The organism is Shewanella sp. DAU305, assembly GCF_026802235.1.
In the GTDB taxonomy this organism is placed as follows: Bacteria; Pseudomonadota; Gammaproteobacteria; order Enterobacterales; family Shewanellaceae; genus Shewanella; species Shewanella baltica.
The window spans coordinates 3,229,605-3,287,275 of record NZ_CP113808.1 but is presented as its reverse complement, the minus strand read 5'-3'; the positions used below and the strand labels follow the sequence as shown (position 1 = coordinate 3,287,275).

General features: G+C 47.5%; 44 protein-coding genes (2 of these 44 cut by a window edge). 28 read left to right on the top strand and 16 right to left on the bottom strand.

Annotation, left to right across the window (positions count from 1 at the left end; all coding sequences use genetic code 11):
• From hypD to hyaA, 9 genes are all read right to left on the bottom strand, one after another.
• Positions 1 to 827, bottom strand: partial view of a hydrogenase formation protein HypD gene (gene hypD, locus OX890_RS13800; protein WP_126492098.1) — the 5' portion only. 313 nt of this gene lie to the left of the window's left edge; 827 of the gene's 1,140 nt are visible here — the first part of the coding sequence; its start codon is at positions 825 to 827; its stop codon lies beyond the left edge, outside the window.
• A 63-nt stretch (positions 828 to 890) separates the two neighbouring features.
• A complete protein-coding gene (locus OX890_RS13795; RefSeq protein ID WP_011846641.1) occupies positions 891 to 1,136 on the bottom strand; it encodes a HypC/HybG/HupF family hydrogenase formation chaperone in 246 nt (81 codons plus the stop codon).
• A complete protein-coding gene (gene hypB, locus OX890_RS13790; protein WP_126492097.1) occupies positions 1,136 to 1,969 on the bottom strand; it encodes a hydrogenase nickel incorporation protein HypB in 834 nt (277 codons plus the stop codon). Before hypB ends, OX890_RS13795 begins: the two co-directional genes overlap by 1 nt.
• Positions 1,970 to 2,159: 190 nt before the next feature.
• Positions 2,160 to 4,571 carry a carbamoyltransferase HypF gene (hypF, locus tag OX890_RS13785; RefSeq protein WP_268649417.1) on the bottom strand — a complete coding sequence of 804 codons (2,412 nt, stop codon included), beginning with the start codon at positions 4,569 to 4,571 and terminating at the stop codon, positions 2,160 to 2,162.
• Between the two features lie 94 nt (positions 4,572 to 4,665).
• Positions 4,666 to 6,591 (bottom strand): NiFe hydrogenase, encoded by a 1,926-nt coding sequence (locus OX890_RS13780; protein ID WP_268649416.1) that lies wholly within the window; start codon positions 6,589 to 6,591, stop codon positions 4,666 to 4,668.
• A gap of 3 nt (positions 6,592 to 6,594) precedes the next feature.
• Positions 6,595 to 7,152 carry a HyaD/HybD family hydrogenase maturation endopeptidase gene (locus OX890_RS13775; protein ID WP_259578317.1) on the bottom strand — a complete coding sequence of 186 codons (558 nt, stop codon included), beginning with the start codon at positions 7,150 to 7,152 and terminating at the stop codon, positions 6,595 to 6,597.
• 7 nt (positions 7,153 to 7,159) lie between these two features.
• A complete protein-coding gene (gene cybH / locus OX890_RS13770) occupies positions 7,160 to 7,834 on the bottom strand; it encodes a Ni/Fe-hydrogenase, b-type cytochrome subunit (protein WP_006081382.1) in 675 nt (224 codons plus the stop codon).
• A 19-nt stretch (positions 7,835 to 7,853) separates the two neighbouring features.
• The gene (gene hyaB / locus OX890_RS13765; protein ID WP_268649415.1) at positions 7,854 to 9,557 is read right to left on the bottom strand and encodes a nickel-dependent hydrogenase large subunit; all 1,704 of its coding nucleotides are present in this window, start codon (positions 9,555 to 9,557) and stop codon (positions 7,854 to 7,856) included.
• A 3-nt stretch (positions 9,558 to 9,560) separates the two neighbouring features.
• Positions 9,561 to 10,697, bottom strand: coding sequence for a nickel-dependent hydrogenase small subunit (gene hyaA / locus OX890_RS13760; protein ID WP_028760176.1), 1,137 nt, complete (start codon positions 10,695 to 10,697; stop codon positions 9,561 to 9,563).
• A 385-nt stretch (positions 10,698 to 11,082) separates the two neighbouring features.
• On the opposite strand from hyaA, the gene OX890_RS13755 reads away from it, so the two are divergent.
• The 10 genes from OX890_RS13755 (at position 11,083) to OX890_RS13710 (ending at position 23,248) form a co-directional block, all read left to right on the top strand.
• Complete coding sequence (locus OX890_RS13755) at positions 11,083 to 11,550, top strand: TlpA disulfide reductase family protein (RefSeq protein ID WP_006081385.1); 468 nt, start codon at positions 11,083 to 11,085, stop codon at positions 11,548 to 11,550.
• Between the two features lie 3 nt (positions 11,551 to 11,553).
• A complete protein-coding gene (locus OX890_RS13750) occupies positions 11,554 to 11,772 on the top strand; it encodes a DUF4266 domain-containing protein (protein ID WP_006081386.1) in 219 nt (72 codons plus the stop codon).
• Between the two features lie 111 nt (positions 11,773 to 11,883).
• Positions 11,884 to 13,203 (top strand): DUF3570 domain-containing protein, encoded by a 1,320-nt coding sequence (locus OX890_RS13745; protein ID WP_268649413.1) that lies wholly within the window; start codon positions 11,884 to 11,886, stop codon positions 13,201 to 13,203.
• Positions 13,204 to 13,333: 130 nt separating this feature from the next.
• Positions 13,334 to 14,242 (top strand): FAD:protein FMN transferase, encoded by a 909-nt coding sequence (locus tag OX890_RS13740; RefSeq protein WP_268649412.1) that lies wholly within the window; start codon positions 13,334 to 13,336, stop codon positions 14,240 to 14,242.
• A gap of 34 nt (positions 14,243 to 14,276) precedes the next feature.
• Positions 14,277 to 14,936: a response regulator transcription factor gene (locus OX890_RS13735; RefSeq protein WP_006081389.1), complete on the top strand. Its 660-nt coding sequence runs from the start codon at positions 14,277 to 14,279 to the stop codon at positions 14,934 to 14,936.
• 84 nt (positions 14,937 to 15,020) lie between these two features.
• The gene (locus OX890_RS13730; RefSeq protein WP_268649411.1) at positions 15,021 to 16,418 is read left to right on the top strand and encodes an ATP-binding protein; all 1,398 of its coding nucleotides are present in this window, start codon (positions 15,021 to 15,023) and stop codon (positions 16,416 to 16,418) included.
• Positions 16,419 to 16,911: 493 nt separating this feature from the next.
• On the top strand, positions 16,912 to 18,540 hold the full coding sequence (locus OX890_RS13725) for a glucan biosynthesis protein G (protein WP_011846652.1): 1,629 nt from the start codon (positions 16,912 to 16,914) through the stop codon (positions 18,538 to 18,540).
• 23 nt (positions 18,541 to 18,563) lie between these two features.
• Positions 18,564 to 20,747 (top strand): glucans biosynthesis glucosyltransferase MdoH, encoded by a 2,184-nt coding sequence (gene mdoH, locus OX890_RS13720; RefSeq protein WP_259567707.1) that lies wholly within the window; start codon positions 18,564 to 18,566, stop codon positions 20,745 to 20,747.
• 229 nt (positions 20,748 to 20,976) lie between these two features.
• Positions 20,977 to 22,545, top strand: a complete 1,569-nt coding sequence (locus OX890_RS13715) for a L,D-transpeptidase family protein (protein ID WP_268649410.1) — start codon at positions 20,977 to 20,979, stop codon at positions 22,543 to 22,545.
• A 154-nt stretch (positions 22,546 to 22,699) separates the two neighbouring features.
• The gene (locus tag OX890_RS13710; RefSeq protein WP_012089020.1) at positions 22,700 to 23,248 is read left to right on the top strand and encodes a DUF882 domain-containing protein; all 549 of its coding nucleotides are present in this window, start codon (positions 22,700 to 22,702) and stop codon (positions 23,246 to 23,248) included.
• Here the strand turns inward: OX890_RS13710 and OX890_RS13705 are convergent.
• Positions 23,199 to 23,633 (bottom strand): hypothetical protein, encoded by a 435-nt coding sequence (locus OX890_RS13705; protein WP_006081396.1) that lies wholly within the window; start codon positions 23,631 to 23,633, stop codon positions 23,199 to 23,201. The genes OX890_RS13710 and OX890_RS13705 overlap by 50 nt on opposite strands.
• Before the next feature lie 303 nt (positions 23,634 to 23,936).
• Here OX890_RS13705 and rplY point away from each other — a divergent pair, with 303 nt between their 5' ends.
• The gene (rplY, locus tag OX890_RS13700; protein ID WP_006081398.1) at positions 23,937 to 24,224 is read left to right on the top strand and encodes a 50S ribosomal protein L25; all 288 of its coding nucleotides are present in this window, start codon (positions 23,937 to 23,939) and stop codon (positions 24,222 to 24,224) included.
• A gap of 175 nt (positions 24,225 to 24,399) precedes the next feature.
• On the opposite strand, the gene tamB is transcribed toward rplY, so the two are convergent.
• Together tamB and OX890_RS13690 are read right to left on the bottom strand one after the other, a co-directional pair.
• Positions 24,400 to 28,332: an autotransporter assembly complex protein TamB gene (tamB, locus tag OX890_RS13695; protein WP_268649409.1), complete on the bottom strand. Its 3,933-nt coding sequence runs from the start codon at positions 28,330 to 28,332 to the stop codon at positions 24,400 to 24,402.
• On the bottom strand, positions 28,329 to 30,182 hold the full coding sequence (locus OX890_RS13690) for an autotransporter assembly complex protein TamA (RefSeq protein ID WP_259215815.1): 1,854 nt from the start codon (positions 30,180 to 30,182) through the stop codon (positions 28,329 to 28,331). The genes tamB and OX890_RS13690 overlap by 4 nt, the downstream gene beginning before the upstream one ends.
• Before the next feature lie 120 nt (positions 30,183 to 30,302).
• On the opposite strand from OX890_RS13690, the gene OX890_RS13685 reads away from it, so the two are divergent.
• From OX890_RS13685 to OX890_RS13640, 10 genes are all read left to right on the top strand, one after another.
• Positions 30,303 to 31,334 carry an isoaspartyl peptidase/L-asparaginase family protein gene (locus OX890_RS13685; protein WP_268649407.1) on the top strand — a complete coding sequence of 344 codons (1,032 nt, stop codon included), beginning with the start codon at positions 30,303 to 30,305 and terminating at the stop codon, positions 31,332 to 31,334.
• A 352-nt stretch (positions 31,335 to 31,686) separates the two neighbouring features.
• A complete protein-coding gene (locus tag OX890_RS13680; RefSeq protein ID WP_268649406.1) occupies positions 31,687 to 32,976 on the top strand; it encodes a DUF2254 domain-containing protein in 1,290 nt (429 codons plus the stop codon).
• Between the two features lie 171 nt (positions 32,977 to 33,147).
• Positions 33,148 to 33,564: a CBS domain-containing protein gene (locus OX890_RS13675; protein ID WP_006081403.1), complete on the top strand. Its 417-nt coding sequence runs from the start codon at positions 33,148 to 33,150 to the stop codon at positions 33,562 to 33,564.
• A 122-nt stretch (positions 33,565 to 33,686) separates the two neighbouring features.
• Entirely contained in the window at positions 33,687 to 37,562 is a 3,876-nt protein-coding gene (gene hrpA, locus OX890_RS13670) for an ATP-dependent RNA helicase HrpA (RefSeq protein ID WP_432361242.1), read from the top strand.
• 532 nt (positions 37,563 to 38,094) lie between these two features.
• Complete coding sequence (locus OX890_RS13665; protein WP_028760147.1) at positions 38,095 to 38,253, top strand: nitrate reductase; 159 nt, start codon at positions 38,095 to 38,097, stop codon at positions 38,251 to 38,253.
• Between the two features lie 42 nt (positions 38,254 to 38,295).
• The gene (locus tag OX890_RS13660; RefSeq protein ID WP_006086429.1) at positions 38,296 to 38,553 is read left to right on the top strand and encodes a chaperone NapD; all 258 of its coding nucleotides are present in this window, start codon (positions 38,296 to 38,298) and stop codon (positions 38,551 to 38,553) included.
• Between the two features lie 2 nt (positions 38,554 to 38,555).
• A complete protein-coding gene (napA, locus tag OX890_RS13655; protein WP_126492086.1) occupies positions 38,556 to 41,045 on the top strand; it encodes a nitrate reductase catalytic subunit NapA in 2,490 nt (829 codons plus the stop codon).
• 10 nt (positions 41,046 to 41,055) lie between these two features.
• Positions 41,056 to 41,541, top strand: coding sequence for a nitrate reductase cytochrome c-type subunit (locus OX890_RS13650; RefSeq protein ID WP_063882791.1), 486 nt, complete (start codon positions 41,056 to 41,058; stop codon positions 41,539 to 41,541).
• An 8-nt stretch (positions 41,542 to 41,549) separates the two neighbouring features.
• Positions 41,550 to 42,137 (top strand): cytochrome c3 family protein, encoded by a 588-nt coding sequence (locus OX890_RS13645; RefSeq protein WP_126492085.1) that lies wholly within the window; start codon positions 41,550 to 41,552, stop codon positions 42,135 to 42,137.
• 391 nt (positions 42,138 to 42,528) lie between these two features.
• Positions 42,529 to 42,894 carry a DUF1801 domain-containing protein gene (locus tag OX890_RS13640; protein ID WP_310473068.1) on the top strand — a complete coding sequence of 122 codons (366 nt, stop codon included), beginning with the start codon at positions 42,529 to 42,531 and terminating at the stop codon, positions 42,892 to 42,894.
• Between the two features lie 195 nt (positions 42,895 to 43,089).
• Here the strand turns inward: OX890_RS13640 and asnS are convergent, their stop codons facing one another.
• Positions 43,090 to 44,490, bottom strand: coding sequence for an asparagine--tRNA ligase (gene asnS, locus OX890_RS13635; protein ID WP_006081411.1), 1,401 nt, complete (start codon positions 44,488 to 44,490; stop codon positions 43,090 to 43,092).
• Positions 44,491 to 44,640: 150 nt separating this feature from the next.
• Between asnS and OX890_RS13630 the strand changes: the two genes are divergently transcribed.
• A complete protein-coding gene (locus OX890_RS13630; RefSeq protein WP_006081412.1) occupies positions 44,641 to 44,976 on the top strand; it encodes a hypothetical protein in 336 nt (111 codons plus the stop codon).
• Positions 44,977 to 45,019: 43 nt separating this feature from the next.
• On the opposite strand, the gene OX890_RS13625 is transcribed toward OX890_RS13630, so the two are convergent.
• Entirely contained in the window at positions 45,020 to 45,607 is a 588-nt protein-coding gene (locus OX890_RS13625) for a CoA pyrophosphatase (protein ID WP_126492084.1), read from the bottom strand.
• Positions 45,608 to 45,638: 31 nt separating this feature from the next.
• Positions 45,639 to 47,051, bottom strand: a complete 1,413-nt coding sequence (pabB, locus tag OX890_RS13620; RefSeq protein ID WP_268649402.1) for an aminodeoxychorismate synthase component I — start codon at positions 47,049 to 47,051, stop codon at positions 45,639 to 45,641.
• Between the two features lie 119 nt (positions 47,052 to 47,170).
• Between pabB and OX890_RS13615 the strand changes: the two genes are divergently transcribed.
• The 4 genes from OX890_RS13615 to OX890_RS13600 all read left to right on the top strand — a co-directional run bounded on the left by OX890_RS13615 (position 47,171) and on the right by OX890_RS13600 (position 52,835).
• The gene (locus OX890_RS13615; RefSeq protein ID WP_268649401.1) at positions 47,171 to 48,733 is read left to right on the top strand and encodes a fumarate hydratase; all 1,563 of its coding nucleotides are present in this window, start codon (positions 47,171 to 47,173) and stop codon (positions 48,731 to 48,733) included.
• A gap of 349 nt (positions 48,734 to 49,082) precedes the next feature.
• A complete protein-coding gene (locus OX890_RS13610; RefSeq protein WP_268649400.1) occupies positions 49,083 to 51,134 on the top strand; it encodes a dipeptidyl-peptidase 5 in 2,052 nt (683 codons plus the stop codon).
• A gap of 227 nt (positions 51,135 to 51,361) precedes the next feature.
• A complete protein-coding gene (locus tag OX890_RS13605) occupies positions 51,362 to 51,820 on the top strand; it encodes a GNAT family N-acetyltransferase (protein WP_268649399.1) in 459 nt (152 codons plus the stop codon).
• A 70-nt stretch (positions 51,821 to 51,890) separates the two neighbouring features.
• Complete coding sequence (locus tag OX890_RS13600) at positions 51,891 to 52,835, top strand: M14 family metallopeptidase (RefSeq protein ID WP_126492079.1); 945 nt, start codon at positions 51,891 to 51,893, stop codon at positions 52,833 to 52,835.
• 237 nt (positions 52,836 to 53,072) lie between these two features.
• Here OX890_RS13600 and adhE read toward each other — a convergent pair whose 3' ends face one another.
• Positions 53,073 to 55,676, bottom strand: coding sequence for a bifunctional acetaldehyde-CoA/alcohol dehydrogenase (gene adhE, locus OX890_RS13595; protein WP_126492078.1), 2,604 nt, complete (start codon positions 55,674 to 55,676; stop codon positions 53,073 to 53,075).
• A gap of 318 nt (positions 55,677 to 55,994) precedes the next feature.
• Between adhE and OX890_RS13590 the strand changes: the two genes are divergently transcribed.
• On the top strand, positions 55,995 to 56,627 hold the full coding sequence (locus OX890_RS13590) for a YchE family NAAT transporter (RefSeq protein WP_006081420.1): 633 nt from the start codon (positions 55,995 to 55,997) through the stop codon (positions 56,625 to 56,627).
• A gap of 281 nt (positions 56,628 to 56,908) precedes the next feature.
• A protein-coding gene (locus OX890_RS13585; RefSeq protein WP_268649396.1) for a methyl-accepting chemotaxis protein crosses the window boundary here: on the top strand, positions 56,909 to 57,671 show its beginning. Its footprint extends 1,232 nt past the window's final position; the window shows 763 of its 1,995 coding nt (coding positions 1-763); the start codon lies at positions 56,909 to 56,911; the stop codon falls past the right edge of the window.

Below are 57,671 nucleotides of genomic sequence, written 5' to 3'. Positions count from 1 at the left end.
ATATTGAAGAATTGATTCACTTTGGCCTGCGCCGTGAGGTTACCGTCCTGTGATACCGCACGGCTGTATTGGATATCGAGCTCCGCTTTGCCCGCGGCTTTTTGGCGCACAATCCGTAAAATAGACTCCATCACATCAACGGGTTCAAATCCTGAGACGACCACGGGCGTGCCATAGTTTTCGACTGTGCTGCGATAGATTTTGGCGCCGCTGATCACGCTCACATGGGCGGGGCCGATAAAGGCATTCACTCTGGCTTTCGGGTCGTGCATCACGGCATCAATCGCGGGTGGCACTAATACATGATTAATATGGAATAACAGATTTTCGAGTTTCTCGTGTTCGGCCAGCTGTAATAAAATTGCTGTCATTGGGGTTGAGGTTTCAAAGCCAATGGCGAAAAACACCACGGTTTTATCGGGATTATCGCGGGCAATTTTGAGCGTATCTAAGGGATCATAAATCGGTCGAATATCACAGCCTTTCGCCCTAAAACTGGCTAAGGAACCCTTAGAACCGGGCACACGGATCATATCGCCCAGCGTCACTAAGATGACATTCTCTTGGGAGGCCAGCGCCGCCGCTTGGTCAATGCGCTCTTTTGGCATAATGCACACAGGACAACCTGGACCGTGGATAAACTCAATATTATCAGGCAGTAAATCCAGCAAGCCGTATTTCATAATAGTGTGGGTATGGCCGCCACAGACTTCCATGATATTGATTGGTTGCTTAACTAATTTAGCGGTTAACTGAATATCCCGTGCTAAATTGGCAATCGTTTGGGGATCGCGAAAGCCTTGATAGAGGTGTTTTAGTTCAAGCATGCTCTTTCCTCGGTGCACTCGATAGGGTGCGCGCCTTGCTACTCAATCTTGCACTGTTGATGGTCAGTGTATGGCTTCGTTTTCGAGTTTAGTGACGATTTCTTGATATAAGTCAATGCTTTGCTGCGCATCTTCCTTATCGATTTTGTTCATCACAAAGCCAATATGGATCAGCACATAGTCGCCAATCTCCAGTGGCTCATTCATCAAATGACTACTGACATCGCGGCGCACGCCTAAGGTATCGACCGTGACACTCTGGCGCTCAATATCGACCGCCACCACTTGGGATGGTATGGACAAGCACATTATTGTGCACCTCGAATATTGTCTTTAAGCCAAGCCGCCACAGCCTGCATGGAGTCGCCATCTTTGATGGATACTTCAATGATTTGAGTTGCTGGATTGAGTTTTTTAAGCTGTGCTCTGGCTTCGTCCAGCTTGAAATCAAAATAGGGCAGTAGATCGCACTTAGTGATAAAAACTACATCGGCACGGCGGAACATCACGGGATATTTCTCAATCTTATCATCGCCTTCTGGCACGGACAGCAGCACGATATTTTTGTGGGTACCTACATCGTAACTCGCTGGGCAGACAAGATTACCGACGTTTTCGACAAAGCAAATATCCAGCCCTTCAAGTGGCAGATGATGTAGGGCGCCGTGCACCATAAAGGCGTCAAGGTGACAGGCGCTGCCCGTTTGAATTTGATAGGCTGTAATGCCTTTAGCGATTAAGCGGTCGGCATCGCGGGAGGTTTCTAAGTCGCCTTCGATCACCGCATAGTTGAGCTTAGTGTATTCTTTTAGATTTTCTAAAAGGGTCGTTTTACCGCTGCCTGGGCTACTCATGATGTTGAAGGCCGTGATGTTATGTGCCTCAAAGTGGGCGCGGTTATGACCGGCTTCGACATCATTTTTATCTAAAATCTTGTGGATGACTGACAAGGTTTTTTTATCGTTTAACTGAGGATTGGTGTGTAACTCACTATGACTATGTAATGAGTTATGCGATGCGTCATGCTCATGCGAATGGCCGTGCCCGTGATCATGGCTATGGTCATGACTATCAACATGTGAGTGCGCGCCTAAATGATCATGGTCTTGGCGGGTAAGGGAGCAGCCGCAGTCTTTACACATTTTACCTCTCCTTGAATCGGCAGAGTGCGTGGACTTTGCCTGACGAATTGTGAATGCTGATGTACGGATCGTTAATTTGGTTACGCTAATGTTGAGTGTGATACAAATTGCGCTGCAGATCTTTGATGTTCGTCAGGTTTATGGGGATAAAAATGGCGAGCGAACATCAGGGATTATCAAATAAGTCAGGTTATTGATTCTGATGAATTCCATACCAGAGTTGGCCTAGGGCTATGCCGCCGTCATTGATGGGGATTTGTTTACTGGATAACACTTTATTGCCTTGGGCGCAGAGTTTGCCGAGGCAGTATTCCAATAGGTATTTATTTTGGAATACGCCGCCGCAGAGCACGGTTGGAAGATGTTTGTACTGGGCAGCATAATCGCAGATAGCATCGCCTAATGTGTGTAAAAAGGCGCGGGCGATGGCATCTCGTCTGTTGTCTGTTAGCGGTTTTTCAGTCATTAATTTAACAATCTGCTTGAACATTTCACTGCTGCGCCACTGGTCGACGTCAAGAGGTAAGTTAAGCTTAATGGCTTCAAGGGCTATTGCATCGGCGCGATTGGCTGCGGCTTCTATTGCCATGCCTGCTTGACCTTCAAATTGTGTGGTTTCGATTAAGCCTAAGGCGCAGGCGAGGGCATCGAACAAGCGTCCGACCGATGAGCTTTTAAGTGCGCTGCCGTTCTGCCAAATTTTATATAAATTAGTTAAGGTATTTGGGCTCATGCTGCAGATAATGGGCAAGTTCAGCGCGATCACGGCATCAAGGCTCATTTGCTCGAACAATAATGCCAGTAATAACCTCACAGGCTGCTTAATGGCTTGTTCGCCGCCCAGTAGTGCTATGGGCTCAAAATGAGCCAGTCGCTGCGCTTTATCGAGTGTGGTTAATAGCACTTCACCGCCCCATAAACTGCCATCGTTGCCAAGCCCAGTGCCATCAAAACTAAAGCCCAATACGGGATCTCGATATTGGTTAACCGCCATTACGCTGAGCACATGGGCATGGTGATGTTGTACCGTTAAACATTGGCTGGTATCGCTGAGTTCTACATTTGAGTTTGAGTGCATTTCAGCCCAGCGTGAGGGGGCATAATCTGGGTGTTTATCGCGAACAATGAGATTGGGCGCAAAATGATACAACCGCGCGAAGGTCGCTAAGGTGCGCTCAAAATACTGCTCGGCGCTGACACTGAACAAGTCGCCAATATGGGGACTTAAAAACACATTATTGCCAAAGCCTAAGGCGATAGCATTTTTTTGTTGTGCACCCACGGCCAAAATTGATTGGGACAGCGGTATCTCTAAGGGAAAACTTAACGGCGCATAACCACGGGCGAGACGCAGCACTTGCACCTCTGCAGGCAAATCCATGTTGGGCTGAATCACCTGCACCACACTGTCATCACAGCCATTAATAATCGGCCGATTATGATCAACTATTGCATCCACAACATGGCTTAAGTGGCTAATAAGCTCGTCACAATCTGTGATGATAGGCTCACCTGACACATTAGCGCTGGTCGCGACCAATGGCCCTTTGAAGAGACCTAACAGTAAATGATGCAGTGGTGTGTAGGGTAAAAATACCCCGAGTTTATTCAGATTGGGGGCGACAGCTAAGCTGAGATCATGTTCGGGGCGACTGCTCATCAGCACTATGGGTCTTTCCTGCGAACTCAGTACTAGCCACTCGGCATCCGTACCTGTGACATAGTGCTGCGCCATAGTGATATCCGTCATCATCACCGCTAGCGGCTTGGATTGGCGCTGTTTTCGCAGCCGGAGTTTGTTGACTGCTTTGTCGTTACGGGCATCACAGACTAAGTGAAATCCGCCTAGTCCCTTAATTGCCAGAATCTGCCCTTGGTGTAACCTGTCAGCCGCCGCTGTCAGTATCGCAAGGTCCGTACTCAATTCAGGTGTGCTGACATTTGAGGTATTGGGAATGATGTATTCCCCTTGGGGTGTTTTTAAACTGAGTCTGGGGCCGCAGACTGGGCAACTGACTGGCTGAGCATGATAGCGGCGGTCGAGTGGGTTTTGATATGCTTTGGCGCACTCGGGGCACATGTCAAAATCGGCCATGGCGGTATTGTGGCGATCATAAGGTAAGGCATTGATTATGGTGTATCTTGGGCCGCAATTTGTGCAGTTGGTAAAAGCATAGTCAAAGTGGCGATCATCAGGATTATGCATGTCGTTCAAGCAATCTTGGCAGGTACTTTTATCCGCCGATACTGCCACCTGCGCACCTATCGGTGAACTTGGGTCATCGTCCTCATGGCTGTCGCTTTTTATAATTTCAAATGTGGTTTCGCTTAGCAAAATCGGCAGCGGTGTTTGGATTATATTGTCGATACGGGCCAGTGGCGGTGGGGTGGTATTGAGCGTTGTGATAAATTGCGTGAGGTTTTCTTCTGTGCCTTGCAGCTCAATGGTCACGCCCTTGGCACTGTTGAGCACAGTACCTGTTAGTTGAAATTCAAGGGCATAACGATAGACAAAGGGGCGAAATCCCACCCCTTGCACTATGCCAGTGATGTGCAGCTGACAACGCTTTAGCGCGGCACCCTTGTGGACAAGGTATTCCAATGCCAGCCTTCGTTTTATCTGCAGATCACTGTGCTTTTTGTGGCGACTATTATGTCTATGTGGCTGCATGCGTTGTGACTTAACTTTTGGCCTCCTAATCATGGGTATTCAGTTGGCGCTGCTTTACGTAAAGTGCGCCAACGGCTAAGTTATCGCCGTCTAAATCTAGACTACGATTGATCACTAAGGGGAAGTTTTTGCCTAAGCGTAAACTGATGCGTTTACACAGGGTTTCATTCGTTAATTCATTGCCCGCTAAGGCAACATTGTGCACGCCGATATTTAAATCGATATGTTCTAACCAGTTAGAAAGATAGTCCGCCAGCGAGTCTTGCATCGCAAAGGCGAGTTGACTCGGGTCGTCATTACCTGCGATACGAAAACTCAACACAGTGCCTAAGGTTTTACACCAATTTAGGCTGCGGTGGGCTTCACCTTTGGTCAGTGGATAATCGATACGCGGGGCATTGGCGCCGTGGTAACGCATGGCGGCGGCCATTAGTGCATCGCTGAGTCTTTCTTGGCTTTGCGTTTCTTCTTGGGGATTGAGGCCAATTAAAATGGCGGCAATGGCCCACAAACTTTGCAAGTTGTCCCGTCTGCCGTGAAGCTTTAGGCTTAAGAGTTTTAGGTAATCGTCGGGGAACAGGCTTTTAAACTTCTGTGCCACGGCTTTTTGTGGGCTGCTGTCCAGTTGATGGAAAATTTCGTAACCGTTATCGGGCAGCTCGGGCAGTGCGAAGAAGAGTTCGGTGTCGCCCTTATTATCGCAGGTGACAATTTGACTGGCGTGGGTATGGCTTAAGTAAATGACCGCGGCATTTTTTGCCTGTCTGTGGCTGGTAAATTTACCCTTGAGCAATGCACTGAATAACGCAGCATCCGCGATGGCATGATTTTCCGCATGGGTAGTGAGTGATGTACTCGCTTGTTCAACTTCAGTGTTGGCCGCATTAGCGGTTTCACTCGATTGCGCTAATACCGCCACACTCAGTTCGCCTTGATGGGAACGTGACCGTTTCGCTGCTTGCCATTGGGCTTGATAACCGTGAAGGCTGACTTTTTCCCTTAAGGGTTCTGGGGCGATAAAGTGCTTGGTTTGAGCCTGCGTTGAGCCTAAATCTTTGCTAGCAATTTGCGCCCAAGCGCCATCGACCCACGCGAGTTTCGGCCTATTATGCTTACCTTGGATATAAACCCAATCGATCCCTTTTTGCCGCAACACTTCGGCGAGTACTAAAATCACCCGGCTGTAGGCAAAGCAAATGTCGTACAGTGGCGCACTGAGTTTGTCGTGATCTTGCGTGGGTCTGGCGCAGATAAGCGGCTTTTCAATACTGGAAAGCGCGAGCACCTGCGCATCATTCAGGCAGAAATGGGCGTTCAGCGTATTGGGATTACAAATCAGCAGTTGTGGTCGCTCGCCTAAGGGCAGAGCAAACGGTGTCAGGCTGAGTTGCAGATCATCGGCGGCCGCTAATATCAGCGGGCTTTGGTTGATTGAGCTTTGTGTGGCTATGCCTTGTGTGACCATGTCTAGTGTAAACAGCCTCTGCACCATGGCTTTAATATCTGACAAGGTTAAGGCTTTTTGCGCGGGCGTTAATTGTGTTTCGCCCTTGCAGCAAGGGCAGGCTAAATCCAGCATGCCAAATTTCGCCGACTGATTATCGCCAATCAGCGGATAACATTGCTGGCAAAAAGGCGCGATGGCAGGACTTGATCCAGACTGTGAATAGGGCAGTAAGGTTTTGCTGCCTTGGGGCTCGTCGATAGCGTTAATACTAGAGTCAATTAGCCAAGCGGAAATCAAAAAGTCCGCGGCAATGGCATCGGCCAGTTGTTCGAGTTGAGTCTGCTCGCCCTGGGCTTCAATAAAGTAACTGTGCTGACCAAAGTCCTGTTGGCCATCACAGCCTATACTGATGTTCAGTGCATCGTAATTTAGGTATTGATTACATAAATGCGTGTACAAAGGCACCTGACGTGAACAGGTAAAATCAAATCTGATGTTTTTCATTTTCTATATACTTTCACCAGTAGTAACGCCGCGTTTATAAGAGTCAGGGATCAGCGAGTCGATACTATGCTCGGCAATACGCGTCGCAGTGAACCCAAGGGAGGCTAAGTGGGATAGCAAGCTTGATTCCATTAACGGCACTGCGGCTGCGACTTTAGGGGTCAAACCCAGCACCATAGGTTCGAGCACGGTTGGGGTGACGCCCAGCACAAAGGTTTTAGGTCTGTCGCCAACCATCTCCATCATATTGAGGGTTTGCAGCATTTCGACTTCATGGGCGCTGCCTTGCCAGTCGATTTCCTTCGGTGCCTTATCAAAATCGAAGAAGTAGACTTCGCCCGCTTCTACGCCATTGGCATTGACAGTATCGACTACGATTAAATAATCGTATTGGCAAATTATGGGAATGAGTCCCTGAGCCAAGGTGCCGCCATCGAGCAGCGTTAGCTGGTGAGACTCATGGGTAAACTGATAATTATCAGCTATATAATTGACAAAATGTACGCCGATGCCTTCATCGGCGTACAGGACATTGCCAATACCGAGTAGCAATATCTTCATTGGACTCCTAGTGGTGTGAGTCTGGCTTTGGGTAGTCATAGCCAGAGACAATCGAGTCAACTGAGTTATGTTTGAAGCGTATCCCTGACCAAACCGCCATATAGACGTGGATAACCACAAAGATAACAAATGCCCAAGTTAAGTAGTGATGGAAAATCCTAACTTGTGCCAGCCCACCCATTTGTGCCGTAATCCAAGCGGCGCTGCCCCAAAGCATCCCACCTAAACCTTGGTGATACACATTGGCGTACAACACCAGACCCGTTATACATATCACGAGAGCGACCAGTGAGATTGCTACATAAGTCACAAATTGCAGCGGTCCATATACACCCGCTTTATGTAAGTGACCCATCCATAAGTAAGATTTCAGCTGAGTGATCCAGCTTTTTACACTCATCACATCGCGAAATGAGCGTCGCTCAATGTCACTTCGACTGAAAAAATACAGGTAGAAGCGGACTAAGGTGATCGCGGTCAATACAAAACCGCAGATCAAATGAGCGAAGCGGATCCAGCCTTGTACGAGCACATCCGTACTTTCAGGCGCCACAAGAAACGGCCAAGCAATATAGAATCCGGTGATCACTAGCACTAAAATTGACAGTGCCCTGAGCCAGTGGAAAATCCGTATTGCCGGACTAAAAACCAGTGTCCGAATGCGGGTTGCAGAATGGTTCATTTTGCGTTCCCTCCCTCGATTATTGACCATTGGGACTGACACGGAACTCGCTCAATGCCTGACCTTTAAAATCCATCACGTGTACAGAACACGCCATGCAAGGGTCAAATGAGTGAATAATACGTATCACCTCAAGGGGCTTAGTTGGATCTTCCAGTTTCAAGCCAATTAAAGAGGCTTCATAGGGACCCATTTTACCGTTGGCATCCACAGGTCCTGCGTTCCAGGTCGTCGGTACTACGGCTTGATAGTTCTCAATCACTCCATTTTTTATGCGGATCCAGTGGCTTAACATGCCGCGTGGCGCCTCAATCATGGCGTGACCTATGTACTCTTTGCTCGGGTCGATATTGGGTTTCACATAAGTTGATTCATCAGACTGGATATTCGTCAGCAGCGCATCGAAGGTTTTTAATCCTTCTTGGGCGACGATAACTGTCTGTAACATACGGGCTGCGGTGCGACCTAAAGTGGTAAATAGGGCGGCAACGGGTAAGCCAGTGCGAGCGAGCAAGGCATTGACTGAATCCACAACCACCTTGTTACCACGGGCATAGCTCACCAATAGGCAGGCTAATGGGCCCACTTCGACGGGTTCACCTTGATAACGGGGGGATTTCACCCAAGAGTATTTGCCATCACCATCCAGCGTTGGCAGCTTACCGTAGACGGTATCGCGTTCAACAAAACCGGTATAATTAGGAATCGTTGTACCGTCATAGGGATGCTGCGGCGCATCGGCGCTATACCAAGCATGGCTAACGTCTTCGGCAATCAGATCTGGGTTTACATCGCTGACACCGGCAAGGTCGCCATTCATGATCACGCCTTGATTGAACATGTATTCGCCATTGGCTAACACAAAGTCATCGGTCGCCATGAAGTTTTTCACATTCACGCCGCCCAGCACACTTGGCTCAGTACCAAAGGCTTCGGCCGCCATCACGATATCCGCTTGATAAGCACGCAGGATAAAGTCAGTCACGGTCGCATGTTTTTGCTTCCATTCCTGCAGGCGAGCAGGGCTTAACATGTCACGCACCGACGTCACACCACCAACAACAACGGATTGTGGATGTGGAGATTTACCGCCAAAGATGGCCAGCATTTCCGCCGCAACACGTTGTACTTCAAGTGCTTTAAGGTAGTGAGACAGCGCGATAAGGTTTTGCTCTGGAGTAAACTTATAGGTGCCATTGCCCCAATAAGCGTTCGCAAAGGGGCCTAATTTACCCGTTTCGACAAAGCCTTTGACTCTTTCTTGCACGGCTCTTAAATCACCTTCACCCGCGGCTATGGGCTTGTCTGTGTATTGCAGCGCAACTTGCGCAGCTTTGGCCGGATCGGCGCTCAGTGCAGACACCACATCCACCCAATCAAGACCGTGTAGATGGTAGAAATGCACAATATGGTCATGCATGTATAAAGAGGTTTGCATCAATGAACGTAAGTATCTCGCGTTCAACGGAATTTGAATTTCTAACGCATTTTCAACCGCTTCAGTACCGCAGCGGTAGTGGGAATAGGTACATACGCCACAGATACGTTGCACAATAAGGCCAACATCCATAGGCGTGCGGCCTTTGAGAATGACTTCAATACCGCGCCAAAGTGTGGAGGATGACCAAGCCTTGTTGATGACGTTATTTTCATCAACTTCGACTTCGATACGTAAGTGACCCTCGATACGTGTGATAGGGTCGATAACAACGCGCTTGCTCATGGGTTATTCCTCCAGCGGTTTGGCAAAAATACTGGCAACGGCATGGGCTCCAATGCCCACCACAGTCGCGCCTAAAATCACCGCACCAATAGTATCTGCGGTCGCATCCAATCCATGGAGGAGTTGACGGCCAAGGGGTTTTTCAAAGTCGGCCATGTCATCCCAGAAGTTAGGTTCTGAGCAGCCCATACAACCGTGTCCAGCGAGTACTGGCCAGCTAGTGTGATGGTTAAAGCGCTCGGTTGGGCAGTTGTTGTAGGTGTAAGGGCCTTTACAACCGACTTTATAAAGGCAGTAGCCTTCTTTCGCACCGTGATCGCCAAATTCTTCAACGAATTCACCGGCATCGAAGCGGCCGCGGCGTTCACAGTTATCGTGTACCCGTGCGCCGTAAGCCCATTTAGGTCTATTAAACATATCCAGCGCAGGTAATTTTCCGAACATGATGAAGTACATCAAAGTGCCGACTATGTTCTTTTCACTCGGTGGGCAACCGCCTAAGTTAATCACGGGTTTACTGACCACTTCATGCACGCCTTTCGCCCCCGTTGGGTTTGGATAAGCGGCTTGCACCCCACCAAACGCCGCACAAGTGCCGACAGAGATAATCGCGGCGGCGCCTTCAGCAGCATGCTTGATGATTTCTAACCCTGTGTGGCCTTTACAACCCACAGTTAAGAAACTGCCGTTATTTGCAGTCGGAATCGCCCCTTCAACGGCCAGTAAATAGCGGCCCTTGTAGGTTTCGAGTGCATGTTCGAGGTTCTCTTCAGCTTGCCAACCCGCTGCAGCCATTAAGGTTTCGTGATATTCCAAGGAGATATGATCAAAAATCAGCGAATCTAGATTGGGGGTATCGGTACGAATTAAGGATTCTGAGCAGCCAGTACATTCGGCCATGTGTAACCAGATTAAGGGTACACGGTCGGCTAATTCGGCAGCTTCGGCTACTAAGTTACTAAAGGGGAGAGGTAATGCGAGCATGCTCGTCACCATGGCACTCCACTTCATAAAATCACGGCGACTAATACCGTGTTGTTGCATTTTTTCAATCAGCGATTGTTGTTGACGGGGAGCGAATTGGCGCAGTGCATCTAAGCGCGCCTTTCCCTGTTCATATAGGGCTGCATGTGTGTCCATGGGTCAACCTTTTTTGTTATTTAAATGTAAATTGGTAAGGGTTTACATAATTGACAGGGTCAGTTTAGGCCGTTGGAGTGTAAAGATTCTTGATGTATATCAAGAATTTTCAAGAGATGTGATAGAACTGAATTTGACATTTAATTAACATGACGTAGATCTAATTTCACTTTTCCTAATAGGACAAAATGTCTCACATTTATCATTTTGGATGAAATCGGTCACTTAATCGGCGCTCGTGTGATTAAAGTTGCGCTGTTGAAAATGCCGACCTTAAGTGGGGGAGTCTGTGCATACGGCTTAATTGGACTTATATCAGCTTGTTTAAGAAAACCTTAAGATTCAGTTAATAGATTCGAACGTAATCGTTAATGCGGAATATGCTATGAAGAAAATATTGTTGTTACTCAGTTTAATGGCCGCTGGCGTACAAGCCGCGCCGTCGTTGGATCATCAAGTGTTTAACGCGCAGAACCAAGCTGTTTCCCTGAGTGAGTTTAAAGGCAAAGTCGTCTATGTCGATTTTTGGGCCTCATGGTGTGGGCCTTGCCGTAAATCCTTTCCGTGGATGAATGAGATCCAAAAAAAGTATCAAGATCAAGGTTTGGCCGTCGTGGCAATCAACCTAGATACAGATAACGAGTTAGCCCAAGAATTCTTAAAACAAGTCCCCGCCAATTTTTCAGTGCGTTTCAATCCAGAAGGTGATGTCGCGCGCAGCTTCGATTTGCTGGGTATGCCGAGCAGTTTCATGTTCAATCGCCAAGGTCAGTTAGTGCAGCATCATGTTGGTTTTTATGCCGATAAAGCCGCTGAATACGAGCAAGAGCTCGTTAGTTTACTGAAGGAGTAATTTATGCTTAAACCCGCATTAGTCGCAGTCACACTCATTATAGGTTTGAGTGGTTGTTCAAATTTAGGGGTGCAGCCGTGGGAGAAAGGCCAGTTGGCACGCGCCGATATGGCGCTCGACAGTGAAAAGCTCGATCTGGCGCTCGATGATCATATTTATTTTAGTAAAGAAGGCAGTAGCGGCGGTCGCGCCTTTGCCGGTGGTGGATGTGGCTGTAACTAAACTCTCCGTCGGTGTTAGTTGCCCTTAGATGTAACGAATAGATGTGATGAGCTCAGGGGCGAAATCCCGCGGTATTGAATAGATGAAAGTGACCTACAGGTGTTGTCAGCTATGACCCAAAAAAAGAATCAAATAAATGCAAGACAATCGAAACAGATTGCGGGTGCGTTAGCCTTAGCCAGTTGTGGATTGTTTGCCACAAGTGGCCACGCGACTGAATTATCTAAAAAAGCTGACGACTGGAAGGTCGATGCCGCTTTAATGTATTACGGTGAGCAGGATAGAGTGCAGGCCGTTGAAGCCATAGGTACAGCACAAAAAGCCTTTGGCGATGATAGCGTGCTGGATCTCAAACTGGTGGTCGACAGCTTAACCGGTGCCTCGGCTTCGGGCGCTGTGGCCCAAAGTACCAGCCAAACCTTTACTCGTCCTTCGGGCAATGGCCAATACAGTGTGGTAGCGGGCGATACACCGCTTGATGACACGTTCCACGATACCCGCGTTCAAGGCAGTGTTAACTGGGCCCAAGCGCTCAATCCTGACTGGAAAGTCAACGCTGGTGTCTATGGTTCAAAAGAATTCGATTATATGTCAATGGGGCTCAATGCCAGTATTGAGCGCGGTTTTAACAAAGACAACACTACGTTATTTTTAGGCACAGCTTACAGCTTCGATGTGGTCGATCCTGTCGGTGGACGTCCGGTGGATTTATCCTCCATGGCGGTTCGCGATAACTTCGCCAGTGAAGAAGCCTACCGCACCGCATTTGATGCGACTCGTCAAAGTGGCAGTGATAACAAGCAAACGGCCGATGTGATGTTAGGCATCACCCAAGTGCTCAGCCAGCGCTGGTTGTTGCAGGCCAATTACGGCTTATCGAGTGTCAATGGCTATTTAACCGATCCCTACAAAGTGCTCAGTGTGGTGGATAATAATGGCATCACTCAGGATCTCTTGTATGAGAGCCGCCCCGATGCTCGCTTGAAGCATAGCTTTTACGTGATGACTAAAGGCGCGTTAGATGCGGGCGTGGTGGATTTTTCCTATCGTTATAATACCGATGATTGGGATCTCACATCGCACACCTTAGAAACCCATTACCGTTATTACTTTACGGGCAATTTTTACGGTCAATTGCATCTACGTTATTACCAACAAACGGCGGCTAACTTCTATCAACCTTTCTTGATGGCAGATGCGCCACTGCCCGAGTTTGCCAGTGCCGATTATCGTATCGGTGATATGTCGGCTTATACGATAGGGATTAAATTTGGTCATCGATTATCGGGCGGTCATGAGATGTCGTATCGCTTAGAGTATTACCAACAGGATCCGAAAAATAACGGCACTACGATCCCAGGAGAGCTGCAAAACTTTGATCTGTTCCCGACGCAGAAGGCAATAACAGCACAGTTTAGTTATTCTTTTTAATACGAAATAATGCTACTGACTCAGATAGCAAGGCGTTAAACTGTATGGGTAGCTTAGCTACCCATACTCAATTTACCCCTGAGCTTATTTAAGCTGAATTCCAGTGGGGTGCCATGTAAAGAGGTGATTTATGATGTCGACATCATCCCTAAAAACCGCACTTTATTCGCTGCAACGCCGTGATTGGGGTTATGTGGGCGAATTTAGGGCCATGGCGAGTCCCTGTGAAATACTCATCGCATGCGATCAACTCGATATTGCCGACGATATGTTGGATATGGCAGTCACTGAGGCGCTGCGTATTGAACATAAGTACAGTCGTTTTATTGCGCAGAATTATCTGTGGCAATTAAACCATGCCTATGGTCATAAGCAGCTTATTGATGAAGAAACCTGGCAGTTATTGGCTTTTGCCAAACAATGTTTTCAGCTTAGTGATGGATTATTTGATATCTCGGCAGGGCCGTTAATGGAGCTGTGGCGCTTTGATCCCAAAGCCCAATTGCCCGAACATGCCCGCATACTTGCCGCGAAAGCCTTAGTGGGGTTTGAGCGTATCGAGTTTGATTCGCGCCATATTGAGATGCCATCGGGAATGAAATTGGATTTTGGCGGCATTGCTAAGGAATATGCAGTCGATAGAGTCGCCTATGAGTTGGCTGAATGTTATCCAGATATTCCTGTGCTAGTGAATTTTGGTGGCGATATCGCCTGTCCTGTGCCCAAAGTGAACCCATGGCAGGTAGGCATTGAAGATCCTCGCCATCTCGATCGCGCCGCTAGTGTACTGGCGATCAGTCAGGGCGCATTAGCGACCAGCGGCGATACACGGCGCTTTTTTGAAGTCGATGGAAAGCGTTACGGCCATATTGTCGATCCGCGTACTGGCTATCCCGTCGTCCATGCGCCGCGCTCCGTGACTGTGTTAGGGCCAAATTGTGTGACCGCGGGAATGCTGGCGACTATGGCCATGTTACAGGGCCAAGATGCGGAAGAATTTTTACAGCAACAAGATGTTAAGTTTAGTATTTTCCGTTAAGGGTTCTTTTAAAAGGCTCTGTTAAGGACATTGAATGCGTATTATGTTGGTTGAAGACAATGAGTTATTAGCCCAAGGGATTTGCTTAAGTTTGGCAAAGCTGGGCATGCAGGTTGATCACCTTAATAGTTATCAGCAAGCATTACAGGGTGTTAAAAATGAAAGCTTCAGTGCCATAGTGCTCGATCTGGGTTTACCCGACGGTAACGGTAAAGAGTTACTCAAGGCGTGGCGTCAGCAGGGAGTGTCAATTCCTACAATAGTCCTGACCGCCAATACGGATTTTGACACTAAGCTCGAGTGCTTAGACATGGGCGCCGATGATTATCTCGGTAAACCCTTCGATGTGCGAGAGCTCGCCGCTCGCATTCGCGCCATTGTCAGACGCCAGTACGGGCTCGATCACAACAGTTTGATTATTGGTGCGCTGTGCATTGATTTAAATACCCGCGAAGTGACCTTTCGCGATCAAAATGTGCTGCTTTCACGGCGTGAATTTCAATTATTGCTTGAACTCGCACAATCAGCTGGGCGCGTATTGACGCGCAGCCAACTGGAACAGTTAACCTATGGTTGGGATGAAGTCGGCAGCAACTCGATTGAAGTACATATTCATCATCTGCGTAAAAAACTTGCCAATGAGCTGATTAAAACCGTGCGTGGAATCGGCTATACCTTGATTGAAATAAATTAATTCACTGAATTAAGTGACAATACTCACGTTTGTGGGTATTGATACCTCAGTCATTTGCTGAGGGTTAAACGTTAGGAAACTGAAGTGATTCGATTAAAGGGGCTGGATGTGTATTCACTGCGTTTGGTACTGACATTATTGATTTTGTCAGGTATTTCAGTGTCCGTTGCTGTCTCTAGCTGGTTGAGTACTCGGGATTCTAAGCATCAAATTGAAGAACTCTTCGATGCGCAAATGCTGCAAACCGCGAAAATGCTGGAGCTGTTTTATCACACTGAGCCCGGTGCGACGCCCCAGAGTACCACGAGACCGCAAGTGCTCCACGTTCCCGATAGCCAGATCAGTTCCTTTGCCGAAAAAGCCGATGCCCTGAAACTCGCCTATGAACATAAATTGGCGTTTCAAATTTGGAGTGAGGCGGGCGAAGCCTTAGTGCTGTCGGACAATATTGGCCATCAACCTATCACTCGATTCGTACAGGGTTATCACAAGAAAGTGTTTGAAGGTGAACTCTGGCATGTGTTCAGTTTTTTCTCGGTTAAAAATCATGTTTGGATTGTCACCGCTCAGCAGGATGAAGTGCGCCAAGAGCTCGTATCGCAAATCATGCACAACGCGGTTATCGTGCCCTTGATTGTGGTGCCTTTGACACTACTTATCGTTAGCCTATTGTTTTATCTATTGTTCCGGCCATTAAAAACCTTCGAAAGGGAGTTGATTGGGCGGGCGCCGAACGATCTCACGCCGCTGACTATGTCACTACCGAAAGAGCTCGTACCCGTTCGCCGTGCATTAAATTTATATATCAATAGCATAGCTAGATTCATTGCCCGTGAACGCCGTTTTAGCGCCGATGCCGCCCATGAACTTAAAACACCATTATCTGTGATTAAATTACATCAACACGGTTTAGAGAGCCTGATTGACGATGATCCACAGCAGAAATTTCATCTAGCCGCGATTGATGCCGGCGTGGTGCACATGAGTCATACCGTTGAACAGTTACTCGTGTTAGCGAGGGTTGATTCGATAAATGAGCTCAATGTGTCATCCCACGCTATCTTGCCCATGGTTGAAGATGCGCTTAATCAATTGATGCCACAAATCACCGATTATGAATGGAATATCGATATCGCGCCCCAGCAGACCGTGACCTGCGATCGTTTCTATCTGCTGCTCGTGCTAAAAAATATTATCGAAAATGCCTGCAAATACAGCCCGCAGGAATCAGAAATCTCAGTGTCGGCCCATTCACTGGGTGATGAGATTAGTATCTGTATTGCGGATCGCGGCCAAGGCATGACAGAAGAGCAGATTGCTAATGCCACAGAGCGTTTTTATCGTGTGAATGAAAATGAAGGCATAGGTGCGGGTTTAGGTTTGTCTATCTGCCATCACATCATTGAATTGCACCAAGGCCGTTTAGTGATAGCGCCTAGGGAGCAGGGCGGATTATCTGTGACTCTTTTTTTGCCGCAATAGTTCAGAAGTTAACATCTTAAAATAGATCCGCAGTTTAAGTGACATCACCTCAGTGGTTTTGATACATTTGGGTGAGTGTAATTGTGAGTTTGTCAGCTATCTTAGAAAAAATCCTTAGGTTTACCAACAGATTGGTTCGCTAATTGCGTTTTTTCATCTAAGATCATCCACACTTAAGTTGAGACTTTAAAAAGTCTCATTTTACTTTCAAAAATGTAGCATTTGGATCACTTAACCTGCTTTTGTAACTGTGAAAGCAGAAATATGCATGATAATGTTATTTTTATATTCCTTTTAGGTATAAACTTATTCTCAAATAGTATTGTGTAGAAGGGGTTAACTGCATCTTTATTTATGAGTTTTTTTCTCCTTCTGATATCTTTCGCGATATGTAAGCAACTGTTTTTTTTCGCCCCTAAGCGAGGGTGAAAAAAATTCACTGTATACATAAAAAACATTGATTTCTTAGTTTATTTTTTTAGGTTACCTATCTATGGTTAGCTTGTTGCGTTGCCCATCGTCCAAACCTTATTCGTCACTCATTTGTTCACTGACGCTAGGCGCTGTTGTCGCTCTGTCTGGTGTCGCGTACGCTGAAGAGACAAAACCCGCCGAGACAGTTCCTGTGGTAACTCCGCCGAAAGTGATTTCTCAGCCCGCTACAAAAAATCAAGTGAGATTCACTAAAACAGGCGCTTTCGATAGCGATACTGTGGTGAAGATTGCAAAACGTTTGGCAGCGAAACCGTATGTGGCCCTTAAAGACCCGTTACCGGCCGGCCTGGCTAAATTGTCATATGATGAATACCGTGACATTCGTTTTAACCCGACTGCGTCTATTTGGCGTGATCAGGGCGTGCCTTTTCAAATGCAAATGTTCCACCGTGGCTTCTATTTCCAAGATCTGATCGAGATTGCGATTGTGGAAGGGCAAAACGCAACGCACTTAGCCTACGAGCCTAAGTATTTCACCGCGGGTGAAGTGATTACTCAAGCGTTACCCAATGACGATATTGGCTACTCAGGTTTTCGCATTCATAACCAACTGAATACTAACGGTGTGTTTGACGAACTTATGGTGTTCCAAGGTGCGAGTTATTTCCGCGCTTTAGGTAAAGGTAACGCCTATGGTTTATCTTCACGTGGTTTAGCGTTAAAAACCGCCGATGCCGAAGGGGAAGAATTCCCAATATTTCGCGCCTTCTGGGTTGAACGTCCATACAATGACAGCAACCTGATTGTTGTGCATGCCTTGCTAGATAGCCCAAGTGTGGCGGGTGCTTATACTTTCTCTGTCCGTCCAGGTGATAACACTTTGATTGATGTCGAAGCGACGCTGTTTCCACGAGTTGAGCTGAGCAAAGTTGGTTTAGCACCCAGCACGAGCATGTTCCTGCACTCACTCAATGGTCGTCATGATACCGATGACTTTAGACCCGAAGTACATGATTCAGACGGTTTATTGATGTTAAACGGCCGTGGTGAGCATTTATGGCGCCCATTGGCTAACCCACGTCAATTACAGGTCAGTGCGTTTTCTGACAACTCGCCACAGGGTTTTGGTTTGATCCAACGTGAGCGTGATTATGCGTCTTACCAAGATTTAGAAGCACATTATGAACGTCGTCCAAGTCTGTGGATTGAGCCTGTGGGCAACTGGGGCCAAGGTTCTGTGGTGTTGACTGAAATTCCGACTGAGTCTGAAATTCATGACAACATCGTTAGCTACTGGAAACCTCGTCAGCCTATTCCTGCGGGCAGTGAATTCCATTTTGCCTATCGCATGAGCTGGGGTGATGAACCCGCGGCTAAAGTCGGTGCTGTACATGTGTCTCGCTCTGCCAGTGGCCGTGCCGATATCGCTAAAGCAACACCAAGACGTTTATTTGTGGTCGACTATCAAATTGAAGGTCCGATGACAGATGAAATGCCAGTTGCTAAAGTGGAAGCGTCTGGTGGTGTGGTTACCAATGTGGTGATTGCCCGTAATGCAGCCAAAAATGGCTATCGCTTAGCTTTTGAATTAGAGCCAGAAGATAAAGAACTTATCGAACTGCGCGCTGAACTCAAGTTCCCAACTCCTCGTCAGGTTGAAACCTGGCTCTATCGCTGGACGCTGTAAGGTTCATGACGGAGCAACATGATATGACTGTATCCGACAACTCGGTACTCGAGACGGAAGTCCTCGTGGGTGGTAGTGCTATGCCAAATGAACGGCCTGGCGCTATGGAACCCCAAAATTTAAGTAAGATGCCAGAGGGATTCCCTCGCCGTAGCACAGTGGCGAATGGAGTACGTTCGCGTGCTTCGCGCCGCTTCTTAGTGGTTGGCGGTGCTTTATTACTGTCTTTATTCGCTATTTATGAAATGGGCGCGGTATTTAGTATTGGCGGAATTACGCCACTGGAATATCTCGTGTTGGCGTTATTTGCGGTTAACTTTTGTTGGATCGCCTTAGCGTTTTGTAGTGGTATTGCGGGTTTTTTAATTTTGCTGCGCAAACCGCGGGCAAAAGATCTGCAAGTGACTGAGCTGCATACGCGCACCGCGATTTTAATGCCGACCTATAACGAATCCCCAGACAGGGTATTCTCAGCGGTCTCTGTGATGGCAGAAACCTTGTCGCAAACGGGTCATGGTCATGCTTTTGATTGGTTTATCTTAAGTGATACCACCGATCCCGATATCGCCTTGCTCGAAGAGCAGGCGTTTTTGGTGTTACGTCAAGAAACCCATAAACACTCGCGTGTGTATTACCGTCGTCGTCGTAAAAACGTCGCCCGTAAAGCGGGTAACGTGGCCGATTTCTGCCGCCGTTGGGGTTCGCGCTATGATCACTTGTTAGTGCTTGATGCGGACAGCTTGATGGAGTCATCAACCATCACAGGTTTGGCCCAGCGTATGCAGGCCGACCCTGATGCGGGTTTAATTCAAACGATCCCGTCGCTGATCAACGGCACTACTTTAATGGCGCGTTTACAGCAATTTGCGGCGCGCATTTATGGCCCCGTAATTGGTACCGGTTTAGGCTGGTGGGTACAAAAAGAAGGTAACTTCTGGGGCCATAACGCCATTATCCGTACCGAAGCCTTTATGACCGCGGCCGGATTACCCAACCTTAAGGGTAAGCCGCCTTTTGGTGGCCATATCATGAGCCATGACTTTGTTGAAGCGGCGTTGATTCGCCGTGCCGGCTGGAGTGTGGTTATTGCCTATGACTTACCCGGTTCATACGAAGAATGTCCACCGTCAATTATCGACTTAGCCGTGCGTGATCGCCGCTGGTGCCAAGGTAACTTGCAGCATTCACGTATTTTGCCGACCAAAGGTCTGCACTGGGTGAGCCGTTTGCATTTACTGACGGGTATCATGGCCTACTTATCATCACCTTTCTGGTTGATGTTGATTTTGACTGGTTTGATGTTGGCCCTGCAAGCACACTTTATTCGACCTGAATATTTCACCGATCAATTTTCACTGTTCCCCACTTGGCCCATCATGGACTCGGATAGGGCATTGAGATTGTTCTACATTACTATGGGCGTCTTGTTCGGCCCTAAAGTATTTGGTGTCTTGTTGCTGCTTAAAGACGGCGAGTTTGCTCGCAGTGTTGGCGGCCGGATTAAAGCGATATTCAGTGTGATCTTTGAGGTTATACTCTCAGCGCTGATCGCACCTATCATGATGTTCATCCATTGCGGTGCCGTGATGTCGATTCTAATGGGCCGCGACAGTGGTTGGTCGCCGCAACGTCGTGATGACGGCAGTATGCCTTGGATGACGTTAATCTATCGTCACCGTTGGCATATGCTGGCGGGTGTGATGTTAGGTTATGCAGCTATTTTGGATTCTCTGACCTTGTTAGCTTGGATGAGTCCAGCCTTGATTGGTCTATGGATTGCCGTGCCTATTTCAGCTTGGACGGGGTCTGTCAAAATCGGCGAAGTGTTTAAACGTGCGGGTATTCTTGCGACGCCTGAAGAGCGAAATCCTGCGCAGATTTGCTTGCAAGCACAGGATGCTCGTGCCGCTTACCAAAAACACATTGCAGAGCCTTGGACATTGGCACAGGTACTTAAAGATCCTGCGTTGATGGAGCTGCATTTAGCTATGGTGGATAAACAGCCATTGCGCGCTGCGGGGACTCCGATTGAAGCGATGGAAGCCATAGTGCATGTGAAAGTGCATGAAGCTCGCTGCCAGCAGAGTGCATTAGCTGTACTGAATCGCCAAGAAATGGCGATGGTGTTAGCTAATCCTTTGATGTTACGTAGCCTGCAGAAATTACCAGAGCAGTTTGTTGAAGAAGATCTGGTGTCTTTTTGCTAACGAATATCTAACGCACAGCGAACCAACACTAGCGCAGCATTTGCTCGCAAATGAGTTTGGTTGTAATCATTAGAAAATGCCACTGACGACCTCAGTGGCATTTTTCTTTTCATAATCTGCAGTTTGCCCCTAGTAATTAACTGATCCCCATGAAATAGTCGTATCACAGTATTATTGACTGACATGATCGCTGGCTTTCAAGTGACCTTAAATAGCGAAGGGAGTATTTATGGTATTGCACAAGATCATCCAGTATTTCGCATCGTTTGTACGCGCATCGCAAATTAAACGTATGCCCATGAGTCGCTATTTGGGACTGTTAGTGCTGAGCGTTATTGTCTGTTTTCCTATCACGTCAGTGGCAATGACTACCGATGATACTCAAGCCATTTCATCGAATCCCAGCATTGGTGCACAGCAAGACATGCTGCAGCTAAACAGTGTGCAACCAAGCACTGAGCGTAAAGTCGATGAGCCCGATGCAGTCTTGCCACTTACGGCATTAGTGCCACAGGTGCTGCTGCTGGATCTTGCGGGCGTTAATCCTATTTTTGGTCTGCATTATCGCGAATTAACATTATCACCAAATACCTTATCAGCGGCCGATGTGGCGCGGTTTCAAGCTGATGTGACGGGCTACTGGCGTTATATCAAGACCTTTGCGCAGTGTAATAACGGCGAACCTGTAGACACAGTATCAACCGTTATTCCAACGGATCTCCAATATCAAAGGGTGCTAAAACAAGTCACCCATTTAGCGCTATTGGATGCGGCTGATCCTTGGGAAACCTTAGTGCTGGATGAAACGTTAACGGTCGGAATGAGTCATCCACTCCTTGATACCATAGCTAAACGTTTGTGGCGCTTGGGTGATTTAGCCATTGAGCCAACGACGAACCTTGTCTATAGCGAAGAATTGGTGGTTGGTGTTAAGCGTTTCCAACAAAGGCATGGGCTAAAACAAGACGGGGTGATTGGTAAGCAGACCTTGTATTGGCTGAATCAATCGCCAAAGGCGAGGGCAGTCTTACTGGCTAAAAATACGATTCGGCAACGAGTGTTTGAACGTAAGTTGGAGCCAAGCTACTTGCTGATTAACGTGCCCGCCTTTGAGATGATCTTAGTCGATAATGGCACCACAGTGCTCAATTCCAAAGTGATTGTGGGCAAATCTTCTCGGCAAACCCCGCTGCTGGATAGCCAGATTTCCAGCGTGGTCCTCAATCCCAGTTGGCGAGTGCCGAGCAGCATTCTACGTCGAGATATCCTGCCGCAGATTAGGCGAAATGGTCATTATCTTAATGAACGCCAATTTGATGTGTACGACTATAACGGCCAACGGGTGCAACACATGCCAGAAGAATGGCAGGACTTAGCCAGCACTTCGTTTCCCTATCAGCTAGTGCAACGCCCAGGGGCGAAGAATGCATTAGGCAAATATAAGTTTCACTTTGATAACAGTTTCAGTGTCTATTTACATGGCACTTCTGAGCCAAGTCTCTTTAACAAGGACGATAGGGCATTATCATCAGGCTGTATTCGGATTGAAAAAGTCACTGAATTAGCCCAGTGGTTTAAAGAACATTTAGTTAAAGATAAGCGTTTATGGGACAAATTAGCCCCAGATGTAACGGAGCCCCAGTGGTTTTCACTTTCTCAAAAGCTGCCAGTGCATCTGGTGTATTGGACTGCATGGCTGGATGACGACAGTGGGCAAGAGCAATACCGTAGCGACATTTACCATTTAGAAGCTGAGTTGACGAATGCGGTACCCGCCACGGTTTTAGATCTCAATTAAGATTTTGGCAGTATAAAGCTGAGTAAGATAACAAATTGAACTCGCAGGGCATTTTAAAATCGTGGGCAGAATGGGGTGGGCAAAACTTGATCTTAGGGCTTATTCAGTATAATTTGCTTGGTTAGTGACCAAAAAGCATACAATAGGTGATCATGTGACTTTGATATGTCCTGCCCGTAGGCAGTTATTGTTAGGCCTGAGTGGTGTGGCATTATGTTCTCTTATTCCCTCAAAAGCGGTAGCCAGTCGTTCAACCAAAGGGATCCGCGAGTTAAGTCTGTTTAATCGCCATACCGGTGAGCGCGATGACGGCAGTTACTGGGTTGATGGTCATTATCAAAGCAAGGTATTAAACGATTTTAATCATTTACTGCGGGACCATCGCCAGAATGTGGCGGCGCCCATGGATAAACGTTTATTCGATTTGCTCTATTCCCTTAAAACGACTTTGAATGTCGACGATGAAATCCATGTGATTTCTGGTTACCGTTCACCCAAAACCAATGCCATGCTTGCGAGTCACAGTGGCGGCGTCGCAAAAAAGAGTTATCACATGCGCGGCATGGCTATGGATATCGCGATCCCAAGCGTTAAGCTTAAAACCCTCAGAGAAGCGGCTTTATCACTAAAACTGGGTGGAGTGGGCTATTATCCTAACTCTGGCTTTGTGCATGTCGATTGTGGGCCGGTACGACACTGGTAGCGTGAATAATTTGTTGCTGAACTCGCTGATAGAATCCTTGCTCTAGGGCTTGAGATTCTGTCAGGTAATGCCTCAGCAGCGGGATAAATTGCTGGTTGAGCTTGTTCATTTCTCTATGCTGTTGCCAATCACAGATCAATAAACTCAAATGTTGTGAGAATTGATACTGCCGTTGCCTTTGTAACTCAATGTCGACCGATTCAATGACCTGCATGAGTAAAATTAAGCTGCGGTTTTTCTGTTGGGTGCAGGCAAGCAATTCTAAAAATTTTAATTCGAGGGTATTTTGCTGGTAAGGAACGGTTTCGATAAGCGAGACAAGTTCACGGGCCAGTTGGCATGAAAGTCTGTTTTCTTGTTGTAACTGGTATAGCGCATGACGCATTTTTTGACACAGCAGTTATCGAAATTTGCCCGAGCTTATCAGGCTTCTCAATTTCCCAGTGTGATCTAGATCGCGTGTTTTTTGTTTGAGATCAAAGCCTTTTCTCAGCGGTAACAGCTAAGATACAAGTTCTTCAATTTGATAAATTGCTACCTGTTTTAATAACGCAGCGGCGGACAAATTGATGGGTTGCGGGATTCTTGTGCGCCTTGGGTATCTATGTTAGTATTCGCGCGCTTTATATGAGCCGTCATTGGTCGAAAATGCCGGCAACTTTTTACTCTAAATTTAAGTGAGAAACACATGTCTTACACTATCCAAGCACAAACCCGCACTGAAATAGGGAAAGGTTCGAGCCGCCGCCTACGCCATGCTGGTAAAGTACCTGCTGTTATTTATGGCCAAGGCAAAGAGCCAGTTTCTATTGTTTTTGATCACAAAGATATCATCAACATTCAAGCTAACGCTGATTTCTACACTTCAACTTTGACTATCGTTGTTGATGGCAAAGAAGTGGGTGTACGTGCACAAGCTATGCAACGCCACGTGTTCAAACCACTTATTGAACATGTTGACTTCGTTTACGCTTAATTGTCGTAGCTGAAGCAAAAAAGCGCCTAAGGGCGCTTTTTTTGTGGCTGATTTTCACGCGACAGATTTTCATCTGATGGATCGGCGTGACTCATTTTATTGCGGCGTAATACTTATCATAGACAGGCAGAGTGTATCGACACTCCACCTGAATTTGAGTCTGAGTCTGACTTTGCTACTTGATATTGAAGTTGTAATAGATATCAAGGGATTGGCCTAAAGTGCCCGATACGGTTTCAAGATAAAGCTGCGAGAGCAGGTAATATCTGACCGTCATCTCATAGCCAGGGTTAAACACGCCCACCCCGTATTTCACCATCAAGTTCTCGCCGATAAAGCCACTGATCGCCACACGGCCCTCATCGTTGGTGTCGAGTTGTACGTTAGAGAAACCAAACTCTTCAATCAATCCGGTCGCGGTATTTCCTATGTTGTTAATGGCGCCGCCGCCCACCTGCGAGCTTAAACCTAAGGCTGCGCCCATCATCAATGAGTTATTTTGCTCATTGTTGGCACTGTTAAAACCACTGCCTTTGATAATGTAAGACAAGATCTCGGCCTGCTCTTTGGCAGGATTAGAGAACAGGGTCACCACAGGGCGGGCGGGAGTGCCAGTGACGCGCACACCCGCGACTAAGTCTTCACTCTTAATCTCGCGTATTGCCTCAATATTCAGGTTAGGCACTGAAGTCGGCCCCACAAACTGCACTTCACCAGTACGGATCCTTAGGGTTTGACCCATAAACCGGTAACTACCCTGATTAACTCTAATATTACCGAAGAGCAAAGGCGGGCGGAATGCTTGCTGTTGCAGTTTTAAGGTTCCTTGGAGTCTACCAGTGAGGCCCATGCCATCAATCCTGAGTTCGTTGCCCACACTGATATTCAGATCGGCCACGATTGCGTAGGGGCTGGTTTTAGGTTGCGTGGCGGCAATGGAGTCGTCAAATACCACGTCATCAGATGTGGCGATACCGCCTTCCGCTAATGGCACAATTTTAATGTTGCCAGAAGGAACGGCTATTTTGCCCTTCACCGTTAATTGTTTACTGTTGAAGGTTAAATTGATGTCGGGTGAAACATCAAGGATAGCCAGTGGCGGCTGGATCACGGCGAGTTTGTCACCTTCAAGGGCTAATTCACCGCTAAATTGACCTTGGGGCCATTTCAGCTGGCCAGTCACTCGACCCAAGCCATTGCCCATCATCCAGCGACCCTTTAGCTCGGCTTGTTGACCCGCGAACGACATTGACAGGTCAATTTTGTCGATTAGCGTCGGGTTTGCCGTCAGGGCTAAGGAGCCCTCCGTTAAGGCCATGCTTCCCGACACTTCTGGCGCCTCTAGACTGCCCGCAAAGTTAAGCTGACTGGTCAGCAAGCCTTGTACCGTATTTAGCTGCGGGAAAAATTCTCCCAGTGGTTGTAAGTTGATTTGCTTGATATTGGCAAAACCTGAGAGCGCACGGTCTGGGGTGACATTAACGTTGATCTCACTCTGCCAACTGGCCACACCTTCAGATTCAAAATTTAATACTGTTGCAAGCCGTTTAGCATCTAAGGTCGCCAGCAATGACAGATGTTGGTAATTAATGGTGACTTCACGATTCTTATCCCGCTTGAGCATGATACTGCCAGGGGCAAAATCAAAGTTCACATCGGCAGTGGGTTTACGACCCGCTGCCCAAGCAAAATTGGCTAACAATGAGGCGGGGCCATCCCAGCGCATATTCGTTGGCAATATCGGTACGAGTAATTGCCCCGGATTACCCGAATAGCTCACCTGCGCGCTGCCTTTTTTGCCGATTGTCGTCTCGCTGTTTAGGCAGATGCGGCTGTTCGGGTTCATGAGGCAAAACGGCGTGATGCTGCCCTGATTCTTGTTTTGATCCCAAGCGAGATTAATGGCGTTATCGAGCTGCCATAGGCCAACGGGGGTATTGAGATTTAGACGTTCGACATCGAGCCGTAGTCGCGATTTTTTCTCATCGTATTGGCTACTCACTGTGGTATCGAGGCCAAGATCGCCCGTGGCATTCAGGGTCAGCTTTTGAGCGTCAATAGTGCCTTTCGCCCCGAGTGTCACTGTATCTACATTCTGATCCGCAATCTGTAAGGCTTTTGATTTCAGCGAGATAGCAAATTCATGTTGATCTAGCGGCTTGTAATAGGCCTTTAAGTTGGATTCTCGCAGCTTAATATTTTGATAAAACAGTTCAGCGAGTTGGGCGGTGAGTTCAACTTGAGGGTGCTTCTCATCCCCTGTGACATTAATTTGCGCCTGCAATTGGCCGCTGGCCTTGGGCAACCACAGACCGAAGTCGGGCACTTGCAGCTCACCCTGTAGATCCCAGTTGGCGTTTGCTTCGCCTTTGAGTGCCAGAGTCGAGCCCAGTACTTTGGCGTTCAGCCCCTTAGAACTGACATACAGGGAATCATTCACACTGATATCCCCTGTGATATCGAAGGGATAACCTTGCAGGGTGCCCGTGAGCTCAGTGTCGTTCAGGGAGACTTGCCAGCGAGGATCAGCAAATGAGCCTTGAGTGCGTAATTTTCCTGAAATCAAACTGTCCGGTAGACCGGTTGCTGTTTGCGTCGTATCCGTTTGTGGCAGTTGTACTTCCTGCAGTTTTACGTCATTGAGCCAGAGATTGGCGTTCCAGCGAATGGCTTTTTGATAATCGAGTTCGCCCGTGAGCTTGACCTGACCAATCGCGCCCGTTGCATCAAGATTATTAATGGTTAACTTCGCATCTTGATGCTGAAGGCTAGTGTCTATGGCGAGTACTTTATGGAACGGCGTAGTCAGCTGGCCTTTAAGGCTCGCCTCTTGACGATTGAGATCGCCTTGACTTTCCAGTGCCACATCACTGACTGAGTATTCAGGGCTTTTTAGCGGCCACTGCAGCCGTGTCTGTTCAAGTTTTACCTTGTAGGGCAGGCTTGGATCGCGAAGTGTTATCTGCCCATCTAGCGTGAAGTCGGCATCGCCCTTGGCGACAGCGTTGACTTGTAGTTGCCCTAAGCTTTGGCTCAGCTTTACATCTAGTACTTGATGAGTCAGCTCAGGTAATTCGGCTAATTGGTTAAGGGTGAGGTTGGCTTCTAAATCGAGTGGATAATCGTTATCGAGCGTTAAGCTACCTGTGATATCCGCGCTGCCATCTGTATGGCTGATGGCGAGATGATCTAAGGTCAATTGATATTCGCGGAAATGACCTTGCAGCTCGGCATGGCTAAAGACATCTTTACGATCGCCGATTTGCAGCGTGGTGTTATCAAGCGTGAGGGCATTAACCGTCACAGGAAAAGGCATAAACACTTGTGGCAAATGCGCTAGAGCCCATTCAGCACTACTGTCTTTTGCTGGCTTGTCTTTTGCCGGCGTAGTTGCAGCTTGGTTCGTTTGCGCGGTATCGGTTGCTGTGGGGATCAGCACGAACAATCCTTCACTGGAAAGCTGCTTAATCGACAAGCCTTCGGCAAGCCACTTTGCCTCTGCGTTAAGGCGATTGGCCGTAAATTGCATCTCATCCACTTGGATATTCACAGCGTTGAGTTCCGCGGAATCTAACTCAATATCAAAGGGTAATTGCAGCTCGTTGGGCGCTTCATCGAGCGGCACTATCGGGGTTTCATTTGTGTCGGCAGACAGGGCTAAGGTATCAATAGTCACATCGACTTTGGCCGCAGATAAGCCATTAACACATAAACGTTTTTGTAGTAAACAGGCGGGTTGCCACAGTAAATGCAGATCCTCAAGTTGTACCTTGATGCCAGCCATAGACCAAGACGCATGGGACAGGGCTAAGTCTTTATTAATGGAGCCTGAGGTGTAAGTCAGATCAAGATCGGGCACAAACTGATCGGCTAAGCCCACTGTGATGCGCGAGCCAAACTCAGTGCCGAGTAATAGGGCGATTAATACTAAAAGCCCTAATGGCACATAGATGATAATCCGAGTCCAGAGTTTGAACTGTCGCCACAGTTTTTGAATGAATGACACCGATTGGGTGACAGAACTCGCAATGGCTTCAGTGACTTCCGTAATGGGGCTGTCTACTGCGCCTTGTTCGGTTGGCTTATTATGCTCTGGGGGCTGGCTCATAGATCTGTCCCCATGGTCAGGTGAATTCGCCATGATCTTTCAATGGTATCGGTTTCTTTCAATCCAACCCCTAAATCCAGTTTGATTGGGCCGATGGGGGAGATCCAATGGATACCGCCACCGACCGAGACAACAGGTTCAAATTGATTGTTATCGAAGGCGTTACCCGCATCGATAAAGGTACCGACCCGCCAAGTGGGGGTCACATAATATTGATATTCTAAACTGCCGACCATTAAATAGCGGCCACCTATGACCTCGCGATTGGTCTTGCCATCATCTGCGACATAATCTAAATAGGGGCCCAATTCTTGATAACCATAACCCCGCACACTCTGATCGCCACCGGCAAAATAGCGCAGCGAAGGCGGAATAGAGGCCAGATCATTTTCGTTGGCTAAGTTGGCGGCTAAATCGATACGCGCGACAATTCTGTGGTTGTCGAAGAAGGTATCAATCCATTTAAATTTAGCTTGGAGGCGCGCTAAGCGGGTTTCTGAGCCCAAATAGGGATCGGCATAGTCTAGGCTGTAAATCTGCCTAAAACCGGACTTAGGATCGAGAGAATTATCACCGCGCGTTGTTCGCGAAAAGTTAATCCCCGCCAAATAAAACGACGGCATATAATCGACGTCAGACTGGGTATATTCTTCGCGAATAGCTTCAAGTGAATAACTCATTAGCCATTGGTTTTCGAGTCTTTGTTGACGTAATAGCCCAAGAAGATATTTGGTCGATTCAAGCTGACCTGTATTACTAAAATCGCGATTCTCGGCGTCATACACTTGGGTCACACCGTATTTGTCCCGTAGCAAACCGACGCGGATTTTTAATTGATCATCTAAGGGATGCGTCAAGGGGATAGTATAAGTGGTTAATAACTTTGGTCTATCCGGTGACCATTCAAGGCTGGTTTCCTGTGAATGGCCGTATTTATTGATTTGTGGCGTCCGCCAAGTCACGCGCACTCTTGGGTCGAAAGCTTGATCCGTCTTGCCAATATCACCACCAAAACCGAGCTCAATGGCGTGGCTTGCCTTAGGTGTTAATTCCACCAGCACCGGAATATGACTTTCTTCGACACCGTCGATTTGCGGGATCACTTTAATATTGGCGAAATAGCCCGTGTCTAATAACTGGCGATTCAGCGCGCCCACACGGCGAGTCGAGTAGGAAGCGCCTTCTTTAAAGGGAATAAGTTTTTCTAAAATTTCAGGTTCTAAAGTATGGCCTTCGAAGCTGACTTGGCCAAATTTATAACGTTTGCCAGAGTCAAAATGCAAACTTACCTGCGCGGTATTGATGTCGCGGTTAACTTTAATCTGTGATTCCGTAAATTCGCCATCGAAGTAACCTCGTGCCAGAGCTAAGGTGACCAGCTGCGATTTTACGTCGCTATACACACCGTGGTTTAGCACATCGCCAGGCTTAAGGTTGACCTTTGCCAGCCATTGATCGAAGGCGCGATCATCGAGCATTTCGCCACTGAAGTTAATATCGACCCACTGGACTATGGTTGGCTCGCCTGCAGTGATCACCAGTTTTAGTTCCCACGGTCCCTTGTCATGTTCCGTCAGTTTTTCTTCCACTTCGCCATGATAGTAACCCATGGATTCTAAGGCTGTGCTGACATTGTCATCGACATTAAACAGAAAGGCACGGCGCTGCACCTCGGATTCGGGTAAGGTGCCTAAGTGCGCAACTATGTTACGTTGCAGAGCTTCATTCACGCCTGTGACAGATAATTTAATAAATTCATCTGCCGCCGCAGCGACGGATGTGACTGAAATCAGACTCAGAAATAAGCAAAAACGAAAGTAATGTGAGGTGATTTGCAAAAATGGCTGCACTTTATAGTCCCTGTGATGTGGCATCATTGTCGCCAGAATAAAACCAACAGGCAAGGAGATGATTGAAATTACACGATGAAATGGGTACAAAGGACGCTACTTTTTAAGGGGATGTAAAGAATGAAAACAAAATTAGCCACCTTTAGTTTAATTATCTCGGGTTTACTTTTTATGTCACACAACACCTTTGCCAATGACAAACCGTTCGCGATTGCGATCCACGGCGGCGCTGGCACGATTTCTAAGGCTAATCTCACCCCTGAACAACGCCAAGCCTACAAAGATAAGTTAAAGGAAGCCGTTGATAAAGGCTCAAAAGTGTTAGAAGAGGGCGGTGACAGCTTAGTCGCGGTGCAAACAGCCATTAATATTCTCGAAAATAGCCCACTGTTCAATGCTGGCATAGGCGCGGTGTACACCTATGACGGTGGGCATGAGTTAGATGCGTCCATTATGGATGGCAAAACCATGAATGCCGGTGCAGTTGCTGGAGTGCGCCATATCGCCAATCCCATTGATCTCGCTTTAGCTGTGATGAATAAGTCTGAACATGTAATGCTCTCGGGCGCAGGTGCAGAAGAATTTGCCCTGACTCAAGGCTTTAGCTTAGTGCCAAACAGTCATTTTGATACTGACGAGCGTTATCAACAATTACTCGATGCTAGGCAAAAACTGCAAGCTGCGGCTAAATCAGAGCAAGTCGCCAATGTTGAGATGAAAGATCTCGATTACAAATTTGGTACCGTAGGCGCCGTCGCCTTAGACAAAAATGGCAACTTAGCTGCTGGTACCTCAACCGGCGGCATGACAGCAAAACGCTTCGGCCGCATTGGAGATTCCCCGGTGATTGGTGCCGGTACTTATGCTGAAAATGGGGTGTGCGCCGTATCGGCAACCGGACACGGTGAGTTCTTTATTCGTTACCAAGTGGCGGGGGATATTTGTGCCAAAGTGAAATACCAGCAAAAATCCATTATTCAAGCCGCCGATGAAGTGATCAATCAACGTCTTATCACCGCTGGTGGTTCGGGCGGCGTGATTGCCGTCGATCAGCGCGGTAATATCGCCACGCCATTTAACACTGAAGGCATGTACCGCGCTACCCGTAGCAATGGCGAACCCGCCCAAGTGCTGATCTGGCAAGACCAATAACTTGAATTGTAAAAGCAGTTGGTTCGAGACGGACATTGCTTACAAGATTGTTTAGAAGATTGCTTACAAGATTGTCTAGAAACATCACTTATAAACCTTAAAAAGCGAGTGCTGCGAAAGTGGCACTCGCTTTTTGCTAGCGGTTTTTTGCTTTAAGAGTGAATAAGAAGCTGATAAGTTTGGGCTATTACAATTAGTTAATGGTATGTGGGGTGTCGCCCGTTGTTTGATTTCATTAGGGGTACAATAGTCATACGCAAAGCCGCACTTAACTCACCGTCAAAGCTGTCGTTTGTGTCCAGCGAACTCATCGCGTCTGCATGAGATTGCACTCAGCGTAAAGGATATTTACATGATTTCTACCGTGTTAACCGACCGCGTCAGGGTTTTCCTCAATCGGTTTCGCCATCGACTTTGGGTTAAACCACTGCTTGTTTGCCTATTATCGATTGCAGTCGCCTTTGTCGCAAAATTGGCAGATGGTACTGAGCTTGTTGAGATTGCACCTAAGGTGTCATCGGCCTCCATCGAGGCGCTGTTATCCGTTATGGCTTCCAGCATGCTGGTTATCGCCACTTTTTCCGTGGGTTCTATGGTCTCGGCCTATGCTTCGGCGGCTAACACGGCAACACCACGTTCATTTATTTTAGTTGTCGCCGATGATGCCTCTCAAAATGCGCTATCGACCTTTGTTGGGGCATTTATCTTCAGTATTGTGGCACTCACTGCGGTTAAAAATGATTACTTTCAAACGGCGGGTCTGTTTATCCTCTTCCTGCTGACCACGTTTATTTTTGGCATGGTGATCTTTACCTTTGTACGCTGGGTGGATCGCATTGCCCGTCTTGGCCGCATGGCAACCACAATTGAGAAAGTTGAAAAGGCGGCGGCCGATGCTCTGACACGGCGACGCAATACTCCACATCTTGGCGGCGTTTCTGTGCGTCCCCAAGCGCGTGGACGAGCCGTGTACGCGGCTAACGTCGGTTATGTTCAGTACATTAATATTGCTGCGATGCAGCGCTGGGCTAAGAAAAACGAGGTGCGAGTCGTGATTGCAGCCTTGCCGGGCACGTTCGCCACGCCAAATCGACCATTGGCATACATTAGCGCCGATGGTGCGGAGCAGACTGAGATTGATTGCACCTGTGTTGCCGAGTCATTCCAGATTGGTGATACCCGTCTTTTTGACGACGATCCGAGATTTGGGTTGGTGGTACTGTCGGAAATCGCTGGCCGCGCCTTATCACCTGCTGTCAATGACCCTGGTACGGCCATTTGCATCATAGGCACACTGGTACGGCTGTTTACCCTATGGGGTGAACCCGCGGCAGTTGATGACAAACCCGCGCCAGAGTGCGATCGCGTAGAAGTCCCTCACGTTTGTGTACAGGACATGTTTGATGATGCGTTTACCGCGATAGCCAGAGACGGCGCGGGAGTGGTGGAAGTCGCTGTACGGCTACAAAAAGCACTTGAATCGTTAGCATCCAGCGGTGACGGGAAAATACGTGCGGCGGCCGAGTACCACGGTCGGTTGGCACTAAAGCGTTCACAAAAGGTGCTTGATATCGAAGAGGACTTGCAAGCCGTACAAGACGCCGCCAAGTTTGCCGAGTCAGCAGCTTCGTCTAACACTTAACGAGACATTTATTATTTCGTCGTGCCGTGTATCCGTTTGTTGCTTCTTTTATTCTGTCAGTGTTTTTGACATTCGGTTTACACATTCGATAAGCGCAATCGATATAAATCGCACATCCTTGCCGATATATTGACTAGACTTCAAACGTAGGGTTAATTCGAGGGGAAGACTATGGACTTAATTAAGATTCGTGACCATATGGATCGTCAGCCCGTGTTACTGCGCGCGAATATGTCGCTGGCGACCGCTGTCGAAAAGCTGTTAGATAATAATAAAATGGGTGCTGCAGTGGTTGATGATGCGGGCGATTTGGTGGGCTTTTTATCCCAGCAGGATTGTCTGGCAGTGATGATCAAGAGTAGCTATCACTGCGATATGACCTCAGTGGTGAAGGATTGTATGCGTACTGAAGTACTGTTTGTCGGGCCTGATGACAGTATTTTGCAACTCGCTGAACAAATGCTCGGGCCTAAACCTAAGGTTTATCCTGTGGTTGAACACGGTAAAGTGATTGGCACGATAAATCGCACTAATGTGCTCAAAGCGATGAATATCTATATGCAACAATGTTATCTGTCACCAGTTTAATCTGAGCCGCAGTGGAGATAATCTGACACCCTTTATCCTGAGTGCAGAGTAAATTAGCAATACCATTGCGCCACTTTCCTTGCTAGGATCGCCGTTTTTGATGCTAGCAATGGAATTTGGATTTGAACTCAGACAAACATCCGCTATCGAACGCCTTTCTTAATCTTTGTTATCAGGCTGATGCGTCTAGGATCCGTCGTCGTTTATTTAAGCTCAATAAAGAAGCCGACTCAGATAAAAAGACCCAAGTCTTAGCCCAGCTGAGTGAGCAAGCGCAGGCGGCGTTTGAGAAGGTTGAGCAGCGACGTAACGCTCGCCCTAAAATCCAATATCCTGAAAACCTTCCCGTTTCTTTGATGCGTGATGACATTGCACGCGCGATTGCAGGCAATCAAGTGGTGATCATTGCCGGTGAAACGGGCTCAGGTAAAACCACGCAGCTCCCCAAAATTTGTTTAGAACTCGGCTTAGGTTGCCGTGGCATGATAGGCCACACCCAGCCAAGACGATTGGCTGCCCGCAGCGTGGCGAGCCGAGTCGCAGAAGAATTACAAAGTCCGCTCGGTGAAGTGGTCGGCTTTAAAGTGCGGTTTGCCGATGCGCTTAAGAGTGACTCTTATATTAAGTTGATGACCGACGGTATTTTACTGGCGGAATTGACCTCAGATCGCAATCTCGATCAATACGATACCATCATCATAGATGAGGCCCACGAGCGCAGCCTCAACATCGATTTTATTCTGGGCTACCTCAAACAAATTCTCAAAAGACGCCCTGATCTCAAAGTTATTATCACGTCAGCGACCATAGACGTTGAGCGTTTTTCTAAGCATTTCAACAATGCGCCTATTATCGAAGTGTCGGGCCGTACCTTTCCGGTCGAAACCCGTTACCGACCCTTAGTGCAAGATAGCGATGCCGATTTAGATCAAATCGAAGGCATTTTTGCCGCCGTCGATGAGCTGGTGGCCGAAGGGCTGGGCGACATTCTGATCTTTATGAACGGCGAGCGGGAAATTCGCGATACGGCCGAACAATTAAGTCGGCGTAATTACCGCGATACCGAAATTTTGCCGCTGTACGCTCGTTTATCCTATGGCGAGCAATCCAAAGTCTTCAGCAGTCACAGGGGCAGGCGGATTGTATTAGCGACGAACGTGGCGGAAACTTCGTTGACTGTGCCGGGTATTCGCTACGTTATCGACCCAGGTACGGCGCGTATCAGCCGCTATAGCTATCGCACTAAGGTGCAACGCTTACCAATTGAACCTATCTCGCAGGCAAGCGCTAATCAGCGTCAAGGCCGTTGTGGTCGTGTGGGACCGGGTATTTGTATTCGTTTGTACGATGAGGCGGATTTTAATAATCGTCCGGCGTTTACCGATCCTGAGATTTTGCGTACTAACTTGGCTTCGGTCATTTTGCAGATGCTCGCCATCGGCCTAGGTGATATCGCCGGTTTCCCCTTTATCGAGCCACCCGATCCCCGCCATATCCGCGATGGTTTCTTGCTGCTCGAAGAATTACAAGCGGTTGAGAGCAAACACGGCAAGCTAGTGTTGACGCCACTTGGGCGCAACTTGGCGCAAATTCCTGTGGATCCGCGTTTGGCGCGTATGGTGGTAGAGAGTCAGCAGTTAGGTTGTTTGAACGAAGTGCTAGTGATTGCCGCGGGCTTATCGATTCAAGATCCCCGCGAACGACCGATGGAGAAGAAGCAAGCCAGTGATGAAGCCCATCGCCGTTTTGCCGATCCCAGTTCCGATTTTGTTAGCTGGATAAATCTGTGGCAGCACTTAAAAGATCAGCAAAAAGAGTTATCTGCTAGCCAGTTCCGTAAAAAGTGCCGCGATGAATATTTAGCCTATTTGCGCGTGCGCGAGTGGCAGGACTTATACACTCAGCTTAAACAAGCCGTGCACGATTTAAAGTGGCGTTTAAACGATACGCCCGCCAATTACGACAGCTTGCACCGTGCGTTGTTGTCGGGATTGTTGAGCCATGTTGGTTTTAAAGATAACAATAACGAGTACTTAGGTGCGCGTAATCGTAAGTTTTTTGTATTCCCCGGTTCGCCATTGGCCAAAAAAGGCCCTAAGTGGATCATGGCGGCTGAGCTTACTGAAACCTCGCGCTTATTTGCTCGCTGCTGCGCCAAAATCGAACCCGAATGGCTAGAGCCCTTGGCGGCGCATTTGATCAAGAAAAGCTATGTAGAGCCCCATTTTGAGGCAAAACCTGGCAGCGTTATCGCCCTTGAGAATCAAGTGCTCTACGGCTTGACGGTTGTACACCGTCGTAAAGTGCAATACGGCCCTATCGATCCCGTTGAAGCGCGTGAGATTTTTATCCGCAGCGCCTTGGCAGAAGGGCAGTTACAGACCCAAGAAGCGTTTTTTGTCGCTAACCAAAAGTTGCTCGAAGACATTGAATCCCTCGAGCATAAATCCCGCCGCCGCGATATTTTGGTGGACGAGCAAGTGTTGGTGGATTTTTACGAGCCGCGGATCCCTGAAGGGATTTACAACGCCCAGCTGTTTTTTGGCTGGTGGAAAAAAGCCAAGCGCGAGCAACCTGATTTACTCGATTTCAGCAAAGCGCTGTTAATGCAACGCAATGCCGACCATATTTCGACCTTGGATTTCCCCGATACGTGGCACAAGGGCAATTTGCGCCTGCAGCTGAGTTATCACTTTGAACCCGCTGCGGCTGATGACGGCGTGTCGGTGCACATTCCGGTGGCGCTACTTAATCAAATCGACGATAGCGATTTTGATTGGTTAGTGGCGGGGCTGAGGGAAGAAAAGTGCATCGCGCTGATCAAATCTTTGCCTAAAAGTTTACGACGTAACTTTGTGCCCGCGCCTGACTATGCCCGCGCTTGTGTGCAGGCCATGGTGCCTTTTAGTGCCAGTTTGCTTGAGGCTATGTGCAAGCAATTGCTGCGCATGAGTGGCACGCGTATATCGCCGGAAGATTTTGATTTAACGCAGATCCCCGCGCATTTGCAGATGAACTTTAAAATCGAAGACGATAAAAACAACTTAGTTGCCGAAGGTCGGGTGCTCGATACCTTAAAAGCCGAGTTACAGGGCGTGGTGGCGAAGGCCATTCGTCAGGTGGCGGATAAAGGTATAGAGCAAGAAGCGTTAACTGAGTGGTCCTTTGGCGATTTGCCGCAGCAATATCAGCAGCAAAAAGGCAATTACCAAGTACGGGCGTTTCCGGCGCTGATCGATAAAAAAGACAGTGTTGCGATCAAATTATTTGATGATGAATTTGAAGCCTTAGATGCTCATCGCCAAGGTCTGCGACGCTTATTGCTGTTAAACATTCCATCACCGGTAAAACATTTACAGCAAGCTTTGCCGAATAAAGCGAAATTGGCGATGTATTTCAATCCATTCGGTCAAGTGCAAATCTTAATTGATGACATTATTGCCGCCGCTGTGCAGCAATTATTGGATGAGAAAGCCCTCGATGTGCGTAATCAAGCCCAATTTGAGCAGGCAAAGGACTGGGTTCGCCAAGAGCTCAACCCGACCGCCGAGCAAATTGCCCTGAAGGTTGAGCAGATTTTGACCTTATACCAGAGCATTAAAAAGCGTCTCAAGGGCAAAATTAGCTTAGATATCGCTTTTGCTATGAGTGATATTCAAAGCCAATTAGACAAATTAGTTTTTAAAGGGTTTGTTGAATCCTGCGGTTGGAATCGTTTAGTCGATGTGGCGCGTTACTTAAAAGCGATTGAAATCCGTGTCGAGAAGTTGCCTGTCGATCCGACTCGTGACCGTTTGCATATGCAGAGCATTAACAAGGTGCAGGAAGCATTGAATGCACAATTGGCGAAAGTGCCACGATCGCAGCCGACACCGCCCGCGTTAATTGAAGCGCGCTGGATGATTGAAGAGTATCGTGTTTCCTGTTTTGCGCAGGTGTTAGGCACGGCTTATCCGATATCTGAAAAACGCATTTTGAATCATATCCAACAAGTATAAAAATATGAGGTCAGTGAATTTATTATTTACGACTCAATAGTTGTTATTCTTGGTTATCTCATTACGCCGCTAAGCTTACTTAGCGGCGTTTTTACTTTGTGGTTTTAGTCGTTCTCGTTTTGCGGTCACTAACTTACCTGAGCAAACAACATTTATTCTCGAAACGTCAACACGCCCTAATCAGTTTGCTTTACTCCTTTGGAGATATTTAGCGCTAATTTTAAGCATTCACCTTGCTAAAAAACTGATCTTTGACCATGTTTTAGCCACACCTTAATAACTTCTTTGTCCGAATTCACCTCATTACAATCTAGTAAATCGTTTACAAACCATGAGCTAGTTAAATCTATCGCCAAATTGATGATCTGGATCAAGCATCATCAGCTTTACCAATTTGGAGGTATACAGTTTGTTAACAACTAAAAGGTATGATGTTTGAGTGAGTTAAAGATGCAACGGATATACATAAAACCTGCCGCTGACGCTTGTTCCAGCGCGAAAAAATGGCAGGAACACACCTCTTGGAGGATGCATGAGTGCTAGCACCGCAGAAGAAAAATCCTTAGAACTGAAAATTTTTATCTTTTTAACCGTATTTCTCGCACCGTTATTGTCCGTGCTGCTGGTCAGTGGCTTAGGCTTTGCAATTTGGTTTAGTCAGATCCTGACTGGACCGCCGGGAGCGGGTTAATCGCTTTATTATCAAAATATTAGACAAAGAGTGGAATGTCGGATGAGCAAAGAACTCCATATCACCAGTTTAGTGGTGCAGGTCTTACCGCAGAAAATGGCAGATGTTAGACAAGAGATCATGACCATTGAAAATGCCGAACTTTCCGTCAACAACGAAGTGAAATTGGTCGTGGTTATCGAAGGTGAGACTCAGCGCGCCTTGATGGACTGCATAGAAGCGATCAATGCCATTCCGGGTGTGTTATCCGCCACTATGGTTTACCACCAGAGTGAAACGCTCGAAGAGGGTGAAGAATGAATATGAACAGACGTGACTTTATTAAGGCCAACGCGGTGATCGCCGCTGCAGGGGCTGCAGGTTTAGCTTTGCCCGCTGGCGCAAGTAACCTGATAACCAGCTCAGAACAAACCAAATTAGAGTGGAACAAGGCGCCGTGCCGCTTCTGTGGTACTGGCTGCTCTGTGATTGTTGCCACCCGCGATGGCAAAGTCGTGGCCACCCACGGCGATGCCAACAGTGAAGTGAACCGTGGACTTAACTGTATCAAGGGTTATTTCCTGTCGAAGATCATGTATGGCAGCGATCGCTTAACCACGCCCATGCTGCGGATGACGGATGGCAAGTACGACAAGCACGGTGAGTTTTCGCCAATTAGCTGGGACAGCGCCTTCGACATCATGGCACAAAAGTGGAAAGAAACCATTAAAGCCAAAGGGCCAACGGCCGTGGGCATGTTTGGTTCGGGCCAATGGACTGTGTGGGAAGGTTACGCCGCCGTTAAGTTGATGAAGGCGGGCTTTGGTTCGAACAATATCGACCCTAATGCACGCCATTGTATGGCGTCTGCCGTGGTCGGGTTTATGCGCACCTTCGGTATCGATGAGCCAATGGGCTGCTATGACGATATGGAAGCCGCCGATGCATTCGTGCTTTGGGGCTCGAACATGGCCGAGATGCACCCGATCCTGTGGAGTCGAGTGACAGACAGACGCTTGAGTGAACCTCATGTCAAAGTGGCCGTGTTATCGACTTTCCAGCATCGCTCCTTCGATCTGGCAGATTTACCGATAGTGTTCACCCCGCAAACCGATTTGGCTATGTTGAACTTTATTGCTAACTATATTATTCAAAACGATAAAGTGAACTGGGATTTCGTGAAGAAACACGTAAATTTCCGCCAAGGCACGACTGATATCGGCTACGGTTTACGTCCGACTCATCCGCTTGAACAGAAAGCCAAAAACGTCAAAACGGCGGGTGATTCAACGCCAATCGATTTTGAAGCCTTCAAAGCCTTTGTTGCCGAATACACAGTCGAGAAAGTCAGTAAACTGTCTGGCGTGCCAGAAGATAAACTGATCGAACTGGCGAAGCTGTATGCTGATCCTAATACGAAAGTGACGTCATTCTGGACCATGGGCTTTAACCAACATACCCGTGGTGTGTGGTGTAACAACCTGATTTACAACATCCATTTATTAACAGGTAAGATTTCTACCCCTGGCAACAGTCCGTTCTCGCTGACAGGTCAGCCATCGGCCTGTGGCACGGCCCGTGAAGTCGGGACTTTCTCTCACCGTTTACCTGCGGACATGGTGGTGACCAATCCCGAACACAGAAAACGTGCCGAAGAAACGTGGAAAATTCCAAGCGGTATCATTCCACCTAAACCCGGTTATCATGCTGTCGAGCAAAATCGCCGCCTGAAAGACGGTGACTTGAACTGCTATTGGGTGCAAGTGAACAACAATATGCAGGCGGGGCCGAACATTAACGAAGAAGGGCTACCGGGTTACCGTAACCCTGCCAACTTTATCGTGGTATCAGATGCTTATCCTACAGTCACTACTCAAGCTGCCGATTTGATCTTGCCCACTGCTATGTGGGTTGAGAAAGAGGGGGCTTACGGTAATGCCGAGCGCCGTACTCAGTTCTGGCATCAAATGGTGCAAGCGCCGGGCGAGTCGCATTCGGATCTGTGGCAGCTGATGGAGTTTGCGAAACGTTTCACCACAGATGAAGTGTGGCCAAAAGATGTTTTAGCCGCTAATCCAGAGTTTAAGGGCAAAACCCTATTCGAAGTTCTGTACCAAAACGGCAATGTTGACAAGTTCCCATTGACGGATGCAGATCCTAAGTATCTGAACGATGAAGCGAAACATTTTGGTTTCTATGTGCAAAAAGGCCTGTTTGAAGAATACGCCTCCTTTGGACGCGGTCATGGCCACGACTTAGCACCATTTGATGCTTATCACGAGGCCCATGGTCTGCGTTGGCCTGTGGTGGATGGCAAGGAAACCAAGTGGCGTTTCCGTGAGGGTAGCGATCCTTATGTTAAAGCAGGTAAGGGTTTTGAGTTTTACGGTAAACCAGATGGCCGTGCGGTGATCTTTGCGCTGCCCTATGAACCCGCCGCTGAGTCGCCAGACGAAGAATACGATATTTGGTTATCGACGGGCCGAGTACTGGAACATTGGCATTCGGGTTCTATGACCCAACGTGTGCCTGAGCTTTATCGTGCTTTCCCTGATGCTGTGTGTTTTATGCATCCAGAAGATGCCAAGAAACGCGGTTTGCGCCGTGGTGACGAAATTCGTGTGGTGTCACGACGGGGTGAAATTAAGACCCGAGTTGAAACCCGTGGCCGTAATAAACCGCCTGTGGGCTTAGTGTTTGTGCCTTGGTTTGATGCTAGCCAGCTCATTAATAAAGTCACATTAGATGCGACAGATCCCTTGTCAAAACAAACTGACTTTAAAAAATGTGCGGTGAAGATCGTCAAGGTTTAAGGAGAACACGATGAAAACCCTAAAATTAGTTTCAGCGATCGGTTTACTGGCCTTTGGCGCATTAATGATGACAAGTGTATCTGCCGCCAGTATTCCCGAAGATAAAATTGATACCCTGCGCCAAGCGCCTATCAATGTCGAGCCGACGCCGCCAGCGATGCAAAACGTGCGTAATACCGATGTGAAGGAAGTGCGTAACTATCCCATGCAGCCGCCCGTGATCCCGCACAAAATTGACGGCTATCAGCTCGATCTTAAAGTGAATAAGTGTATGGCCTGTCATGCTCGCAGTCGCATCGGGGATTCCCAAGCACCTATGGTCAGTGTCACGCACTATATGGACAGGGATAATAACTTCTTAGCCGAATTATCGCCACGTCGATATTTCTGTACTCAGTGTCATGTGCCGCAGTTAGATGCCAAATTACTGGTCGAAAACGACTTTGTAGACATGGAACATCTGATCAAAACCAACGCTGAGCAGAAAAAACACTAGGAGTTAGCATGTTAGATAAACTGAAAAAAATCTGGCAGGTACTCAATCGTCCGAGTGTGCATTACAGTTTAGGTTTTTTGACCTTAGGTGGCTTTGTGGCTGGGGTGATTTTCTGGGGCGGCTTTAACACTGCCCTTGAAGCTACCAACAAGGAAGCCTTCTGTATCGGTTGCCATGAGATGGAAAATAACGTCTATCAAGAGTTACAGACAACGATTCATTTCACTAACCGCAGTGGTGTGCGGGCAACCTGCCCAGATTGCCATGTACCACATAACTGGACAGATAAGATCGCCCGTAAGATGCAGGCATCTAAGGAAGTGTGGGGTAAGGTTTTCGGCACGATTAACACCCGAGAAAAGTTTGAAAGTAAACGACGTGAGTTAGCTGAACATGAATGGGAAAGATTAAAAGCCAATGACTCGCTCGAGTGCCGTAACTGCCATAACTTCACTTACATGGACTTTACCCGCCAATCACCCAGAGCGGCGCAGATGCACTCAACGTCACTGGCGAGCGGCGAAAAGACCTGTATCGACTGCCACAAGGGGATTGCTCACCATCTCCCTGATATGGAAGGTGTGAAGGGATTTTAAGCTGAATCGTTCCCCGTGTTGCTTAGCGTGACTTTGTTTTGTGTAATCGTGACTTAGTTTTGTGTAGTTTAGTCTCGTTTAACTTAGCGTTGGTTAGTGTTAGTAAGTGTGACTTAGTGCGGCTAAATGTTTATTAGCCATCTCCAGCCAAAGGCCAAGCATAGTGATGCTTGGCCTTTTTATTGATTGTAATGGCACCGTGGCATAGTGACCTAAAGCCGTACTTGGTATGCTGAATTAAGGTTTAATCAATTAATTGTGTTACCGAGCAGCTAATGGCGTTTTATTCACTTCACAGCTCAGGATACAATCAGCAAAGAATCGTTATTGGATGATAAAGAGGTCGTGATAGAAGGCCGCTATGGAAAATGCCATTACGCAGGAGGCGATGATGAATGAACAACTTGAAAAACTCTTAGAAGACATCGGTTTTATGAGCCCGAGCTTGCTTGAAATCGTGCAGGGCGTGCGTCAAACCGTTAACGCCATTGCAGACGCATCCTCGCTCGATATCACTGAAACGGTGAAGTACGGCGGAATACTCTTTAGCGCAAAGAGTACTTTTGGTGGGGTGTTTGCCTATAAGCAGCATGTGTCATTGGAGTTTAGTTTGGGCGCAAACTTTAGCGATCCACACAAGGTGCTCGAAGGCAGTGGCAAATTTCGCCGCCATATCAAGTTAACCTCAATGGATGAAATCGCAGCCAAACACGTGGCGGAATATATCACGCAGGCGCTGCATCAAGCGGATAAGTAACAAGTGGATTAGTATCTGCGAATGAGTGGCTGTTTCGCCGCATGATGTTAGTAAGGTCATGATAACTACTCATAGCATGAGTCCAGCATGTTAGCAAAAAAGCAGAAACAAAAAAGGAGCTGAATAGTCAGCTCCTTTCGTTTTGCTAAGGTTTAATAGAGATGTCTTAGCAATGCAGTCCCTAGTTAAGGGATATTAGAAGTTCGCAGTACGCGGCGCACGTGGGAATGGGATAACATCACGAATGTTGTTAACGCCCGTCACGTAAGACACTAAACGCTCAAACCCTAGACCAAAACCTGCGTGTGGCACTGTGCCATAACGGCGCATATCACGGTACCACCAGTAATCTTCTTGGTTCAGATCCATTTCAGCTAAACGCATATCCAGCACGTCTAAACGCTCTTCACGTTGAGAACCGCCGATGATTTCACCGATACCTGGGGCTAACACGTCCATCGCGGCAACGGTTTTACCGTCATCGTTTAAGCGCATGTAGAAGGCCTTGATATCTTTTGGATAGTTCTTCACTACCACAGGGGCTTTGAAGTGTTCTTCGGCTAAGTAACGCTCATGCTCAGAAGATAAGTCGATACCCCAAGACACTGGGAACTCGAAGGTTCTGCCACAGTTTTGCAGAATTTCAACCGCATCTGTGTAATCCACTTGTGCAAAATCGCTTGAAACGAAAGATTGCAGACGGTCGATCACTGTCTTATCAACGTGCTGGGCGAAGAAAGTTAAATCGTCCATACGCTCAGTCAATACGGCATTGAACGCGTATTTCAACATAGCTTCGGCAAGGCCAGCAATGTCGTTTAAGTTAGCGAAGGCCACTTCAGGCTCAACCATCCAGAATTCCGCTAAGTGGCGGCTAGTGTTTGAGTTTTCAGCACGGAAAGTGGGGCCAAAGGTATACACTTTTGACAGTGCACAGGCGTAGGTTTCAGCGTTCAACTGGCCAGATACGGTTAGGAAAGCTTCTTTACCGAAGAAATCTTTATCGTAATCGACTTTCCCTGCATCAGTACGTGGCAGGTTTTCCATATCTAAGGTCGATACGCGGAACATTTCACCGGCGCCTTCACAGTCAGAGGCGGTGATAAGTGGGGTCGATACCCAAATAAAGCCTTCTTCGTGGTAGAAGCGGTGAATAGCTTGGGATAAACAGTTACGCACGCGGGCAACGGCACCAATAATGTTAGTGCGTGGGCGTAAGTGCGCTAATTCACGTAAATGTTCAATTGAGTGACGTTTAGCGGCCATTGGGTAAGTGTCTGGATCATCAACCCAGCCCGCGACTTCAATATCAGTCACTTGCAGTTCAAATGCTTGACCTGCGCCTGGAGACTCCACCACGTCGCCTGTCATCACAACAGAACAACCCGCAGTCAGCTTTAACACTTCGTTGTCGTAATTATCTAAGCTATTGGGCACGACACCTTGGATAGGATTAAAGCAAGAGCCGTCATAAACAGCTAAAAAAGAGATGCCGGCTTTAGAGTCACGACGGGTTCTGACCCAGCCACGAACTGTGACTTTAGAACCGACGGCGTGCTCACCTTTAAATACAGATGCGACAGATGCGATGCTCATTGTTGCTTAATTCTCCAACGAAACGTTTTATATGAAAATTTTGGAGGTTTATATTACCTTGCTGGTGGCTTTTCTCAAGCTGAAAAAGGTATCCTGAGGTTAATATTACCGATATTTAGCGATATAGTGAGTTAAACGGCGGGAGGCAGTATGAGTAAAGTTAGAATATTTCAAATTATCCTCGCGACATTATCCATTTTAGGCTGGGCGTTGGCCGTCTATGCGTTATTAGTGTTCGGTGATGCGAGGCCTGACCGCGAAGTCGGCGATTATTTAAGCCGTGGCGCGACATTTAGAGTCCATTGGGATCCACACGAAACCCAGTTATTACAGTATTTGATTTGGACCTGTGGCGGCATTAGTTTGGTCAGTTTAGCGTTTAACTATTATGTCGCCCACCATAGCCGCATGGGTTATTGGTTTAACATTCCCATGTTGCTGTTAACCTCGATTGTCGCCGGTTTGTATATCCACTTGGTGGTTTAAGCGAACCTGTTGGCTTGTAGCTGTTTCGCTATGGAAAAGAAAGTCAGAGGATATCGGCAGGAATGCTTAACTGGCGGCATAAATGGTCGATAATGGCGGCGGTCGCGCCCCAGATAAAGCGTTGTTGATAGGGTATGAAATGCACGCTGTAATAGCGCCCTTGGCGTAAAAAGCGTTTTTGGTGACGATTGCTCGGTTCAATAAAAAAGCTTAATGGCACAGTAAAGCAATCGGCTACCTCACCGGGATCGATTTTCCAATCAAAGGCTTGCTTGATAATGCCGACCACGGGCGTTATTTCAAATCCGGTAAAAGTATTGTGGGCCGGAAATGTGCCCACCACGTCGACGTTATACCGCGATAATCCAATTTCTTCTTCTGCTTCCCTTAACGCAGCTGCAATTGCATCGACATCGTAGGGCTCAATTTTACCACCGGGGAAACTGATCTGTCCTGGATGGGCGCGAAGGTGCATCGGTCTTTGGGTTAAAATTAGATTCAGTTCACCGTTGATATCCTGCAGCGGGATCAACACCGCAGCTTTGCGCAGTCCAAGGTGTGGGAAGGCCGCCGGATCTTGCAGCGCTAAAGGGTGCAGATTAAATCTGAGTCTAAATTCCGCTTGATCCATCGACGTTCTCGTTACTGTTTAGTATGAAATCTTACGGCTTTTGCGGCTCTGCGCCAAGTAAAGGCAAAATCCGGCTGATCTTATCAAAGGTTTCTTGGTACTCGGCATTCACTTCTGAATCTGCCACTATGCCGCCGCCCGCCCAGCAAAAGAGTTTGCCCTGTTCGGCCACAATAGTGCGAATGGTGATACTGGTATCCATTTGGCCATCTTGGCTGATATAGCCCATAGAGCCACAGTAAAGACTGCGCCGTGAAGGTTCGAGCTCTTCAATAATTTCCATGGCGCGAATTTTTGGTGCGCCGGTAATTGAGCCGCCGGGGAACGCCGCGCGCAGCAAATCGCTGGCGCTGTACTTAGCATCAAGCTTAGCCGTCACTGTACTGACAAGGTGATGCACCGCAGGAAAGCTTTCAATCTCAAACAGATGCGGTACACGTACCGAGCCTGCCGCTGCTACCTTGCCGATATCATTACGCAGCAAATCGACAATCATGACGTTTTCGGCGCGATCCTTTGGTGAGCTGGCAAGGGTGCTCGCGGCTTTGGCGTCGAGCGCGGGATCCGCGTGACGCGGCAGCGTGCCTTTGATGGGTTTAGTCTGAATATCATCACTTCGAAGCTGAATAAAGCGCTCAGGTGAAATCGATAAAATCGCGTTTTGCGGTAACCGCATAAAGGCCGAGAAGGGCGCTTTATTAGCATTGCGCAGTTGGCAGTAAGCCGACCATTCATCGCCTTGATAGCCAGCTTCAAATCTTTGGGTTAAATTTATTTGATAGCAATCGCCGCTGTGCAAATAGGCTTGTACTGCCTCAAATTTGGCCGTGTATTGCGCTTTATCGATTTGTGCTGCCCATGGGCTTGTGAGCATGAATGCATCTGAGTTTGGCTTGTGCGTAATTTTTGCTTGAATTTTATTCAATTCAATGTCGAGTGCCGCTTCACCTAAATAGTGCAATAAATGCCAACACTGGGCTTGGTAATCATAAACTAACGCCCAGTCGTAAAAGCCGATGTTCATCTCTGGCAGTTGAATATCTTGCTGAGCGCTTGTCGGCAGGGATTCGATGCGACGGCCTAAGTCGTAACTAAAGCTGCCCATGGCGCCACCACTAAAGGGCAGATTGCAATCAAAAGATTTTGAATACCAATGGGTTAATAATGTGTTGAGCAGTTCGAAGGGATCACGGTTTGGGTCCATCGCCTCGGGTAAGCTCAAGCTCGTATCGATGAGCTTTATATCGCTACGCTCGCCCTGAGTCACTAATGTTGCGATGGGATTGGCGCAAATGATGTCGAATCTGGCGTCCTGATGTGGCGCGTTCGCCGAATCTAACAGGATTGCCCATGGGTCATTGGCAAAGTGTTCGAAGAGTGCTGCGGTGCTTAATGTCCAGTCAAGTTGGCGTGATGCAAGCTGTTTTGACGCCCTAATTGCCATCGATTAACCCTATTCAAAATGTGATGTAGCCCAAAAAGATGGGAAAGAGTATCATATTGGCCCAGAAAGAATTAAACAAAAATAAGTTAGGCCGCAAAGGCTGCTGGAGCGCTCCTACTATGTCATCTAACCATGCTAACCATGCTAACCATGAAATGTCTGTCAATTCTGTGATAAAGCAAGCCGACTTTATTGAAAGTGTGGCGGATGCTTTGCAATACATCTCTTATTACCACCCGAAGGATTTTGTTGATGCCATGAGCCAAGCTTATGAGCGTGAACAAAGTGCGGCGGCGAAGGATGCCATTGCCCAGATATTAATTAACTCGCGTATGTCGGCCGAAGGCAAGCGTCCTCTGTGTCAAGACACAGGGATTGTGACCACCTTCGTTAAAGTGGGTATGGGTGTCCAATGGGACAAAACCGATATGACAATTCAGGAAATGGTCGACGAAGGTGTTCGTCGTGCTTATACCAATCCTGATAACCCACTGCGTGCATCAATAGTGTCAGATCCTGCGGGCAGCCGTAAAAATACCAAAGATAACACCCCATCTGTGGTGCATATCGACATGGTGCCAGGCAACCACATCGAAGTAGCTATTGCGGCTAAAGGCGGCGGCAGTGAAAACAAAGCTAAGATGGTGATGTTAAACCCATCAGATGATATCGCCGCTTGGGTAGAAAAAACGTTACCGACGATGGGCGCGGGCTGGTGTCCGCCGGGTATGTTAGGTATAGGTATTGGCGGCACGGCAGAAAAAGCCGCCGTATTAGCCAAAGAAGCGCTGATGGAAAGCGTGGATATCCATGAGTTGATGGCCCGTGGCGCGCAAACGACCGAAGAAAAGCTGCGTTTAGACATTTTTGAGCGCGCGAACAACTTAGGTATAGGTGCCCAAGGTCTCGGCGGTTTAACCACAGTGTTAGACGTTAAAATCAAATCGGCGCCAACCCATGCGGCATCAAAGCCTGTGGTGATGATCCCGAACTGCGCAGCGACTCGCCACGTGCATTTCCATTTAGACGGCTCAGGTCCTGCTGAATTGACGCCACCATCATTGTCAGATTGGCCAGAAATCACCCGTGAAGTGGGTGATGATGTGCGACGTGTTAACTTAGATACTGTGACTCAAGCCGATATCGAGCAGTGGCAGAGCGGTGAAACTATTCTGCTGAGCGGTAAAATGCTCACAGGTCGTGATGCTGCCCATAAGCGCATTCAAAGTCTAATCGAAAGTGGTGAAGGTCTGCCTGAAGGCGTGGACTTTACGGGTAAGTTTATTTACTACGTTGGCCCAGTTGATCCCGTCGGTGCTGAAGTTGTCGGTCCTGCGGGCCCAACCACAGCAACCCGTATGGATAAATTCACTGACTTAATGTTAGAGAAAACTGGCTTGATGGGCATGATAGGTAAAGCTGAGCGCGGCCCTGCGACAGTTGAATCAATCAAAAAACACAAAGCGGTATATCTGATGGCCGTTGGCGGCGCAGCGTATCTGGTGTCTAAAGCGATTAAACATTCTCGCGTCGTGGCCTTTGCCGATTTAGGCATGGAAGCGATTTACGAGTTTGACGTGCAAGATATGCCAGTGACTGTGGCTGTGGATTCAAACGGCGTGAACGCCCATGAAACTGGCCCAGCAATTTGGAAAGTGAATATCGCCAACGCGAAAGCCTAAGTTGGAGTGAATCTAAGGTCTTAGCGGATTGAACTTGATGGTTTTTTAAGCAAAGCAGTTTAAATTTACGCTCTGATATCAGTTGCTTCAGTAATCTGATATCAGTTCCTTAGACAAATCATTGCGCCACTGACATTTTGTCACAAAAAAATACGCTCAGGTTCGCCATTTGGCTTGCCTGAGCGTTTTTGTTTCGATAGTGTGGCAAGCTTATCTTCAAAAGATACGATCTCAGATCGTTTTTAACATTCGTGCGGTTGCAACCCAGTAGAACTATTGCAATTTCAATAGAACCCTTGCAATGATTGGCGCAACTATCGAACCAGTTTAACCAAAGACGGACATAACAATGAAAATAGCTCCTCTCCTATTGGCGCTCGGCGCTGCGGGACTGGCGTTATCAGCCCAAGCGGCCGATCCAACGCCTTTTACTGTGCAACAACTCATTAAACTCAATAAGATGCATTCTGCGACAGTGTCCCACGATGGCACTAAATTAGTTTATGGTCTTAAAACGGTAAACGATAAGGGAGAGGGCAGTTCTGATCTGTATCTATTGGATCTGACTGACACGAAAGCGAAACCGTTACAACTGACCTCTGCTGCGGGCACTGAGCACGATGTGAGTTTCGCCACTGACGACAAATCAATTTATTTCCTTGCCGGTCGTAGCGGTTCAAGCCAGCTATTCCAACTGCCATTAACGGGCGGTGAAGCGGTTCAAGTTTCTGATTTACCTTTGGATATTGATGGTTACAAACTATCAAACGACGGTAAACAAGTTGTACTCAGCATGCGTGTATTCCCAGAGTGTAAGGATTTAGCCTGCTCAAAGGATAAATTTACCGCTGAATCTGAGCGTAAATCGACTGGCCGCGAATACAAACAGTTAATGGTTCGCCACTGGGATACGTGGGAAGATCACGCCCGTAACCATTTATTTGTGGGCGCTGTAAACGGTGAAAAACTGACTAAAGTGGTTGATGTCACCCAAGGTTTAGACACTGAAACGCCGCCAAAACCATTCTCGGGTATGGAAGAAGTGACCTTCACCCCAGACGGTAAATTCGTCGTTTATAGCGCTAAAGCGCCGAGCAAAGATCAAGCTTGGACCACTAACTATGATTTGTGGCAAGTGCCAGTCACTGGCGGCACTGCAACTAACTTAACCAAAGACAATCTCGCATGGGATGCACAGCCAACGTTTTCGAGCGATGGTCGTTACATGGCCTATTTAGCGATGAAGAAACCGGGTTTTGAAGCGGATCGTTACGGCATCATGCTGCGCGATACTACCACTGGCCAAACCAAAGAAGTGGCGCCATTGTGGGATCGTAGCCCAAGCTCACTGATGTTTGCCCCTGACAATCGTACCTTATATGCCACGGCGCAAGACATAGGCCAAGTATCTATTTTCCAAGTGAATACTCAATTTGGCGATGTGCGTTCTATCTACAGCGATGGCACAAACAGCTTAATAGCGGTCACTAACGATGAACTGATTTTCGACAGCAAAACCTTAGTTGAGCCGGGCGATCTCTACAGTATCACCACTGATGGTCAAGGCCTTAAGCGTCTGACTGAAGTGAACAAAGACAAGCTAGCCGAGATCAAGTTCGGTAAGTTTGAACAGTTCAGCTTCAAGGGCTGGAATAACGAAGACGTCTACGGTTACTGGATCAAACCAGCTAACTTCCAAGAAGGTAAAAAATACCCGATTGCCTACTTAGTGCATGGTGGACCGCAGGGTTCATTTGGTAATGCCTTCAGCGGTCGTTGGAACGCGCAGTTATGGGCGGGTGCAGGCTATGGCGTTGTTATGGTGGATTTCCACGGCTCTACCGGTTACGGCCAAGCCTTTACGGATTCTATCAGCCAAGATTGGGGCGGTAAGCCATTAGAAGATCTGCAAAAAGGCCTAGCGGCAGTAAGCCAACAACAAAAATGGCTCGATCCGCAAAACGCCTGTGCGCTCGGTGGTTCTTACGGCGGCTACATGATGAACTGGATCCAAGGTAACTGGAACGATGGTTTCAAGTGTCTTGTTGACCACGCAGGTCTGTTCGATATGCGTTCTATGTACCATGTGACCGAAGAGTTATGGTTCCCTGAGTACGAATTTGGCGGTACTTACTCAGATAACAAAGCCTTATATGAGAAGTTTAACCCAGTGAATTATGTTGAAAACTGGAAAACCCCCATGTTAGTTATTCACGGTGAGAAAGACTTCCGTGTGCCTTATGATCAAGGTTTAGCGGCATTTAGCTTTATGCAGCGTAAAGGTATTCCATCTGAGTTGTTGATTTTCCCAGATGAAAACCACTGGATCTTAAAGCCTGAAAACCTAGAGCAATGGTACGCCAATGTATTCCGTTGGATGGACCGCTGGACTAAGCAGTAACTGCTAGCACAATAACAGACTGTTTAATAACAAACAGTGAATGACAGTTTAATAAAAGACGTAAGGCTCGCCCTGATAGGGTTATCATCGGCGAGTTGTTTGATGTGATTAACTATTAAAGTGTTTTACGCGAAGCGTCTTTTGTTCAAGCGTCTTAAAAAGCCAGGACTCTGTTCTGGCTTTTTATTGCGTCATGTAATGGATTTATTTTTAATCAAGGAGTTAAGATGAATATTCGAGCCGCAACCTTAGCTGATATCCCTGAAATAAGCGAATTGCTCACTCAGTTAACCCAAGACTTTATCGCTCCAACATGCACTGAAGAGGGCGCTGCAATCTTAGTGAATGCCATGTCGATTGAAGCGATTGGTAGCTACTTTGCTATGGGTTATCAGTATCATGTCGCCATAACGGACTCGGGCCAACTCGCAGGCGTTGTGGGGATGAAGGCGAATAGCCACTTGTACCATCTTTTTGTCGCCTCCCATGCACAGGGGCGAGGCGTGGCGCGAATGTTGTGGGAACATGCCAAAGCTCAGTGTGTAGCTCAAGGCAATCCGGGCGTATTTACCGTGAACTCGGCATTGAATGCACAAGCTGTGTACTTAGGTTTTGGCTTTGAGCCATTAGGAGCAGAGCGAGAGCGCGGCGGGATCCGCGATATTCCCATGCAGTTGACGCTTTAGGCTGGCAGCACTCATTCATCCAAACACTAGTACTCTCAATTGAGCTAATAGAACTAAAAATAGAGGAATTATGGCAAATTTAACCTTTTATCCCATCGGCACTGCTGGCGAGAAATGGGGCGAGGCTGAAAAAGCCGCATGGCTTGCGAGCACCCAAATCAAGCGTTCATATCAAGATGATGTCGTGACGCCACTCAAGGCGATGGAAACAGAGCTGTCAGTGCTTGGGCTTGGCATTGTGCAATATGGCGCCTTATCGATTAACGCCGAGCGTTACCCATTATTTGCGGTGAAGAGCCAGCAGTTTGATCCACAAAAGCCAACCGTGCTGGTGACTGGCGGCGTGCATGGTTATGAAACCAGCGGTGTGCATGGCGCATTGGCCTTTTTAACGAATGAAGCGGCGAATTACGTGCAACAGGTGAACTTAGTAGTTGCCGTGTGCGTGAGTCCTTGGGGTTACGAGACCATTAATCGCTGGAACCCCAAGGCTATCGATCCGAACCGTTCATTCTATGCCAACAGCCCAGCAGAAGAATCGGCGGCCTTGATGGCCTTAGTTGCTTCCGTTACTTCAGTTGAGCAAGGTTTTGATCTGCATGTGGATTTACATGAAACCACAGATTCAGATGAGTTAGAGTTTCGCCCAGCGCTGTGCGCCCGCGATGGCATTGAATATGACAAAGGCACTATCCCAGATGGCTTTTATGCTGTGGGCGATACCGAACATTCAATGGATGCTTTCCAAAAAGCGATTATCGATGGCGTGAGCAAAGTGACGCACATTGCTCCTGCCGACGAGAAAGGCGAGATCATTGGCTCGACTGTGGTGCAGCACGGGGTAATTAACTATCCGCTTAAGTCATTAGGGCTTTGCAGCAGTGTCACGGGTTGTATCTATAACACCACGACAGAAGTGTACCCAGATAGCCCAATGGCTACGCCTGCCGAATGTAATCTGGCGCAGGTTGCAGCCATCACCAGCGCCATCGATTATGTACTGGCGCAGCGTTAGTCGTAGTTTGTTGTAATGCTCTGCTAAGTGGTGATTAGCTTAGTGATCGTAAGTTGAGTGATGCCCAGTTGAGTTAGCGGCTAGTGAAGTGATTTTACGTGCGCTCGATTAATGCATCGACTCCTTAATTAGATCATTCACTGAACATCACGCAGTAAAAAGCCCTCATTCGAGGGCTTTTTCATTTATGTCGCGCTGCGTTTATTTAGCACGCGCTTAGCATCGTTAGGCGATTGCCTAGTTGTTATCGCTATAGTCACGGCCATAATAGCTATCGAGGAACAGTTGTTTCAGCTCGTTAATCAAGGGGTAACGTGGATTGGCACCGGTACATTGATCATCGAACGCATCTTCAGCTAATTCATCTAACTTGGCGAGGAAGTCGGCTTCGTTGACGCCGGCTTCTTGGATAGAAGCAGGAATGCCAATCGTCGTCTTGAGGTGTGTGATTTTCTCAAGCAATTTTTCGACTTTTTCTTCATCCGTTTTTCCGCCTAGTTTCAAGTGATCTGCGATGGCAGCATAACGGCACAGGGCTTTTGGCCTGTCGTATTGGCTAAAGGCCGCTTGCTTAGTGGGCAGATCCGTTGCGTTAAAGCGTATTACGTTATTGATCAGCAGCGCATTGGCTAAACCGTGGGCGAGATGGAACTCTGCGCCCAGTTTGTGCGCCATTGAGTGGCAAATCCCGAGGAAAGCGTTAGCAAAGGCGATACCTGCGATGGTGGCGCCATTGTGGACTTTTTCACGGGCGACAGGTGACTGTGAGCCCAAGTTGTACGCATCGGGTAAATATTTGCACAGTAAGTCGAGGGCTTGCAGTGCTTGGCCGTCGCTATATTCGTTTGCCATCACGCTGACATAGGCTTCAAGAGCATGGGTCACCGCATCTATGCCACCAAAGGCGGTCAGAGATTTAGGCATGTCCATCACTAGATTTGGGTCAACAATCGCCATGTTGGGCGTGAGTTGATAATCGGCAATCGGGTATTTTTTACCGGTAATTTCGTCTGTCACTACCGCAAAAGGCGTGACTTCTGAGCCTGTGCCTGAAGTGGTTGGAATTGCCACCATCATGGCCTTGGTGCCCATTTTAGGGAATTTGTAGATACGTTTACGAATGTCCATAAAGCGCAGCGCCAAATCGGCAAAATCCACATCGGGATGCTCGTACATCACCCAAATAATCTTCGCCGCATCCATTGGTGAGCCGCCGCCGAGCGCAATAATCACATCGGGTTTAAAGCTTTGGGCCACCTTAGCGCCTTGACGGACTATTGCTAAAGTGGGATCGGCTTCAACATCGTAAAAGATTTCGGTTTCAAGGCCTTGTGCCTTTAAAATCCGCATGGTTTCATCGCAATAACCGTGGTTAAACAAAAATCTGTCGGTGATGATCAGCGCGCGTTTTTTATCGCTCAGTTCTTCTAGTGCGATGGGTAAACTGCCGCGGCGGAAATAGATAGATGCAGGAAGTTTGTGCCACAACATGTTTTCGGCCCTCTTAGCGACGGTTTTTTTGTTGATCAGATGACTCGGGCCAACGTTTTCTGAAATCGAGTTGCCGCCCCAAGAACCACAGCCCAAAGTGAGTGAAGGTGCTAGTTTGAAGTTGTACAGATCGCCAATGCCGCCCTGTGAAGCAGGGGTGTTGATCAAGATACGTGCTGTTTTCATTCTAAAACCAAAGGCATGTACACGTTCGGTTTGGGTATCTTGGTCGGTATAAAGCCCTGATGTGTGGCCAATGCCGCCGAGTGCGACTAAAGCTTCAGCTTTATCCATGGCATCGTTAAAGTCGATGGCGCGGTACATACCAAGCAGTGGTGATAATTTTTCATGGGCGAAGGCTTCACTGTCGCAAATGTCGGTGACTTCACCTATCAACACTTTGGTCCAGTGCGGCACTTCAAAGCCCGCCATTTGCGCGATACTGGCGGCGCTTTGGCCAACGATATCGGCATTTAAGCCACCATTTTTTAAAATGACCTGCTGCATCGCCGCGGCTTCATCCTTCGACAGCATATAGCCACCGTGGGTAGCGAAACGCTCTTTAACCTGCTCATAAATACTGTCGACCACAATTACCGCTTGCTCTGACGCACAAACCACACCGTTATCGAAGGTTTTTGACATGAGAATCGAACTGACCGCGCGTTTGATGTCGGCGGTTTCATCGATAACAATAGGTGTGTTACCCGCACCTACGCCAATAGCAGGTTTACCGGAAGAGTAGGCGGCTTTCACCATGCCAGGGCCACCCGTTGCGAGGATTAAATTCACCTTAGGGTGAGTCATTAATTGATTTGATAGTGCAACGCTGGGTTCATCAATCCAGCCAATAATGTCTTTGGGTGCGCCCGCGGCTATGGCAGCATCAAGCACTAATTTTGCTGCCGTTGTGGTAGATATTTTGGCCCTAGGATGGGGCGAGAAGATGATCGCGTTACGGGTTTTAAGGCTGATTAAGGCTTTAAAAATGGCAGTCGATGTGGGGTTCGTGGTGGGGACTATGCCACAGATAATGCCTACGGGTTCAGCAATAGTGATAGTACCGAAGGTGACATCTTCAGATAAAATTCCGCAGGTTTTTTCATCTTTATATTTGTTATAAATGTATTCGGAGGCAAAGTGGTTTTTAATTACTTTGTCTTCAACGACACCCATGCGGGTTTCTGCGGCGGCCATTTTGGCCAGCGAGATACGCGCATCGGCAGCGGCAAGGGCCGCTGCACGGAAAATTTTATCGACTTGCGCTTGGCTGAATGTTGCATACTCGGCTTGTGCTTTCGCTACACGCTCGACCATGAGATCCAGTTCTTGTGCATTGGTCACTGTCATGATTAATACTCCTAAAAAGATTTAGTGAATCAAGGCATTCACTAAATCCTCTTTATGGTAGAAAATTACACCTAAAGCCGCGTTGAAAGTGTGATGCCACCGACAATATCGGGCTTTTATGTAATAAAACTACACCTAGGGTAACTTGTTTGTTTAAAATTGCGTTGAAAATGCATCGACTTCGATAACTAAATATTATTCGAAGTTGTGATTTAACCTCAAAAATCTCATTTTTCAGTCAATAGCGCTTGAGATACTATACTTGCCCTCAAGCATATTTTGATGAAGACGGCGTGACACGCACATAAGGATAGTCCCTTGGAGTTAACTCTTTACGTTAAATTTTTTCTTGGCCTAGTTGCCATCATTAACCCAGTCGGGTTGTTGCCTGTGTTTGTGAGCTTAACCAGCCATCAAACGGAGGCTGAGCGGAATCACACGGGTAAAGTGGCTAACTTTGCGGTTGTGGTGATCCTCTTAGTCACGATTGTGGCGGGGCAGCACATTCTAAATATGTTCAGCATTTCGTTATCTGCCTTTAGGATCGCGGGTGGTAGCCTGATCGCTATTATTGCGATGTCGATGTTGCAAGGTAAGTTAGGCGAAGTGAAGCGTAACCAAGAGGAAGATCGCGAATCCTCGGCGATGGAATCGGTAGCGGTTGTGCCTTTGGCTTTGCCACTGATGGCGGGACCTGGTGCTATCAGTTCAGTAATTGTCTTTGCCGCCGAGCATAATTCATTGTCGAACATTATTGCCATGTTCATCACTGTGATTGTGTTTGGTTTAGTCAGTTTTGGCCTGTTTAGAATGGCATCTATCATCTATAAGATTTTGGGTAAGACGGGGATTAACGTGATTACCCGTCTTATGGGGCTATTAATGCTATCTATAGGTATTGAAGTGATTGCGGCAGGTGTTAAGGGATTATTTCCGCAGCTCTTTAGCTAAGTATTACTCCGCAGGATTCATCGTACTTTTATCAATAAACGCACAGGTATTATTCCTGTGCGTTTTTATTTGTACGCTAATTTTTTTGAATTTTATCGGTTTATCCTGAGTGCACTTAATAAGTCGGCGCTTTTTTTCACCTTTAAAGAAAGGCATGAAGTCGCAGTTTATCAGTATATTAGCGACTACTTTTCTACAAACCTTAGTCGTCCTATGCATAATCTTATGCTATACCTAGTGTTCGCTAATTTAGTTAAAAATTCGTTTAAAAGGAAATTTTTATGAAATGGCAATGGATTGGTAATCTCAGTCTAAAACAAAAATTATTAATGGTCGTTTTGCCTCCCTTATTAGCTTGTTTCCTCTGCGGCTCCCTTTACCTCATTGAAAAGTATGAATATAAGCAGGATTTAACCTTAGTGGTACAATTGAGTGAGTTGGCTGTGACAAACAGTAATTTAGTGCACGAATTACAAAAAGAGCGCGGAATGAGCGCTGGATTTCTTGGCTCTGCGGGAAAAGCCTTTGCCGCGAAAATCCCTAGTCAAAGACAGCTTACGGATACACAGCTGAATCTCTACCAGCAATTTATCACCCAAAATCAGCTACCATCGATATTTGCTCCTAAGCTTAAGGAACTTAATTCACAGTTAGGTCGATTAAATTCAATTCGCTCACAGGTGGACAGTTTAAGTATCAGCGTTGCCGACGAAGTCGCCTATTACACAGAATTAAATAAGATATTACTGGCGATAGTCGATGAAACCGCAAAAACGGGTGCCAACCAAGAAATCGCCATTAAAGCCGCGGCCTTTAGTGCCTTTTTGCAATTGAAGGAGAGGGCGGGGATTGAAAGGGCAGTACTCAGCTCAACCTTTGGTCAAGCCGGATTTAAGCCTAAGGTTTATGCAAAATTTATCACTTTAGTCTCGGAGCAAAATACCTACCAAGAAAGGTTTTTAGCCTTAGCCTCAATGGATTTACCCGCTGCATTTAACCGTTTACAGAGTTCAGCTGCAATGCATGACGTTGAACTGTTACGTC

Coding starts and splice junctions, on each gene's coding strand:
- OX890_RS13795 (WP_011846641.1), bottom strand. CDS start 1,136: ATGTGCTTGTCCATACCATCCCAAGTGGTGGCGGTCGATATTGAGCGC.
- hypB (WP_126492097.1), bottom strand. CDS start 1,969: ATGTGTAAAGACTGCGGCTGCTCCCTTACCCGCCAAGACCATGATCAT.
- OX890_RS13780 (WP_268649416.1), bottom strand. CDS start 6,591: ATGAAAAACATCAGATTTGATTTTACCTGTTCACGTCAGGTGCCTTTG.
- OX890_RS13775 (WP_259578317.1), bottom strand. CDS start 7,152: ATGAAGATATTGCTACTCGGTATTGGCAATGTCCTGTACGCCGATGAA.
- cybH (WP_006081382.1), bottom strand. CDS start 7,834: ATGAACCATTCTGCAACCCGCATTCGGACACTGGTTTTTAGTCCGGCA.
- hyaB (WP_268649415.1), bottom strand. CDS start 9,557: ATGAGCAAGCGCGTTGTTATCGACCCTATCACACGTATCGAGGGTCAC.
- hyaA (WP_028760176.1), bottom strand. CDS start 10,697: ATGGACACACATGCAGCCCTATATGAACAGGGAAAGGCGCGCTTAGAT.
- OX890_RS13755 (WP_006081385.1), top strand. CDS start 11,083: ATGAAGAAAATATTGTTGTTACTCAGTTTAATGGCCGCTGGCGTACAA.
- OX890_RS13750 (WP_006081386.1), top strand. CDS start 11,554: ATGCTTAAACCCGCATTAGTCGCAGTCACACTCATTATAGGTTTGAGT.
- OX890_RS13745 (WP_268649413.1), top strand. CDS start 11,884: ATGACCCAAAAAAAGAATCAAATAAATGCAAGACAATCGAAACAGATT.
- OX890_RS13740 (WP_268649412.1), top strand. CDS start 13,334: ATGATGTCGACATCATCCCTAAAAACCGCACTTTATTCGCTGCAACGC.
- OX890_RS13735 (WP_006081389.1), top strand. CDS start 14,277: ATGCGTATTATGTTGGTTGAAGACAATGAGTTATTAGCCCAAGGGATT.
- OX890_RS13725 (WP_011846652.1), top strand. CDS start 16,912: ATGGTTAGCTTGTTGCGTTGCCCATCGTCCAAACCTTATTCGTCACTC.
- mdoH (WP_259567707.1), top strand. CDS start 18,564: ATGACTGTATCCGACAACTCGGTACTCGAGACGGAAGTCCTCGTGGGT.
- OX890_RS13715 (WP_268649410.1), top strand. CDS start 20,977: ATGGTATTGCACAAGATCATCCAGTATTTCGCATCGTTTGTACGCGCA.
- OX890_RS13705 (WP_006081396.1), bottom strand. CDS start 23,633: ATGCGTCATGCGCTATACCAGTTACAACAAGAAAACAGACTTTCATGC.
- rplY (WP_006081398.1), top strand. CDS start 23,937: ATGTCTTACACTATCCAAGCACAAACCCGCACTGAAATAGGGAAAGGT.
- tamB (WP_268649409.1), bottom strand. CDS start 28,332: ATGAGCCAGCCCCCAGAGCATAATAAGCCAACCGAACAAGGCGCAGTA.
- OX890_RS13685 (WP_268649407.1), top strand. CDS start 30,303: ATGAAAACAAAATTAGCCACCTTTAGTTTAATTATCTCGGGTTTACTT.
- OX890_RS13680 (WP_268649406.1), top strand. CDS start 31,687: ATGATTTCTACCGTGTTAACCGACCGCGTCAGGGTTTTCCTCAATCGG.
- OX890_RS13675 (WP_006081403.1), top strand. CDS start 33,148: ATGGACTTAATTAAGATTCGTGACCATATGGATCGTCAGCCCGTGTTA.
- OX890_RS13665 (WP_028760147.1), top strand. CDS start 38,095: ATGAGTGCTAGCACCGCAGAAGAAAAATCCTTAGAACTGAAAATTTTT.
- OX890_RS13660 (WP_006086429.1), top strand. CDS start 38,296: ATGAGCAAAGAACTCCATATCACCAGTTTAGTGGTGCAGGTCTTACCG.
- napA (WP_126492086.1), top strand. CDS start 38,556: ATGAACAGACGTGACTTTATTAAGGCCAACGCGGTGATCGCCGCTGCA.
- OX890_RS13650 (WP_063882791.1), top strand. CDS start 41,056: ATGAAAACCCTAAAATTAGTTTCAGCGATCGGTTTACTGGCCTTTGGC.
- OX890_RS13645 (WP_126492085.1), top strand. CDS start 41,550: ATGTTAGATAAACTGAAAAAAATCTGGCAGGTACTCAATCGTCCGAGT.
- OX890_RS13640 (WP_310473068.1), top strand. CDS start 42,529: ATGAATGAACAACTTGAAAAACTCTTAGAAGACATCGGTTTTATGAGC.
- asnS (WP_006081411.1), bottom strand. CDS start 44,490: ATGAGCATCGCATCTGTCGCATCTGTATTTAAAGGTGAGCACGCCGTC.
- OX890_RS13630 (WP_006081412.1), top strand. CDS start 44,641: ATGAGTAAAGTTAGAATATTTCAAATTATCCTCGCGACATTATCCATT.
- OX890_RS13625 (WP_126492084.1), bottom strand. CDS start 45,607: ATGGATCAAGCGGAATTTAGACTCAGATTTAATCTGCACCCTTTAGCG.
- pabB (WP_268649402.1), bottom strand. CDS start 47,051: ATGGCAATTAGGGCGTCAAAACAGCTTGCATCACGCCAACTTGACTGG.
- OX890_RS13615 (WP_268649401.1), top strand. CDS start 47,171: ATGTCATCTAACCATGCTAACCATGCTAACCATGAAATGTCTGTCAAT.
- OX890_RS13610 (WP_268649400.1), top strand. CDS start 49,083: ATGAAAATAGCTCCTCTCCTATTGGCGCTCGGCGCTGCGGGACTGGCG.
- OX890_RS13605 (WP_268649399.1), top strand. CDS start 51,362: ATGAATATTCGAGCCGCAACCTTAGCTGATATCCCTGAAATAAGCGAA.
- OX890_RS13600 (WP_126492079.1), top strand. CDS start 51,891: ATGGCAAATTTAACCTTTTATCCCATCGGCACTGCTGGCGAGAAATGG.
- adhE (WP_126492078.1), bottom strand. CDS start 55,676: ATGACAGTGACCAATGCACAAGAACTGGATCTCATGGTCGAGCGTGTA.